This window comes from Bradyrhizobium sp. CCBAU 45321, from assembly GCF_028128975.1.
Taxonomy (GTDB): Bacteria; Pseudomonadota; Alphaproteobacteria; order Rhizobiales; family Xanthobacteraceae; genus Bradyrhizobium; species Bradyrhizobium yuanmingense.
Map to the genome: position 1 here is coordinate 225780 of NZ_LFKZ01000016.1, position 57671 is coordinate 283450.

Sequence of the window (57671 nt, forward strand, 5' to 3'; positions counted from 1 at the left end):
CGATTTTCGAAATAGGTGGAGCGCTGGCCGCGCAGCACGATGTCGAAGCGGTAGGCGAGCGAGTCGAACGGCGTCGAGGCGTTGAGGTCGAGCGGCGCCACGAGGCGGTCGAGCGCGTCCTTGTCCGGGATCGTCGTCAGGATCGGGCAGACCGGGATCAGGGGATCGCCCTCGAAATACATCTGCGTGATCAGCCGCTGGGCGAAGCCCGAGCCGAACACCGAGAAGTGGATGTGGGCGGGGCGCCAGCTGTTGACGTAGTTGCGCCAGGGATAGGGGCCCGGCTTCACGGTGCGGAAGTAATAGTAGCCGGTGTCGTCGGTGAGCGCGCGGCCGCAGCCGCCGAAATTGGGGTCGATCGGCGCCAGATAGGTATCCTTCTTGTGCCGGTAGCGACCGCCGGCATTGGCCTGCCAGAACTCGACCAGCGTGTTCGGAACGCCCCGGCCGGTCTCGTCCAGCACGCGGCCGTGGACGATGATGCGCTCGCCGACGGGATCGCCGTCCTTGGCGTAATTGCGGATCAAATCATTGTCGAGCGGGCCGAGATCGTTGTGGCCGAACACCGGCCCCGTGATCTCCGAGATCGAGTTCTCCAAGGACAGCAGCGACTGGCGCGGCGAGCGCAGCACCGAGGACTTGTAGCGTGGCGCATGCGCCGGCGGATGGATCGCGCGGTCGCGCTGGAAGAAGCCGCCGTCGCCGAGCGGCGGCGTCAAGGGCTCGGGACGATTGAGGCGGGGATCCCGCAAGGCTGGCGCCTGGGCATTCATCGGCGTTGTCTCTCCCTGGGAGCCCGGGGTCGGGCGGCTTATCGGGAGAGCATGAGCCAGCCTATTCTCAAGATAAATAGATGAATTATAATGAATTGCATGAAGGAAATCGATCATTTGGCCCTCGACGGCCATGCCCTCGAGCTGTTCCTGGCGGTGCTGGAGGAAGGCTCGGTGACGGCGGCAGCGACGCGGCTCGGCCTCACCCAGTCTGCCGTCAGCCACGCCCTGAACAAGCTGCGGCGCATTGCCGGCGATCCGCTGTTCGCCAAATCCGGCCGTGGCATCGTTGCGACGGCCCATGCGCAGGCACTGGCCGGCAAGGCACGCGCGCTGATCGACGAGATGCGCAGCTTTGCCGGTGGTGTCAGCTTCGCGCCGGAGGAGGCCCAGCTGTCGCTGACGATCGCCGCCAACGACTTCCAGCGCGACCTGCTGCTGCCGCGGTTCTTCGATCGCGTCGCCGCACAAGTGAAGAGCCTGAACCTGCGCGTGATCCCCTCGCAATCGCCCTCGCCCGCGATGCTGCGCGAAAACCGCTGCGACCTCCTGATCACGCCGCTGCCGCCGTCGGGCGTCGACATCGTGCAGAAGCGGCTGCTGAGGGATCACTACGTCTGTTACTACGATCCCAAAGCGCGCGCCGCGCCTGCCAGCCGCAGCGCTTATCTCGCGGCGCGTCACATCACCGTGGTCTATACCGACAATGAGCGGCTCGACTTCGACCGCCGGCTGGCAGCGAACGGGCTCCACCGCGACATCGCGATCTCCGTGCCGAGCTTCTCAGGCGTCCCGTCGTTCCTGCGCGCCTCACAGATGCTGGCGAGCATGCCGAGCCTGCTCGCGTCCGACGTAATGCGCGGCTTTGCGCAAACACCGATCCCGCTGGCGTCCCGCACGAAGACCCTGGCCGAGCTGCCGATGTTCATGGTCTGGCACCAGCGCTACCAGAAGGACCCCGCCCACCGCTGGGTCAGGAGCCAGCTCGAGGCCGTCGCGGCGACGGCCGCCACGTTCTGACCTGCCGTTCTCATGTCCTGATATCAGGCGCCGCGCTCCGCAAGACTGCCCTTCCCAAACCCACTGGTTGCGCAGGGGGAGCCGCGCTAAAATCCCCCCATGACAGTGACTGACATTGCGAACCGGACCTACAATCACAGCTGGCGGCTGGATCCCATTATCCGCAGCCTGCTCGATACCGACTTCTACAAACTATTGATGTTGCAGATGATTCGGGAGGACTACCCGAGTCAGAATGTGACCTTCTCGGTCATCAACCGCTCGCGCCATGTGCGCCTTGCCGAGATCATCGACGAGGGCGAGCTGCGCGCCCAACTCGACCATGCCCGCACCATCCGCTTCACCAAGAAGGAGCTGATCTGGCTGGCCGGCAACACCTTCTACGGCAAGACCCATATGTTCTCGGCGGATTTCATCCGCTGGCTGGCGGAATTCCGCCTTCCCGAATACGAGCTGCGCAAGGTCGAGGGCCAGTACGAGCTGCATTTCCACGGGCCCTGGACCCACACCACGATGTGGGAGATTCCGGCACTTGCGATCCTTAACGAGCTGCGTTCGCGTGCGGCCATGAAGGGCCGCGGCCGCTTCGAGCTCGACGTGCTCTACGCCCGCGCCAAGGCCAAGTTGTGGACCAAGGTCGAACGGCTGCGCCGGCTCGAGAACCTACGGCTCTCCGACTTCGGCACGCGTCGCCGCCACGGCTTCCTCTGGCAGCGCTGGTGCGTCGAGGCGGTGAAGGAAGGCCTCGGCCCCTCCTTCATCGGCACCTCCAACGTGCTGCTCGCGATGGACAACGATCTCGAAGCCATCGGCACCAACGCGCATGAGCTGCCGATGGTGGCCGCCGCGCTCGCCAGGGACGACGAGGAATTGCGCTGGGCGCCCTACCGCATTCTCGACCAGTGGCGTCAGACTTACGGCGGCAACCTCCTGATCGCGCTGCCCGACGCCTTCGGTACCAGGACCTTCCTCCGCGATGCACCGGAATGGGTCGCCGATTGGACCGGCTTCCGCCCCGACAGCGCGCCACCGATCCAGGCCGGCGAGGAGATCATCGCCTGGTGGCAGAAGCAGGGTCGCAACCCCAAGGACAAGCTGCTCGTCTTCTCCGACGCGATGGACGTCGGCTCGATCGAGGACACCTATCGCCACTTCGCAGGGCGCGTGCGGCTCTCCTTTGGCTGGGGCACCAACCTCACCAACGATTTCGTCGGCTGCACGCCGGACGGCTCAATCAGCCTCGATCCGATCTCGCTGGTCTGCAAGGTCTCATCGGTCGACGGCCGTCCGGCCGTCAAGCTCTCCGACAATCCGGAGAAGGCGACCGGCCTGCCCTCGGAAATCGAGCGTTATCTGCGCGTGTTCGGCGACGCCGGTCGCGTGCGCAAGCCGGTGCTGGTGTAGGACACACGTCCACGGAGAGTGCGTAGCGCCCGTCCGCCGCTACGTCGTCATTGCGAGGAGCTCTTGCGACGAAGCAATCCAGAATGATGCCGCGGAGGCAGGCTGGACTGCTTCGCTGCGCTCGCAATGATGAGGCATTGGTTCGCGATATCGCATCAGCTCCGATTTCGCGGCATTTGAAACGATCTGCGCGCATCCACGTCACATTACCTTCACCCTCCGTCACAATCCCTCGCGCGTTTCAGGTCGAGTTAAGCAACCATCTCGTCTACTTTGCGTTGCAGGCGCAACGCCCTCTAGGGCGCGTCGATCGACTTGGGGACTGGTGTGTTTCGCAGAACAGCGGCGTCGGCGGAGGGCGGCAACCTCCTTCACGTCATCAAGCTCGTCTCGCCTTTCGTGATGGTCGTCGTGCTGCAGGCGGCGATCGCCGGATTCAGTCTCGAGGTGATGTCGTCGGTCCGCGCCTATGTCGCCGGCGAAGCACTCTGGTCGCGCTCGCAGAAGAACGCGGTCTACTTCCTCAATCTCTATCTGCATTCGGGCGAACCGAGCCAGTTCGCGCAATATCAGGCTTCACTCGCCGTCCCCATCGGCGACGAGTTCGCACGCTGGGCGCTGGAACGCGATCCGGTCGACGTCGAGGCCGCCCGCGTCGGCTTTCTGCAAGGCGGCAACCATCCCGATGACGTCCCGGGACTGATCTGGCTGTTTCGCTATTTCAATCGCGTCAGCTTCCTCCAGGACGCAATCAGGGAATGGGCCGCCACCGATCCCATGCTGCTGGAGCTCAGCGTGTTCGGCGAGGTCATTCGATCCGAGCTGAAGAAAGGTCCCATTCAGGACGATGACCGCCTGCAATTCCTGTCGTCGCGGCTATCGGAGCTCAATGCCCAGTTCACGGTGCATGCCAAGCAATTCTCCACCGTCCTCGGCGAAGGATCCCGGGCGATCAAGCTGACGCTGACGGGCATCAACATCATCACGGCTGCGGCGCTGATCCTGCTCCTGATCTGGCATACGCGGCGCCTGGTGCGGCAACGGCAGACCTTCGAAGACGCCTTGCATGCCGAGAAGGAGCGCCTGGCCTGGCAGGCATCGCATGATTGGTTGACCGGCCTCTCCAACCGCCGCGCCTTCGAGGCGCGCCTGCAAGCCGAGCTGGACAATGCCGCGGCGGGTGCGCTCGCCCTCATCCTGCTCGACCTCGACCAATTCAAGAGCGTCAACGACAGTTGCGGCCACCTCGCCGGCGACCGCCTGCTCTGCCAGGTCTCGCGCCTGCTGCAGCAGGACCGGCATGCGCATGATCTGGTGGCCCGGCTCGGCGGCGACGAATTCGGCCTGATCCTGCCGCGATGCTCGCCCTTCGATGCCGTCGACATCGCCGAGCGTCTGCGCCGGTCGCTGGAGCTGTTCAATTTCGCCTGGGACGACCGTTGCTTTGCCGTGACCGCCAGCATCGGCGTCGCCTGCATCGCAGACGGCAACATCACGCTCGAGGATGCGATGCGGCGCGCGGATGCCGCCTGTTACCGCGCCAAGGAAAAGGGCCGCAACCGCGTTCAAGTCGAGAACGGGCGATCGGACGTTGTCGTCGTTGCGCCACGCCCGCGCGAAGCGGTCGCTGCACGAGGGTGATGGCATCGTCACCTCAGGGGCAGAATTCCAAGTCCTGCGAGATGGGTGTCGACGAATTGTTCGATCTGCTGGCGCAGCATCTGCGGCGGCACGGCCACCATGCGCTCCTCGAGGCCGAGCGAGATGATGCCATGCACGGCGGAAAACAGCGTGCGTGACAGCAGTGCGATCTTCACGTCGTCCGCATCCGGCAATAGCCGCACCAGGGGCGGATGCATCAGCGCGAACGCATCCATCACCATCTGGAGGATGTCGTCCGGATAGGGGCGATCGTCCTCCATCCGATGCTCGAACAGGGAGCGCAGCAAATTGGCGTGCGCGGCGAAGAAGTCGAGATAAGTCTCGGCGAGCCCATAGAGCTGGCGGACGGGATCCTCGGCAGGAACAGCACGGAGCCGGGCCGTGAGCGCCTGAACCGTTTCCCGGTTCACCGTCAGAATGACCCCGTCGAAGTCGCCAAACTCGTTATAGACGCTGCCGACCGAGCAGCCGGCAGCCTCGGCAACATCCCGAACCTTCAATGATCTCAACCCCTTAGCTGAGATGATGCCGCGGGCGATCTCGACGATATGGAGCCGGCGGCGAAATTTTTTCTGATCGCGCCGCGATTCTTCTTGAACATTGTTCATTTTCAAGCTACTCATGTGAACATTGTTCAATTTAACCTGGAGACCTGGAAAATGCAAACCCTTGCTGTCGAGATCGCCACCACCTTCGTCGATGACGCCGCCGCCCTTGTCGCCGGCTTTGGCCGGGCCCTGCTGCGGCTGGCCATGGCGCCGATCAATCGCATCGCCAATGCCTGCGACGTCGCAGGTGTGCTCGCCGAGCGCCGGGCGACCTTCCGGCTGTGGCGGACCAATCGTGCCCGTGCGCGTCAGGAGCAGCGCCGGTTCAGCCTGCTCGGCCGCTTCTCGCCGTTTCGCCACCTCGCCCATCTCACCTGAGGCACGTGCACGCGGGTCGGCTCGAATGCAAGCGCCGGCTGCAAGGATGGACTTAACCATGTCCGGACGGGCGTGGCCGATCCGGCGGATTTCGACGATGCGGGTCAGTCTTTCCTTCATCGCCCGGCGCCATATCCGGGCGAGCGAGGCCGCTCCGCCCGGCCTCGACCGGATATTTGCGAACCTAACGATGCCGATTGGAGACCAACAGGATCGGAGGAACCGAGGGGACAGAGCAGGCCAGCAACTTGGTTGCCGCGCAATCGTTCGCCCTATGCTTCCGGTCGTGACGTTTCACAGACAACGTAACAACCTCAGTCTGCCTTGCCAAAACAGGACCAGTCATGATCAGGGAATTGATGTCGTCACGCCGCTTCGCGCCGCTGTTCTGGGCGCAATTCTTCTCGGCGCTCAATGACAACGTGCTCAAGAACGCGCTCGTCATCATCCTGCTTTACAGCGCAGCGACGAGTCACGGCGATGCCCTGGTGACGGTGGCAGGCGCCGTCTTCATCTTCCCCTACTTCATCCTGTCCGGGCTCGGCGGCCAGCTCGCCGACAAGTACGTCAAATCCGTCGTCGCAAGGCGGCTCAAATTCGTCGAGATCTTTGCAGCTTGCTTCGCCGCTGCCGGCTTCTTTCTGCATTCGGTGCCGCTGCTGTTCGCAGCGCTCGCGCTGTTCGGCACCATCGCCGCGCTGTTCGGCCCGGTGAAATATGCGATGCTGCCGGACCAGCTCGAGCTCGGCGAGCTCGCGACCGGCAACGCGCTGGTCGAAGGCGCAACCTTCATGGCGATCCTGCTCGGCACGGTCGCCGGCGGCCAGTTCGTGGCTGGCTCGGCACATATGGGCTGGGTCGCCTCCGCCGTGGTGGCGCTTGCGCTGTTGTCCTGGGCTTTCGCCGCCCGCATTCCGCAAACAACACCCTCCGCTCCCGACCTGCGTGTCGATGCCAATCCCTGGACCTCGACGGTGAGCCTGCTCAGGACGCTTCGTGCCGACCATCGCCTGTGGGACGGCACCGTGATCGTTTCCTGGTTCTGGCTAGTCGGCGCCATCGTGCTGTCGCTGCTGCCGGCGCTGATCAAGGAGGTGGTCGGCGGCACCGAGGGCGTCGTGACGCTGTGCCTTGCCATCTTCGCGATCGGCATCGCGATCGGCTCGCTGTTTGCCGCCAGCCTCAGCCATGTCCGCCCGAACCTCGCGCTGGTGCCGATCGGCGCCATCATCATGGGCTTTGCCGGGCTCGATCTCGCCTTCGCCATCGGCGTGACCACCAAGGGGCAAGACATCACCGCGCTCGGCTTCGCGACTTCGTTCGGTGGCCTGCGCATGCTGGCCGACTTCGTCGCCTTCGCCTTCGGCGGCGGCCTGTTCGTCGTGCCGTCCTTTGCCGCGGTCCAGGCCTGGTCGCAACCTTCCGAGCGCGCCCGCATCATCGCCGCCGGCAACGTGCTGCAGGCTGCCTTCATGGTGGTCGGCTCGCTGTTCGTCGCGCTGTTGCAGGCGGCAGGTCTGCATATCGGCTGGATCTTCTTCGGCCTCGGGCTCGCCAGCTTCGGCGCGGTGTGGTTCGTGCTGACCAAGTGGGGCAAGGAAGGCGTGCGCGATGCCGGCGGGCTTCTGTTCCGTGCCCTGTTCCGGACCGAGGTGCGCGGGCTGGAAAACCTGCCACCTCCGGGCACGCGCATGCTGATCGCGCCGAACCATGTCAGCCTGATCGACGGCCCGCTGTTGCACGCCGTGCTGCCGATCGACGCGAGCTTTGCGGTGGACACTGGCATCGCCAAGGCGTGGTGGGCCAAGCCGTTCCTGCGCGCCGTCAAGCACTACACCATGGACCCGACCAAGCCGCTGGCTGCGCGCGACCTGATCAAGCTGGTGGCGGCGGGCGAGCCTGTCGTGATCTTCCCTGAGGGACGCATCACCGTCTCCGGCTCGCTGATGAAGGTGTATGACGGCACCGCGATGATCGCGGACAAGGCCGACGCCGTGGTCGTGCCGGTCCGGATCGAAGGCGCGCAGCGCTCCTATCTCAGCTATCTCAACTCCAGCCAGATCAAGCGGTCCTGGTTTCCGCGCGTGACCGTGACGATCCTGCCGCCGGTCAAGCTTCCGGTTGACGAAACGCTCAAGGGCAAGGCCCGCCGCAACGCCGCCGGCGCCGCGCTGCAGGACGTCATGATCGACGCCCTCGTCAAGAACGCCATGCTCGATCACACGCTGTTCGAGGCACTCGGACACGCCTATCGCGACCGCGACACCGGCAAGGTCATCATCGAGGACGCGCTCGGCACCAAGCTGACCTATCGCAAGCTGATCCTCGGCGCGCAGGTCCTGAGCCGTAAGCTCGAGAACGGCACCGCAATCGGCGAGAATGTCGGCGTGCTGCTGCCGAACTCCGCGGGCGTTGCCGTCGTCTTCATGGCGCTGCAGAACAGCGGCCGGGTGCCGGCGATGCTCAACTTCTCGGCCGGGCCGGTCAACGTGCTCGCCGCGATGAAGGCCGCGCAGGTCAGGACCGTGCTGACCTCGAAGGCCTTCATCGAGAAAGGCAAGCTCGACAAGCTGATGACCGCGATCGCGGCGGAAGCGCGCGTCGTCTATCTCGAGGACGTCCGCGCCTCGATCGGCCTCGCCGACAAGATCAAGGGCCTGCTCGCCGGCACCATGCCGCGCGTGCCCCGCCAGGCCAACGATCCCGCCGTCGTGCTGTTCACCTCGGGTTCGGAAGGCACGCCGAAGGGCGTGGTGCTGTCCCATCGCAACATCCTCGCCAACGCGGCGCAGGCGCTGGCGCGGGTCGACGCCAATGCCAATGACAAGGTGTTCAACGTGCTGCCGGTGTTCCACTCGTTTGGACTCACGGGCGGAATGATGATGCCGATGCTGGCGGGCATTCCGATCTACATGTATCCCTCGCCGCTGCACTACCGGATCGTGCCCGAGCTGATCTACCAGACCGGCGCTACTATCCTGTTCGGCACGGATACGTTCCTGACCGGCTATGCGCGCTCGGCGCACGCTTACGACTTCCGCACCCTGCGCCTCGTCATCGCCGGTGCCGAGGCGGTCAAGGACCGCACGCGGCAGGTCTTCATGGAGCGCTACGGCATTCGCATCCTCGAAGGCTATGGCGTCACCGAGACGGCGCCGGTGCTGGCGATGAACACGCCGATGGCCAACCGCCCCGGCACCGTCGGACGCCTGTCCCCGCTGATGGAAAGCCGCCTCGATCCGGTCCCCGGCATCGAGGAAGGCGGACGCCTCTCGGTGCGCGGCCCGAACGTGATGCTCGGCTACCTCAGGGCCGAAAATCCCGGCGTGCTCGAAACGCTCCCCGACGGCTGGCACGACACCGGCGATATCGTCTCGATCGACGCGGCCGGCTTCATCACCATCAAGGGCCGCGCCAAGCGCTTTGCCAAGATCGCGGGCGAAATGGTCTCGCTGTCGGCAGTCGAAGCCATCGCGGCGTCGCTATGGCCGCAGGCGGCATCCGTCGCCGTGTCGATCCCCGACCAGCGCAAGGGCGAGCGCATCGTGCTGCTGACGACCGAGAAGAACGCCGAGCGCAGCGCGATGCAGGCCCAGGCCAAGGCGATCGGCGCCTCCGAGCTGACCGTGCCCGCTGCGATCATGGTGGTCGACAAGGTGCCGTTGCTCGGCACCGGCAAGACCGACTATGTCACGGCCACGACGATGGCGCGCGAGCAGGCATCCCCGCCGGAGCGCGAGGTGGCGTAAGAGGTTGCGAGACGGGCGGCGTGCGGGTCACGCCGCCGTCCGCCGCTCCTGCGCAAAGCGTACCAGCGCGGCGAAGCGATAAAGGCCGTGCACGAATTTGCCGTAGGGCATGGTGATGAACAACGCGAACACGGCACCGAGATGCAGCGCGAGCAGCGATCCCATCGCGGCGGTTTCGCGCAGCACCAGCAACAGCATGCCGGTGAGGCCGGTCAGGAACAGCATGGCGATGAAGCCGACGTCCATGCCGTAGCTGAACTCGTCGAGCAGCGCGGGGTCGCGCCGCATCCTGGCGGCGAACAGGCCGATGGGCCCGACGATCAGGCCGATGCCGCCGAGCGTGCCCAGCACCACCGGCAGGTCCCACCACGGATACGGCGCCTCGCGGCCGAGCAGATAGTGATAGAGCGTCGCCACCGACGTCGCTGCAAAGCAGAGCAGGAAGCCGTAGAAGGTCAGGTGGTGATAGAGCTTGCGCCGGTCGGTCGGCTTGTCGTCCTCGTTGTAACAGCCGACGCCGCCGCCATGGAGGTAGCGCAGCTCGCCGGCGTCGCGGACCGCCTGAAAGATCGAGCCGCCATTGGCGCGGCCGCCGATCGGTGTGCCGATGTCGCGCCAGAAGGCGCGCACGCTCATGACGAGTGCGAGGATCGCGTAGAGGAATGCGGCGCCAAACAGCGCGACCATCGCGTTGTGCGGCATCAGCTTGTAGAAGGCGCCGGGGCCGGTATGCACGCCGAACAGCACGCTGCGGTCGTTCACGGCCACAAAGCCGAGGATGAAGGCAGCCATGCTGAGCGCGGCGGTGATGCTGATGACGAGGCCGTTGCGCGCAAATGTGCCGGAGAGCGCCCGCGGCCAGGCATAGGCCGCATAGGACTCCGCGCGCGCAACCGCCAGCGTCTTCGGGACGTTGACGTTGAATTCGTGAGGCGGCGAGAACTGGCAGTCGACATAGCAGGCGCCGCAGGAATGGCAGAGATTGGCGAGGTAGTTGAGATCGCCGTCCGAGAAGGCGCGGCGCATCTCCATGGCCGGAAACACCGCGCACAGGCCCTCGCAATAGCGGCAGGAATTGCAGACCGTCATCAGACGGTCGGCTTCGTCCAAAATTCTAGTTCCGTGCATGTTTCGCCGCTTCCCGTCCTGCGATCCGCCCGAAAACGCTGCCGATGGTCATGCCCATGCCGGCCGCATAACCCTTGCCGAGCACATTGCCGGCCATGATCTCGCCGGCCGCGAACATGTTAGCGGACGGCTTGCCGTCCTTCATCAGCATTCGCGCCTCCTTGTTCACGCGCGTGCCGAGATAGGTGAAGGTGATGCCGGGCCGCACCGGATAGGCGAGAAAAGGCGGGGTCTCGATCCGGCGCGCCCAATGCGTTTTGGGCGGCGTAATGCCCTCCGTCACGCAATCATCCAGAATGGTGTGGTCGAAGGTCCCGGGCCGCACCGCGGCGTTGAACTCGGTGATGGTCTTTTCCAGCGCGACCGGATCGAGCGCGAGCTTGCCGGCGAGTTCGGCGATCGTCTGCCCGGCGATAGGCGAAAACAACGTCGGCATGAAGCTGGTCACGACGGTGGAATCGAAGATGATGTAGGCGATCTGGTCGGGCTGCGCCGCGACCAGCCGGCCCCAGATCGCGTAGCGCTTCGGCCAGATGTCCTCGCCCTCGTCGTAGAAGCGCTGGGCGTGCTTGTTGACGACGATGCCGAACACGACGGAGTCGTGCCGCGTGATGATGCCGCCGTCGAATTTCGGCGCGCGAGCATCGATCGCGACCGCATGACATTGGGTGGGATCGCCGACCTCCTGCACGCCCTTGTCGAGCAGCATCTTCAGGATGGAGCCGCGATTATACGGCGTGCCGCGGATCAGGAAGTTGTCGGCGGCCTCGCCCCAATATTGCTTCAGCCATTCGATGTTGGCCTCGAACCCGCCGGCCGCCGCAACCAGCGAGGTAGCACGGATTTCGGTCTCGCCCTCGATCGGCCGCTTCAGGCGCGCGGCGAGGAATAGGCCGTCCTCGATCACGAGATCGGTCACCTCGGCGTCGTATTCGACGGCGACGCCGAGCCGCTCGGCGGTCAGATACAGCGCGTTCAGCATGGCCCGGCCGCCGCCGAGGAAAAAAGAATTGGTGCGGCCGAGGCCGAGCGTGCCGCCCAGCGAAGGCTGCCAACGCACGCCCTGCTCCACGATCCAGTTCAGGATGTCCTTGGATTCGCGGATCATATGGCGCGCCAGCACCTCGTCGGTTTGCCCGCCGGTGACGCGCAGCAGGTCCTCCCAGAACTCCTCCTCGGTATAGGGTCCAGTCAGGATTTCGGTCGCGGCGTCATGGGCGCAGCGCATGTTGCGGGTGTGCCGGGTGTTGCCGCCGCGGTAGAATTTTGGTGCGGCCTCGAGCACCAGCACTGACGCTCCGCCGCGCCGCGCGCTGATCGCCGCGCACAGGGCCGCATTGCCGCCGCCGATCACCAGCACGTCGTATTTGCTGCTCATCCCGTCTGCCCGATGCGGCGAAGTTGGAGACATTTTTCCCGCAATCGGCCTCAATCCGCCATTGCGCACTTTTGTATACAAAGATATACATTGATGGTGCAAGCGGCGTCTCTGCATGGCAGGATGCGCGTCGAGGGATAATGGCCAGGCGTCCGGAAGGCTCAAGTGGAACGATCGCACGCGGCGGCGGCGTTGCGCTCGGCGAAGCCGTGTTCCGCTCGCTGTGCGAGGCGCTCCAGGCCGGCAGCTACCGCGCCGGCGACCGGCTGCGTGAGGAAGAGGTCGCCCGGCGGCTGAAGGTCAGTCGCACGCCGGTGCGGGAAGCGCTGGGCCGGCTCGCCGCGCGCGGCTTCGTCGCGCCTGCCGGCGGCCGCGGGCTGATCGTCCGCAATCTCGACATCTCCGAGGTGCTCGAGCTCTACGCCATGCGTGAGATCATGGAAGGCGCCGCCGCGCGCCTTGCCGCCGAGCACGCTTCTCCGCCGGAGATCGACGCGCTCCGCGATATCGAGCAGGCCTTCGTCGAGGCGAACGATGCCGCCGAAATGGCAAGGCTCAACCGTGGCTTCCACGAGACCATCTGCCGCGCGGCGCGCAACCGCTATCTCGACAACGCCTCGCGGGAATTGCAGGACTGGATCGCCCTGCTCGGCCCGACCACGTTCACGGTCACTGGCCGCCCCAGGACGAGCCATGGCGAGCATCAGGCGATCATTGCAGCCATCGCCGCGCGCGACGGCGACAAGGCCGAGCAGCTCGCTCGCGCGCATATTCGCGAGGCGCTGCGCTGCCGGCTGAAATTGTTGCAGAAGCAATAAGCCGATCGCCGACGCGATCACGCCTCGAACACACGTATCAGGAGCCAATATCCGCCGAGAAGACCGATCCCGCCGGACATGGCGTACACCAGCCCCGCCGCCCGCGCCGGCTCCTCCCGGCCGACCGCGGTCAGCCTGTCCAACAAGCCGAGCGCCGGCAACATCAGCGCGACGATCGCGATCTGCCCGATCTCGACGCCGACATTGAAGGCGGCCAGCGCTGGAACGATCGCATCGGACGGCAGGCCGATCTCGCGAAGCACGCCGGCGAAGCCGAAGCCGTGGATCAGGCCGAACAGAAAAGCCACACGCCAGCGCCGGTCGACGTCGCGCGAAAAGAAGTTCTCGACCGCGACGAACACGATCGAAGCCGCAATCGCGGGCTCCACGATGCGGCTCGGGATGACCAGGATGTTCAACGCCGCCAGCGACAACGTCAACGAATGGGCGATGGTGAAGGCGGTGACGATCTTGATGACGGGAACGAGCCTGCGCGCCCACAAAACGACTGCAACCAGAAATGCGATGTGATCGTAGCCGAGGAAGATGTGCTCGATTCCGGTGACGACATAGCGCTGCATCGTCGTCCACAGCGACGGCGGCGCGGTGGAGAGCGTGACCGTCGTCGTGGTGGCATCGAGCAAGGCCTGCGCCTCGGACTTTCCTTGCGCGATCAGCGCCACCTGGCGCGCGGTCTTGTCCCGCTCGGTCAGCACCGTGGAACGATAGACGATGTCGCCGGGCGCGTTCGCGCAAGCGAAACTGGTGCGATAGATCACCCCGTCACCATCGGGCAGGATCGCGGCGTTGGGGCGCGGGCAAGCCGTGCCGCCGCCCGTCACAACCAGGTGCTTGTCGAGATAGTCGAGGATCGTGGCCCTGGCCGCTTCGACTGCGGCGGGATCGACCGCGTCCTGGCGCGCATCATAGATCCGCGAACCGACCAGGCGATCGACATCGCTGCCCTTCAGTCCCAGTTCGACGCTCACCGTGCGATCGCCGGCCAGCGCCACGCGCGCCGTCACGAGGTTGATCTGATGCGCCTCGGCCGGCAGGCAGAGCAGGACCTGAAGCCACAGCAACAGTGGCCACCTCATGATCGCGCCCCCATCGCCTTCAAGCCAGCACATCCGCCACGACCGCCTTCAGAACATCCCGCACGCCGGTGGGCTTCATCCGCACCTGCAAGCCGCGCTGGCCACCGTTGAGATAGACGAGATCATGCGCAAGCGCGCTCTGCTCGATCACGGTGCGCACAGGCTTGCGCTGCCCGAACGGGCTGATGCCGCCGACCTTGTAGCCGGTGACGCGCTCGGCCTCGGGCGGCTTCATCATCTGCGCCGACTTGCCGCTCGCCGCCGCCGCCAGCTTCTTCATCGAGACTTCCTGGTCGGACGGCACGACCACGCAGACCGGCTTGCCGTCGACCAGCGCCATCAGCGTCTTCAGGACGCGCGCCGGGTCCTCGCCGAGCGCGGCCGCCGCCTGGAGCCCGATGCTCTCGGCGTCGGGATCATAGTCATAGGTGTGAACGGTGAAGGCAACACCGGCGGCCGCGAGTGCGCGTGTGGCGGGGGTGACTTTGGACATGGACGGTATTTACCACCGTCATTGCGAGGAGCGAAGCAACGAAGCATCGACTGTGTGGGACAACCTAGCACCGCAATAGCTGTCATCGCCCGGCTTGACCGGGCGATCCAGTATTCCGCAACGTCTGCGATTGAACCGAAAGGCCGCGGTGTACTGGATTCCCCGCCGTCGCGGGGAATGACACCCGTTTTGTGGCAAGCCTCGTGCGCGATGACGAGGCATCCCCTTATTCCGCGGCGTCCCGCATCTCGGCGCGCTCGGCCCGCGCTGCGCAGAACTTGAACTCCGGGATCTTGCCGAACGGGTCCAGCGCCGGGTTGGTGAGCAGGTTCGCCGCCGCCTCGGCGTAGCAGAACGGCATGAACACCATGTTCTCCGGCACGTCGCGGTCGGAGCGGACCTTGACCTCGACGGCGCCGCGGCGGGTCTCCAGGCGAATGAAATCGCCGGGCACCAGCTTCTTGTTGCGCATGTCCTTTGGCGACATGAACGCGACCGCCTCGGGCTCGATCTGGTCGAGCACCTGGGCGCGGCGCGTCATCGAGCCGGTGTGCCAGTGCTCCAGCACGCGGCCGGTCGAGAGCACCATCGGATATTCGTCGTCGGGAATCTCGTCCGGCGGGATGACCTTGGCCGGCACGATCTTGCCGCGGCCGCTCGCAGTCGGGAAGCCCGTGGTGAAGATGATCTCGTTGCCGGGCTTGTTCGGATCGTCGACCGGATAGGTCACCGCGCCTTCGCGCACCAGCCGCTCCCAGGTGATGTTCTTCAGCGACGGCATCAGCTCTGCCATCTCGGTGAAGACGTCGCCGGGTCCGGCATAGTTCCACGGCAAGCCCATGCGCTTGCCGATCTCCTGGATGATCCAGAGATCCTGGCGCGCATCGCCGGGCGGCTTGATCACCTGACGCGCCAGCTGCACGCGGCGATCGGTGTTGGTGAAGGAGCCGTCCTTCTCGGCGAAGGCCGAGGCCGGCAGGATCACGTCGGCATGGAAAGCAGTCTCCGTGACGAAGAGGTCCTGCACCACGAGATGATCTAGCATTGCAAGCGCCTGGCGCGCGTGCTGCAAATCGGGATCGGACATTGCGGGATTCTCGCCCTCGATATACATGCCCTTGATCTCGCCCGCATGGATCGCGTTCATGATCTCGACCACGGTCAGGCCGCGGACGGGATCGAGATCCTGCTGCCAGAGCTTTTCGAAGCTGCCGCGCAAATCATCGCGCCCCACCGGCTGGTAGTCCGGCAGGAACATCGGGATCAGGCCGGCATCGGAAGCGCCCTGCACGTTGTTCTGGCCGCGCAGCGGATGCAGGCCGGTGCCGGGACGGCCGACCTGACCGGTGATCAGCGCGAGCGCAATCAGGCAGCGTGCATTGTCGGTGCCATGGACGTGCTGGCTGATGCCCATACCCCAGAAGATGATCGACGATTTCGCGCGCGCATAGGTGCGCGCCACCTCGCGCAAGGTCTGCGCCGGGACGCCGCAGATCGGCTCCATCTTCTCCGGCGTGAACTCCTTGATCTTCTCCTTGAGGTCCTCAAAACCCTCGGTGTAGCCGGCGATGTACTGGTCGTCGGTCAGGCCTTCGGTGATGATCGTGTTGATCATCGCGTTCAGCATCGCGACGTCGGACCCCGGCTTGAACTGCAGATGCTTGGTCGCATGCCGCGACAGCGACTGCCGGCGCGGATCCATCACGAACAGTTTTGCGCCGTTCTGCTTGACCGCGTTCTTGATGAACGTCGCCGCAACCGGATGGTTCACCGTCGGATTGGCGCCGATCACGATGATGACCTCGGCGTCCATGGCAGCAGAGAACGGTGCCGACACCGCGCCCGAGCTGAGGCCTTCGAACAGCGCCGCCACCGACGAAGCGTGACAAAGACGCGTGCAGTGGTCGACGTTGTTGGAGCCGAAGCCGGTGCGCACCAGCTTCTGGAACAGATAGGCCTCTTCGTTCGAGCCCTTGGCCGAACCGAAGCCGGCCAGCGCTTTCACGCCCTTCTCGTCGCGGATCTTGACGAGGCCCTTGGCGGCGATGTCGAGCGCTTCCTCCCAGCTCGCCTCGCGGAAATGCGTGAACGGATTGGCCGGATCGACCTGGTCGTTGGCGTCCTTCTTCGCGTTCGGCAGCCGCACCAGCGGCTTCGTCAGGCGATGCGGATGGTGGATGTAGTCGAAGCCGAAACGCCCCTTCACACAGAGGCGATTGTGATTGGCGGGGCCGTCGCGGCCTTCCGCATAGATCACCTTCTCGTCCTTGACCTCATAGGTGACCTGGCAGCCGACGCCGCAGAACGGGCAGAGCGAATCCACTTTCTTGTCGGCATAGGTGACGCGGGTCTGCTTGTCGTCGAGCATCACGGCCGGCATCAAGGCGCCGGTCGGGCAGGCCTGCACGCATTCGCCGCAGGCCACGCAGGTCGACTCGCCCATGGGATCGTCGAAGTCGAACACGATCTTGGCGCCGGCATTGCGATAGGCCATGCCGATGACGTCGTTGACCTGGACCTCACGGCAGGCGCGCACGCACAGGCCGCACTGGATGCAGGCATCGAGATTGACGCGCATCGCCGGATGGCTGGCATCAGTGGCCCAGCGCTCGGCGGCGGGAAAGCGGCTCTCGGTGACGCCAGTGGTCTCGGCCCAGTGCCAGAATTTCGACTCCGGATCGTGGCTAGTTTCGCGCGCCGGCTGGTCTGCGACCAGCAGCTCCATCACCATCTTCTGCGCAGCAGTCGCGCGAGCGCTCTCGGTCTTCACCTTCATGCCGACCGACGGCGTGCGCTTGCAGGACGCGGCGAGCACGCGCTCGCCCTCGATCTCGACCATGCAGGCGCGGCAATTGCCGTCGGGGCGATAGTCCGGCGCCGGCGAATAGCAGAGGTGCGGAATGTCGCGGCCCTGCCGCTTTGCGACCTGCCAGATGGTCTCGCCGGGCTTGGCCTCGACCTGCTTGCCATCGAGTTCGAACTTAATCTTGGTCATTCGGCCGCTTCCTTGAACTCGTCAGGGAAATATTTGATCACGGAAGACAGCGGATTCGATGCCGCCTGTCCGAGCCCGCAGATCGAGGCATCGCGCATCGCCTGGCTCAATTCTTCCAGCAAGGCACGGTTCCAGACCGGCCTTTGCATCAGCAGCGCCGCCTTCTGGGTGCCGACGCGGCACGGCGTGCACTGGCCGCAGCTCTCGTCCTCGAAGAACTTCATCAGGTTCAGTGCGGCCGACCGCACGCTGTCCTTGTGCGACAGGATCACGATCGCAGCCGAGCCGATGAAGCAGCCGTATTTCTCCAGCGTGCCGAAATCGAGCGGGATGTCGTCCATCGCTGCAGGCAAAATGCCGCCAGACGCACCGCCCGGCAGATAGGCGTAGAACTGGTGGCCGTCGGCCATGCCGCCGCAATATTCCTCGATCAGCTCGCGCACGGTGATGCCCGCGGGCGCGAGCTTCATGCCGGGATTCTTGACGCGGCCCGAGACCGAGAAGCTGCGCAGGCCGTGACGCTCGTGGCGGCCATGGCCCTTCCACCAATCGGCACCCTTCTCGACGATGTCGCGCACCCACCACAGCGTCTCGATATTGTTGATCAGCGTCGGCAGGCCGAACAGGCCAACCTGGAACGGGTAAGGCGGCTTGTGCCGGGGCAGGCCGCGCTTGCCCTCGATGCTCTCCAGCAGCGAGGATTCCTCGCCGCAGATGTAAGCGCCGGCGCCGCGCCGCAGATGCAGCGTCGGGCCGCCCGGCGGAAGCTTGGCGATCTCGCGCTGGAGGATCTCGCGCGAGGCCGGATATTCGTCGCGCAGATAGATGTAGACGTCGGAAGCCTGCACCACGTGGGCGCCGATCAGCATGCCCTCGATGAAGCGATGCGGATCGGTTTCGAGGTAATAGCGGTCCTTGAACGTGCCGGGCTCACCCTCGTCGCCGTTGATCGCCATCAGCCGCGGTCCGGGCTCGCCGAGCACGGCGCGCCATTTGCGCCCGGTGGGGAAGCCGGCGCCGCCAAGGCCGCGCAGCGAAGCGTCGTCGAGCGCTTTCAGGAGATCGTCCTTCGACAATTCGCCGGAGCGCAGACGATTGAGCAGCTTGTAGCCGCCACCGGCAACGTAGGAATCGTACTCGGTATACTTGGGCAGATGCGTATGAGTATCGCCGGCCTTTGCCGCCGCCATCACATCGGCGACGGTCGCGTGGTCGACGAAATTGTGCCCGACCTCGGCGGCCGGCGCTGTGTCGCAGCGGCCAACGCAGGGCGCGCGCACGACGCGGATGCCGGGACCTGACGCGCTCTGCAGATCTTCGAGCAGGTTCTCGCCGCCAAGCATCGCGCAGGTGAGCGAATCGCAGACGCGGATCGTCAGCGGGGGAATGTCGGGCTCGCCTTCCTTCACCACGTCGAAATGCGCGTAGAAGGTCGCCGTCTCGAACACCTCGGCGAAGGCGAGCTTCATCTCGTCGGCGAGCGCGGCCAGATGCGCCGCCGAGATCTGGTGATACTTGTCCTGGATCAGGTGCAGATATTCGATCAACAGATCGCGTCGTCGCGGCCTGTCGCCGAGCAACAGCTCGATCTCGTGCGCGGCCGTGGGATCGACCTGCCGCCCCTTGGGAGTCGCCTTGGCGCGTCGGCGTCCCTCACCGGGATGCTCGAAGGAGCGGACCTTGTGCACGTCCTCGTGGCTCATCGCTTCGTCTCGATCTCGTCCTTATCAGGACTCCACTTCTATCCCTTGGCATGCCAGATGCCAAGAAAATTATCACGCTGGCGGAAGTGGTTACGCTGCACGGCTCAACGGAGCCCAGCACGGCCCTGCGTTCTTGAGCAAGGCCGAGCCAAGCCCGAATTGGCCGGGAGATCAATAAAGGCGTCTCATGCTGCGATAGCGAAGTCCTATCGACTTCGCTTGAGGCGCGGCGGGAGCGCAAAGGCCGCCGCCGTGAACATTCCCCGTTCTACGGGGCGTCGCTCTTTTCGACCAGGAACACGATGCGCGCCTCGTTGCGCTCGGTGATCTCGACCTTGTCGCCGGTCTCGCGGATTAGATTGGGAATATCGATCACCGAGAGTGGATCGGTGCAGTGAACTTCGAGCTGGTCGCCTGCCTTGAGCGGCTTGAGCGCCTTGCGCGTCTTGAGGGCCGGCAACGGGCATTTCAGCCCGGTGAGATCGAGTGTCGTCCTGGTCATGGCCGCACCATGGCGAGGCGGAGCGGCTGCGTCAACGGCAGGAGGCGTCAGATAAGGCTGGCATAGGGCAGGAAGCCGACGTCCTGCCCCGGCTCGACATTCGTGATGTCCTCGCCGAGTTCGACGAGGCCATCGGTCTCGACCAGCGAGGATAGGAGCCCTGCCCCTTCGCGCGGGAACTTGATCGCCTCGAGCCCGCCGTCCTGCGCGCGCCGCAGCGAGGCGCGCACATATTCACGCCGGCCGGACTTCTTCTTGTAGGTGAACGCCGCGCGCAGCGGGATCGCCAAGAGCGGCTCCGGCAAGGCGCCCGCCAGCGCCAACACCGTCGGGCGCACCACGTGGACGAATGTCACGAAGCTCGCGACGGGATTGCCGGGCAGTCCGATCAGCGGTGTGCCGTCGATGATGCCCATCGCCACGGGACGACCGGGCTTGATCGCCATCCGCCACAGCACCAGCGAGCCGATGCTCTCCACCGCCGCCTTGACGTGATCCTCCTCGCCGGTCGAGACGCCTCCAGTGGTGAGGATCAGGTCATGGTCGCCTGCGACCTGCTTCAGGCCGCACGCCAGCGACGCTCGCTCATCGCGCAGAATGCCGAGATCGCTGACCTCGCAGCCGAGCCGCCGCAGCATCGCCATCAGCATGAAGCGATTGGAATCGAACAATTGCGAGGCGGCGCGCGGCTCGCCGGGCGAGGCGAGCTCGTCGCCGGTCGAAAACACGGCGACACGGATGCGCCTGACGACGTCGAGCTTCGCCAGGCCGAACGCGGCGGCAAGGGCGACGTGCTGCGGCCGCAGGCGCTGGCCGGCGCGCAGCGCGACCTGACCTTGGGGAATGTCCTCGCCTGCAGGCCGCACATTTGCGCCGGGCTTCAGCCCCGGCGGCAGCACGATCCTGCCTGAAGCATCGATGCGGACGTCCTCCTGCATGAAGACGGTCTCCGCATCCGGCGGCATCGGGGCGCCGGTGAAAATGCGCGCGGTGTGGCCGGGCTTGATCGGCGCTTGCGCAAGGCCGCCGGCCTGGATGCGGCCGTCAAGCGGGAAGGCCTGCTCTGCGCTTGCCGGTAGGTCGGCATTGCGCACGGCGTAACCGTCAACGGCGGAGTTGGTGAACGGCGGCAGCGGCAAAGGCGCGGCCACATCGCGCGCGAGCACGCGCCCGTCGGCATCGACCAGCGCCACCGTCTCGAGATCGACGATGGCGTTGACGCGCGTCGTGATGAGGTCGACGGCTTCGTCGACCGACATCATCGGGCCGCCAAAGGCAAAGCAATCGTCCGACAGTTGCGCCATGGTGCCTCGTCAGCGTGTCGCGGCGCTTCTTGCTACCGCTTCCTCGACCGGCATCGCCGCCCGTAGCATCAATGCCGCGGCGCCTTCGATATCGTCGAGATGGACAGTCGGGAGCCTCGTGTCAATCGCGACGTCGGTCGCAATCCCGGCAATTCCGGCATCGTCCGGAAACAGCAGCGGCTTGCCGTTGGCGGCACGATGCACCTCGATCTTGCGGTGCGGCTCGCGCTTGAATCCCTCGACCACGACGAGATCGACCGCAGAGAGCTTGTCGAGCAGCTCCGGCAGCCGCGGCTCCGCCGCCCCGCGCAGCTCATGCATCAGCGCCCAGCGTTTCGACGAGGCCACCAGAACCTCCGCCGCGCCGGCCTCGCGATGGCGCCAGGAATCCTTGCCGGGCACGTCGACGTCGAACTGGTGATGCGCATGCTTGATCACGGAGACGCGCAGGCCCTGCGCGTGGAAATGCGGGATCAGCCGCGTCAACAGCGTGGTCTTGCCCGCACCGCTCCAGCCTGCAAGGCCGATGACTTTCATTCCAGCTCTCTTTTCCAGCAACCAGCGCTCGCCGATGGAACCACCATCCCCTCCCCGTCATTGCGAGCGGAGCGAAGCAATCCAGACTGCCGCTGCGGAAAGATCCTGGATTGCTTCGCTGCGCTCGCAATGACGACAAGGCGGCATTTCGCTCTCTCCCCGCCATGCTTATATCGGCTTGACCCGAATGTCATGCTAACCTCGCCGCCATGATGAAGATCGACAAAGCCCCGGTGCCCCTGATCGTCCCCAATCCGGACGACCCGCGCCTGACCCAGAGCGTGACCGGCACCGACCAGACCGGCGCCAGGGTCGAGATCAAGGTGCCGATGGAGCGGCCGCTGACGCTCTATCTGAACGCGCAGGAGATCGTCACCATGATGACGATCGGCGACTATCCGGAATATCTGGCGCTCGGCTATCTGCTGAACCAGAACATGCTGAAATATAACGACGTGGTCACCGAGGTCGAGTACGACGACGACCTCCAGGTGGTCGTCGTGCGCACCTCACACCACACCAATTTCGAAGCCAAGCTGAAGAAGCGCACGCAGACCTCCGGCTGCGCGCAGGGCACCGCCTTCGGCGACCTCTTGGAGGCGGTCGAGAGCGTCGCGCTGCCCAAGGCGGAGCTGCGCACCTCCTGGCTCTACCAGATGACGCAGACCATCAACACCATGCCCTCGCTTTATCTGGAGGCCGGCGCGATCCACGGCTGTGTGCTGTGCAAGGAAGGCACCCCGCTCTGCTACACCGAGGATGTCGGCCGCCACAACGCCGTCGACAAGATCGCGGGCTGGATGTACCGCCACGGCGTCGACGCGTCCGACAAGATCCTCTACACCACGGGGCGCCTCACCTCGGAGATGGTGATCAAGACGGTGCGCATGGGCATTCCGATCCTGGTGTCGCGCTCCGGCTTCACCGCCTGGGGTGTCGATCTCGCAAGGCAGGTCGGCCTGACGCTGGTCGGACGCACCCGGGGCAAACGCTTCATCGTGCTCGCAGGCGAAGAGCGTATCGTCTACGACCAGAACCTCGCTTATGTCGAGGAGGAATCGGCCAAGCACAAGCGCAAGGGTGAAGGCGGTGACGACTGACATTTCCGCGGCGCGTGTTCCGCCGACTCTCGGCGTGCTGCTCGCCGGTGGGCTCGCGCGGCGCATGGGCGGCGGCGACAAGCCGATGCGCACCATCGGCGGCCGCACCATTCTGGAACGCGTGATCGCGCGCCTTGCGCCCCAGTGCAGCGGACTGATCCTCAACGCCAACGGCGATCCCGCCCGCTTTGCCGCGTTCAGCCTGCAGGTCGTCGCCGACGACGTGCCCGGCTTCCCCGGTCCCCTGGCCGGCATCCTCGCGGCGCTCGACTGGGCCGCGGCGAACCGGCCGCAGATCGAATGGGTGCTCAGCGCCGCCGGCGATTGCCCGTTCCTGCCGCGCGACCTCGTCGCGCAGCTGCATGAGGCGCGCGCGCGTGAGAATGCGCAGCTTGCGGTCGCAGCCTCAGGCGAGCAGTCGCATCCGGTGATCGGCCTGTGGCGCGTCGCCTTGCGCGAGGAGCTGCGCCACGCGCTCGTGGACGAAGACCTCCGCAAGATCGACCGCTGGACCGCGCGCTATCCGCTCGCAACGGTGACCTGGCCGAACGAGCCGCTCGATCCGTTCTTCAATGCCAACACGGTCGAGGACATTGCCGAGGCCGAGCGGCTGGCGGCGCTGGATGCCGCATCCTAGCGACTCTATGATTTCGGAAACTCGTTGAGGAGCTGCGCCCAGATGATCGCGAAGGCGATCAGGCCGCAAATGCCGACGGCAGTGGTGAAGCGCGGCAAACGGCCGATCGCAACCAGCACCCAGGCCGGCAGGAAGAACGTCCCGAAGACCATGCCCAGCGGAAACACCGCGAGCCATTGAAAGCCGCTGCCGTCTCCGGGCGGGACATTCGCGATGTAATGGAAGGTGTAGAGCCAGAACAGTGTGCCGGCCGCCGCGACGAGAGCAGCGATCTTGCGGAAATTGAGGGGCGTCGATGCGGTCATGACCTGGCTCATGTTCCTTGGTCGCTGCGGCGGCCTCCCAAGTTCATGACGTCTTGAACCGGACCTGGAACGGGAGCGACCACAGGTCTGGACATTCCCCGGACGAAGCCATGGCCGCCCCTCTCTTGAATACGATCTTCGAATTCGTCGATTTCGTCTTCGATCTCTCCGAGACGCTCGATCGCACGAGACAGCTGAGCAAGCCTGACATCGTCGAGGTGCCGCCGGATCCAAAGCCGCTGCCGCCCGCCGCGCGGCGCGCGCTTGCCGAGGCCGAGGATCGTGAACGCAAGCGGGAGCAGGCCGCTCAGGCGGCCAGCCGTACCGACCAGGCATCCTAGCCGTAGACCTCTCATGGCTCGAACGCCGCGTCGTGGTCCCTCGTCTATGCGGGCCGGAAGCCCGCTCGCGCGAGCGACGCGCGTACCTCGTTCGAGCCGAGTGCGTCGAGAAAAGCCTGCACTGCCGATCGTTGCTTTCGCGCACTCACCAGCGCGAAATCGTAGTGCTCTTCGGCCAGCGGAATGAAACCGAGGCCGACGGCGTGGGCGACCGGCGCAATGGTCATGCCCCAATCGGCCCGGTGCTGCGCGACGGCCGCCGCCACCGCATTGTGCGAACGCGGCTGGTTCCAATAGCCTTCCGGACGCGCGCCGCCGAGCAGCCGGTCGATCAGGATGCGCGTGCCGGCGCCTTGGTTGCGGTTGACCATGATGCAGGCGGGATCGGCGAGCGCTGCGGCAACGGCGTCCTTTGCACCAAGACCTTCGAAACGTTTGTCGTCCTTACGAAAGACGATGCCCTGCATTCGCCGCCAGCCGGCGACCAGCTCGAGTCCCTCGACGAGATAGGGCGTGTTGTAGGTCTCGCTGCGATCGTCGAACAGATGGATCGGCGCGAGATCGCATTCGCCACGCTTTGCCGCCGCCAATCCTCCGAGGCTGCCGACCGCTATCGAGCGTACGGACAGGCCGGCATGCGCCAGCTGTGCCGTGACGAGATCGAGGCCGGTGCAATGGCTGCCGACGATGACGAGATCCGGCACGCGCACATGCGGCGTGAAGAGCGTCACCTCGGTTTCGGTGCCGGCCGGCATCTGGTCGGCAAGTGCATCGATGCGAAGAAAGCCGTCTGCCTGCGCAAAGGACGTGATCGCACCAGAGCCCTTGCCGGAGGGATAGGCGATGAGGCCCTCCCTGCCCTGGACCAGCGAGACCATGACGAATTCGGTGCGGCCGAGCTCGGAGGCGATGCGCACCGGCACGGTCGCGTTCACCTTGGCATCGGAGCGCGGCGACAGTCCGGCCATCCTGCGCAGCACCGGCACGATCATGTCGTGGAAGGTGAACATCGCCGATGTTGGAAAGCCCGGCAGGATCACGACAGGCTTGCCGTCGCACACCGCAAGACACAACGGCTTGCCAGGCTTGAGCGCGACGCCATGGGCGATGATGCCGGGTGCGCCGAGCCGGCCGATGATGCGATGAGAGAGATCGCCGGCGCCTTTCGACGTGCCGCCCGACAGCACCAGCATGTCGGCTTCCGCAAGCGCGTTGCGCATGGCGGCTTCGAGCCTGGGTTCGTCGTCCGGAACGGCGCCGAGGAAGACCGCCTCGCCCCCGTTTTCGTCGATCGAGGCCGCGACGATGGCGCCATTGGTATCGTAGATCTCGGCAGGCGCGAGCACTCCGCCGGGCTGAACCAGCTCATCGCCGGTGGAGATCACGGCAACCCGCGGCCTGCGCACGATACTCACCTCGGCGATGCCGCAAGCCGCCAGCATACCGATCTCGCGCGAGCCGATGATGGTGCCGGCGCGCAGCAGCGCCTCGCCGCGCGCGATGTCGGAGCCGGCATACGAGACGAATTGCCCCGGCGAGACGGCGCGACGGACGTCTATCGCATCCTGGCCGGCCGGCTGGGTGTGCTCGACCATGACCACGGCATCGGCGCCGCGCGGCAACGGACCTCCGGTGGCGATCGCCGTTGCGGTTCCAGCCGCCACCTGCAGGGTCGGCGCGGTCCCGCAATGAACGGTCTCGCCATTCAGCGCGAGGCGCACGGGCGCGCCCTCCCCGGCCGCCGCGAGGTCGGCGGAGCGCACGGCAAAGCCGTCGACATTGGAGCGGTCGAACGGCGGCACGTCGATCGGCGCCGTGACATCTTCGGCAAGGGCCGCGCCCAGCCCGGCTGCGAGCTTCCGCATTTCGGTGCGAAGCGCGCGCGGGAACAAGGCCGCCTCGAAGCGCGCCAAGGCCTCCTCGCGCGAGAGGATCTTGAGGAACTGCTCCTGCTCGAGCGCGCTGCGGTCCGGTGATTTCGGGATCATCGTCATGCCAGACCCCTTATCACGCCCGCATCAGATACGCATCGATCGATGTACCTGCCGCAAATCCCTCGTCGCTGGCGGAGATGAGCAGCCATGCGTCCGCACGGGCGATGGCCTGAAGCGACCATTCGCCCACGGCAAGCGGCATCCAGGCGCGATGTTCCTCAGCCAGCAAAGCGATCTCGGTGATGCCGACGCTGGAGGCGATTTTTCGCGCAAGCGGCAGCGACACTTTTCGACGCGGCCGGCGCGCCGACAAACCGTCGACGAGCGGCAGCACGAGTGCAAGCCAAGCTGCAAGCGCATGATCGGGCGAGCCGGGCAAGGCGACGACGGGAACCCGCCCCAGCCGTCCGACCGCAGCGGTGCGCCCCGGCTGCAGCGCAAGGCCGTGCGCCATCACCTCGCCGCGCCCGGCGAGGGCGGCGATGGCGGCGTCCTGGCGGCCGACGCCGCTACCGCCGATGGTCAGCAGGACATCGCAGGAGGACGCATCTAGCGCATCGGCGATCGACGCTTTATCGCGTGCATGCGCTTGATGCGTTTCCACATCCAATCCCGCTGTGTGCGCGATCCCGGCAATCGTCTGCGCTGTAACCGTTCCACCCGGCACATTGACGATGCGCAGCCGCGGCCGCCTTACGGCGAGTTTCTCCACGCCCGCCACACGCGCCAGCAACAGGTCCGCCGCACGGATGGGATGGCCGGCGTCCCCCACGGCCCTGCGCGCGGCGATGTCGCGGCCTGCACGCCTGACACCCTGCCCCGGCGCGCCCTCCGCAAGCACCTGGGCAAGCGGCCCCGACGTCTCCACGGCGTCGACATCGAGCACGCAGTCGCATCCCGCCGGCATCGCCTCACCCGCCTCGACCCATAAGGGGGCCATTGCCAGCGGCACAGGCGAGTAAGCGGACGCCCCGACGAGATCGTTGGCAGATAGCGCCCAACCGTCGACGGCCGCAACGTCCCGCGAAGGATAGGCGGCAAGCAGCGGCGCACCCGCCGCGATGCAGCCGATTGCGTCCGCCAGCGGCACCTCCACCGGCGCGACGGGATCAACGCCCCGCAGCAGCGCGGCGAGCGCGGTGTCGAGCGGCGTGAGCGAAGGTGGCAGGCGCTGGGTCATGCGCCATGAGGACCATGCATCGTCCGGTTTGGCAACCGCCGGCGGTGCCGGCCTCAACCCTCAGCCGCCCGACCTATCCGAATTGGGGAAGAACAATTGCTGTCCGTCCACCTTGTAGCCGGCGATCGCCGTCTGCCCCTCCGGCGACGTCAGCCAGTCGACGAAGGTCTGCGCGAGGTCCTTCTTCACGTTCGGGAACTTCGCAGGATTCACCAGCATCACGCCATATTGGTTGAGCAGCCGCCGGTCGCCTTCGACGACGATGTCGAGATCGCCGCGATCGCTGAACGCGATCCAGCTGCCGCGATCCGCAAGCACATAGGCATTGGCGGCGCGCGCGGCCCCGAGCGATGCGGCCATGCCGGGGCCGGCCTCGCGATACCAGGCGCCCTTGGCGCCGGCAATGTCGATGCCGGCGACGATCCAAAGCGCGAGCTCCGCGGCATGAGTGCCCGACCGATCGCCACGCGTCACGAACGGCGCGCCCTTGGCTTCGATCGCCTTCAGCGCCGTCGCGATGTCCTTGCCCTTCACGCCCGCGGGATCGCTCTTCGGCCCGATCAGCACATAGTCGCTGTACATCACGTCGTAGCGCTTCACGCCAAAGCCGTCGGCGACGAACTTCTCCTCCTGAGGCCGCGCGTGCATCAGCACGACGTCGACCTCGCCCCGCCGCGCACCATCGAGCACTTCGTCGGCGCGCCGCGCGATCACGGTGACGTCGATGCCGGTCTTGTCGCGGAAGATCGATAGCAGATAGTCGAGCAGCCCGGATTCCTGAGTCGCCGTCGTCGAAGCGAGGACGATGCTGCGGTCCTCCGCGGCCGACGCCGCAACGCCTGCGGCAAGGCCGCAGAGAAGCGCAAGTGCAACGGACAGGCGGCCCATGATCGGGTTCCCTCAGGTTTGACGCCGTCATGATGATGATCGATTGCGCCGCACTCGTGACGCGTTTTGCGCTGCCGGCCGGGAAATTTCGGCAACTTCATCGCGGCGCACCGCCCGCGCGATCTCTCTAGGATCGTTCACCAAAGCAGAGATCGCGCGTCGTGACGTGTTGCAAAGCAGCGAGATGATCGGGCATGGTTCCCCGCGACAAATATCTGAAATGCAGAATTCCACCTGCGTCGGACGTCAAAAAGAAGCAAGAATTTGCATAGGAATGCAGGATGGAATTCCTGACCACCAGCGAAGCCGCCGACTACCTTCGGCTCGGCGAACGCAAGCTTTACGAACTCGTCACCACCGGTGCGATCCCCTGCAGCAAGGTGACGGGAAAATGGCTGTTCCCACGGCACGAGCTCGACCTTTGGGTCCTGTCGGGCCTTGCGCGCCCGGCCGGCATGTTGATCGCCGAGCCGCCGCCGGTCGTCGGCGGCAGCCACGACGAACTGCTCGATTGGAGCCTGCGCGAGTCCGGCTCGGGGCTCGGATCGATGAACGAGGGCAGCGCGCGCGGGCTCGAGCGCTTGCAGCGCAATGAGGTGATGGCTGCGGCGGTGCACTTCCACGCGCTCGACGCCGGCGACAATGTCGCCAGCGATGCCAGCATCGAAGCGCTGCGGACCACGCCAGACCTGCATGATGCGGTGCTGATCGCGTTCGTGCGCCGCGAAGAGGGTCTCCTGCTGCCGCACGGCAATCCCAAGCACCTGCACAGCCTGACCGACGTGCTCGCAGCCGGGGCCCGGATGGCGATGCGGCAACAGGGCACGGGCGCGCAGATGCTGCTCGACGTGCTGCTCAGGCGCGCCGGCGCCTCGATGCGGGACTTGCGCCGGATCGAGCCGCCGGCGCTGACCGGCCCGGATCTGGCCGAGCTGGTTCGCGCCGGCCAGGCCGATTGCGGCATCGCGACGCGCTCCGCGGCGCGCTCGGCCGGTCTCGATTTCGTGCCGCTGGTCTGGGAGAATCTCGACCTCGCGATGCGGCAGCGCAGCTATTTCCGCCCCGCCATGCAGGCCTTGCTCCGCTTCCTGAACGAGCGGCGGCTGCGCCAGCGCGCGGAGGAGCTGACCGGCTACGATCCCTCCCCCGCAGGACAGATCCGCTTCGCAGCCTGACATTGACGCCAGCCCCCTAATAGTTGCAAAAGAAACCAATTCGACCGGGCCATACCCGGACAAGCAACACCGGCCAATGAGCCGGATCAGGGAGGAGAAACGTGAACCCAATCAGATTTGGAGTGCCGGTCGCGGCCGCCTTGCTGGCGACCCTGCTGTCCGGCGCGGCGTCGGCGCAGGTTTCCGACGACGTCGTCAAGATCGGCGTGCTCACCGACATGAACGGCCCGGCCTCGGCGCCGACCGGCCAGGGCTCGGTGACCGCGGCGCAGATGGCGATCGACGATTTCGGCGGCAAGGTGCTCGGCAAGCCGATCAGCGTCGTGATCGGCGACCACCAGCTCAAGGCGGACATCGGCGCTTCGCTGGCGCGGCGCTGGTTCGACGTCGAGCAGGTCGATCTGATCGTGGACGTGCCCGTTTCGGCGGTCGGGCTCGCGGTGCAGACCATCGCCAACGAGAAGAAGCGGCTGTTCATCACCCACTCCACCGGCACCGCGGACTTCCACGGCAAGTTCTGCTCGCCTTACGCGATCCAGTGGGTGTTCGACACCCGCGCGCTCGCGGTCGGCACTGCGGATGCGGTGGTCAAGCGCGGCGGCGACAGCTGGTTCTTCATCACCGACGATTACGCCTTCGGCCATTCGCTGGAGCGCGACGCTTCCGCCGTCGTCACCGCCAATGGCGGCAAGGTGCTGGGCTCGGTGCGGCCGCCGCTGGCGACGCCCGATCTCTCGTCCTTCGTGCTGCAGGCGCAGGCCTCCAAGGCCAAGATCATCGGCATTGCCGCCGGTCCCCCCAACAACATGAACGAGATCAAGACCGGCGCCGAGTTCGGCGTGTTCAAGGGCGGCCAGCAGATGGCGGCGCTGCTCGCGCTGATCACCGACATCCACGGCATCGGCCTGCAGGCGGCGCAAGGCCTGCTGCTGACCACCTCGTTCTACTGGGACATGGACGACAAGACGCGCGAATGGTCGAAGCGCTATTTCGCCAAGATGAACCGGATGCCGTCGATGTGGCAGGCCGGCGTCTATTCCAGCGTGATGCACTATCTCAACGCCATCCAGGAGACCGGCAGCGACGATCCGCTGAAAGTGGCAGCCAAGATGCGCGAGAAGCCGATCGAGGATTTCTTCGCCCGCAACGGCAAGCTTCGCGAAGACAATCTGATGGTGCACGACCTCTGGCTGGTGCAGGTGAAGACGCCCGAGGAGAGCAAATATCCATGGGACTATTACAAGATCCTCACGACGATTTCCGGCGACAAGGCGTTCGGCCCGCCGGACCCGGCCTGCCCGCTGGTGAAGAAGTGAGATTGGCGAGTGGCGAATAGGGAGTGGCGAATGGAAGCTTCCATTCGCTATTCGCAATTCGCCACTCGCTACTTCACCACCCCGATCTCGCGGAAATACTTCAGCACGCCCGGATGAATCAGCTCCGGCCTCGGCGCGGCCGCGACCGTGTTCGCGGCTTTGGTCTCGCAGGCCTGCGCGAGCTTCCTGCAGAACGTCGCTTCGATACCGTGCAGCGTCTTGGCGAGGCGGTAGGCGACGTCGTCAGGCAGATCCTCGCGCGTGAGGATGAAGCTCCAGGAACCGAGCGAGGGGATCGGCTCGGTCTGCTTCGGGTAGGAGCCGGCCGGCACGGTCAGCGGCTTGAGAAACGCATGCTTGGCGCGGATGCGCGCGATCTCGTCCGCGCTGGGCGCGATGAAGCGCGCGCCCGACGCGCTCGCGGCGACCGCGGCAAAGCCGGGCCAGCCGATGCCGGCGCCCCAGAGCGCTGCGACGCGGCCGTCCTCGACCATCGCGGGGCCGTCGCCGGCGCGGTCGAGATAAACAGCCTTGAAGTCCTCGTCCTGCTTCAGGCCGAGACCATCGAGCACATAGCGCGCCAGGATCGGCAGGCCGGAGCCCCTGGCACCGAACGCAACGGGCTGACCGACGAGATCGCGGATGGTCGTGTACGGGCTGTCGGCGCGCACCACGAACATGCCGGGGTTGGAATAGATCGCGGTGAGGATCTTCAGCGCTACCTTCGCACGGCCGATGCCGGCGAAGGCTTCATAGGCCGGCTCGCCCGCGACCAGTGCGAGATCAAGCTCGCCCTTCTCTAGAAGCGGGATGTTCTCGCTGCTGCCCTTGGTGTTGCGCGGGACGATCGTGATTTGCGGATCGGCCGCGTTCATCAGCTCCGCGAAGGCGTTGCCATAGAGCGGGAAGCCGCCGCCGGGTGTCGCGGTTCCCAGGCTGATCGTCGCGGTCGGAATGGCCGTGCCTCCGGTCTGGGCGGCGGCGGGGCTGGCGAACAGCGCCGCACCGAGAAGGATCATCGCGAATCTCATGGTTGTCCCTGACGGGCCTGCGTCAACACCGACTTGCGGCGATGTAGGCAGCCGCCGGTTTTTATGAAAGCATGCCGCGCAACGACAATAGAACAATGGGAGGTGTCATGTTGCGAATTTTGCGTCACGGTGTTTTCGGACTCGCAGTCCTGTTGGGTCTTTTCAGCGCCACCCCTCCCGCCGCCGCAGCCTATCCCGATCGTCCCGTACACTGGCTGATCGGCTTTTCCCCCGGCGGCCCAGTCGACATCGTGGCGCGGATCATGGCGCAGTGGCTGTCGGAGCGGCTCGGCCAGCAATTCATCGTCGAGAACCGCACCGGCTCCGGCGGCAACATCGCCGCGGCCGCGGCGATCAACGCCCCGCCGGACGGCTACACGCTGCTGTTCGTCGCGCCCAACAACGCGATCTCGACCTCGCTCTACAAGAAGCTGCCGTTCGACTTTTTGCGCGACACCACCCCGGTCGCGAGCATCATGCAGCTCACCAACATGCTGGTCGTCTCCAACGCGTTTCCGCCGAAGTCGGTTCAGGAGTTCATCGACTACTGCAACGCCAATCCCGGCAAGATCTCTTATGCCTCCTCCGGCAACGGCACCTCGGTGCACATGTCGGCCGAGCTGTTCAAGGTGATGACGAAGTGCGACATGGTGCACGTGCCCTATCGCGGCTCGGCCGTCGCCTTCCCCGACATCATCTCCAACAAGGTGCAGCTGATCTTCGACAATTTGCCCTCGGCGATGGAGCAGGTGAAGGGCGGCAACGTCCGCGCGCTCGGCGTGACCTCGCCGCAGCGCTGGCCGAGCGTGCCCGACGTGCCCGCGATCGCCGAGACCGTGCCGGGCTTCGAATCGGTCGGCTTCTACGGCATCTCCGCGCCGAAGGGCACGCCGCCGGAAGTTATCGAGACCCTCAACAAGGCCGTCGGCGAAGCGCTGAAGGACCCGAAGCTGGTGGCAAAGCTCGCCGAGACCGGCGGCATCCCCAAGCCGATGACGCCGGCCGAGTTCGGCAAGCTGGTCGCGGACGAGACCGCGAAGTGGCGCAAGGTGGTCGAGTTCGCCGGGGTCTCGGTGGACTAGGCAGCGGCCGTGCCGCCGAGCGCAGCCGCACCATGTTCGAGGGGGCCAACAGGCCCTCTCAAACAAAGTTGCGAAAACAACCCCATGCACAGTAGACGAGGCCAGTGATTTCAATGGGTTACCGCCCACCTCGAAAATCCTTCCGAAAACGCGGTTTGCTTCGTCGGGCAAAACAGGGTTATACAGGCATCATCGCCCATTTCGGTTATTCGAAATTTATCAATGATGCCGTGCCGGCGTTCCGATCCACCAGCGCCAGCATTGCACCCCCGCCTCAGGCCCTGTAAACGAACCGCGCACCGTTGCCGGCCGCGCTACCTGCGGCCGCCTCGCGGCGGGGCCTGTAGCTCAATGGTTAGAGCCGGCCGCTCATAACGGTCTGGTTGCAGGTTCGAGTCCTGCCGGGCCCACTAGCGAATCAAGTACTCAGGCGGCGGACCGACTCTACGTCCCGTTTGCTTTATCTCACCTCCTGAGGGTCGCTGTTAGGTTTTAGCCGCGTCATCTATTTGAGGCTCTCGTCCGCGAACACATTGGACTTTTGTTTCCAAGCTTTCCATGTAGTACGAGGGTCGCTTGGTAGTTCTTTAAGGAACCTTCGTTCACCACGAGCCTGCAGCTTTTTATTTTCGTTCCACGGACCTTGACCGAAGGTTCTTACCGCTGCGTATATCGCAGCTATCTGAGCCGACGGCACCTGAAACTCGATCATCATCAGGCGCATAATATTGTCGCTCTCTTCACGGCTCCTAGATTGAACCCAATAGAGGTAATCATGGACAATTGCCGGGTACGTGTACTCTCCGTCTGGGCGGAGCAAGGTGTAGAAGGCTGACGGAATGCTGGCAAAGTCTGTCACAAAGCCGGCAGGTACTTGAACAGAAGCTATTTTCAGAGCGGGATCATCAGCACTCCAACTGATCGGCTTTTGTAGAACCCACATCGGATCCTTAAACCTAAAAACAAACAGCCCACCATGCGGCTCGCGAGCTCTCACCCCGGTCCACGCGTCCATCCATTCTTTCATATTCCCTGGCTTGGCCGTTGCGTTTTCAATGCCGAGAGCCGAGCCCAGTCCTGCGGCCGCGACAAAGCGCAGCGCTTGCCGTTTTGAAATTTTCATAACCACCCCTAATTCAACGATTGAATGCCCATGTAAGACGAGCGTCTTAACCAGGGCGTCTGCCTAAAGCTTGTCGACTGCGAAACGCGTCGACGAATAGAAGCGTAAAGGTCGTCAATGTCATCCGACTGGTCTCTACGCGACTGAGTTGCAACCGATGCTTTCAATGCATCAATCAAGCTGGTCGTAAATATGCCACCCCGCCAATCTTGAGACTCCAGGCTGCTTTGACGGCCCTTGGATGCAGCAATAATGGTGATGTCGCCGTTATTGCGCGCGGCCAAAAGCTCTGCAGCACTATCTTGGCCGGCATCAGCGGAATGGCACGCATCAAGAAAAACGAAAACTCTCCCTTTAGCATGACCAAGCATCTCTGCGATACGCTGAAACGACAGGGTCTCAACCGGCCCTCCCTTCGACCCCCCTGGTAACAACAATGAAAACTCGCCGGACGACGACATGCCGTGCGACGCAATAAAAACCACAAGAGTGTCAGAAGGGGCGGTCGCCTCGGCTGTCTCTCGAATCGCCGTAAGAAGCTGATTGGGTCGGACGGCTCCTAAAATGCTTTTCGATTCAAATCTCTGATATGAGGGCGCTAACGAGTCCTTAATAGCTGCCAAAAAACGTTTAGAGTCGCTTTCTGCGTAGCGAAGGTCAACGACTGGCGTGTTGTCGAGTCGACCGTTATTGAACCGGTCTACCCCAACAGATATGACACGTAGTGTCCCCGTGTACGGCTCGGCGTTCACAAAAAACGGCCGAACCGAACTGATCAGCCCCCGGTCGTCTTCAACCAAAAAATTCAACCAACGCCCCTGTTGAACAAACTTTTCCTCAAACACATCGGCGAAATCAACCCCAGTCAGTTGCTTGGTTTGAACCACACGTCCATCGAGGATGATGCGAAACTCTCGCAAGCCTGCCTCAGAATGTGCTGTCACTCGGTATGTGTCATTTATCCTCGTGACGTCTAAGCGGGGAGGTATGAGGCCAGCTTGCGGACCGCCCACACTCATTGAATTGGAAGCTTGTTGTGCAATGCCGGCTCTTCTCAATCGGCTTGAGAATTGATCTAAACTATAGAATTCGTCCGAACCTGGCACACGCACAAAAACATACGACGCACCTTCGGGAGAAGATTCAAAGTTCAGTGCGCGATCGTAGAGCACGATCTCCTCATCCACATATCGTCCTCCAAGTTTCAATTCGGTCGACACCAGATCATAAAGTTGAAGCGCGCCGCTTTGGTTTATTTGCAACACTGACTGGTGATCAGTTGTCATCGTTACAGAGCTCAATTCAAGCGAGTTTGAGAAGCCCTCAAAGGATTGGACGAATTCCATCGACGGAAACTTGAAAACCGCCGCACCGCCGGAGTCTAAGGACGTCACGATGACAAAGCGGTCATTTACCAAATTCACCTTCAGATTTGGAGACTCGGTTAAACGCAACCGCGCTCCGATTTTTGACCTCACTGGATCAATCCCAGTGGGGTCTGATACATCTCCCGCCTCGGAATAAGACGCCGCCAGCCGCTTGTAGACTAGAGGTTCACTTTCCTTTTGGGGGACAAAGAGAGAGATAAAGTCACCATACTTGTCAGGAGCCGTTCCGCAATAATCGGATTGTTGAAAAAGATAAACGGACCCAACGACCGACTCGATACTCCAGAGCGCATTTAAGCGGTTTGCGCTGACAATTGGAGGCTCTTCACCCAGTTCGCCCCATTCCTTTCCGCCGTCATCGCTACTGCATGCTCCAAAAGTTCCGTAGGTTTTGGCAAAGTAGGTCTTGTCCAACAATTTTTTAGGCGCATTCTCTCTAAGCGTTAGCCGAGTTCGACCTATTGATGCTGCTTTCATTACAGGTTCGAGCAATTTGAAGGCCGATCTTGTCCAACTAGCGTAGTCATTGTTGTGCACCTTAGAAGGTGACTGCTTCCGAATTTCGGACGGCTCGTAAACACGAACTCCGAAAGCAGCCAGCGACGCAATCATCTTTTGCGTTTCAGTTTTTGGAGACACCGACAGCCCACTTACGCGCGTTGACCTCGCAACGGCTTTCGGCTTGCGGACTCGAATAGTTCGGCCGACCTCTTTGCGCAGCTGATCGTAGAATCTCGCTTTAAGAATCTTTGTTTGCTGGTTGGTATCACCATTCCAGACCCTAAAGGATGCTACGCTGACCGGATCTGAAAAGAGCCATTTTACAGCGTCTTGTTGTTTGACTTCGTTAGCGGGGACGCTTAGGTCATCTCCGATTATTTTTAGTTTCATAGTCTTAGGGAGCTGATATTTAGCTCGCTTTGGCGGCGAGCCGCGCGTTTCCTTTTCGCCCTTTTCCCAACTTTCAACCACGTCGGGAGAGTCCGCAACCTCGACAAGCGTTGACGCGTAGTCTGATTGGGCCCCTGCACGAATAAAAAGGCCATCAAAGTCAACCGTCAGATCGACTGAGCCAAACGCGTGACATGCATTACAATTTATATCGCCAGAGAAATTAACCCGGTCGTCGATGAGAACCTGAACCAGACCAACTGCTCCTTTGCGTCCATAGCCTATCAACAAGGCGGTATCCTCGTTCATCCAACCCCAGATGCTTGCACCGCCGAAATTTCCCTCCTCGATATCGGAGGTCGCAAATACGATCTTGCGGGAGACCACATCCAGAACTTCAAGCCGACCTGAGCCATTGTTGAAAGTTACATACCGTCCCCTCGTTGAAAATTTCGGAGTGGTGCCGCTTCCATCATAGATCAGGTCTCCCGAGGCTCTTCTATTAATCTGAAATCGTTGCTCGTATTCAGCTAAAACGTACTCTCCGTTAGGAGACTCAAATTCGGCACGAGGAGTGCCTTGGGAGAACTTGTTCTGTGTGACCAGTTCGGGCGGCCCAAACTCGACGTAAAAATCGATAGAACCGCTTAGGAATGTCCTTTCCGCACATGTGCCGTCTTGCTCATAAGTTAGGACCACGATGCTCCAGCGTACAGACGTTGATCCGCCTCGATAGAAGAAAGCTTCAGTGTGACCAGCCAAATTTGCCATGGTGCCTGAGAGAGGTACGACAAGACGTGTACGGGATTCGTCTGTACGCAATGAGTGCGTTGCGCGCGCCCGCGGGGGAAATGCGACGAAACCCTCTCCCTTGAAACGAACCGCTTCCGGGAAGCTCAGAACAAGATAGGTATTTCTTGGCAAGGCCGAACGCGGAATGTACCAGGTGAAATGTGTAGGGCTGCCAGTAGTCACCTTCGTTTGTTGAAGGCCTAGATAGGTTACGTTCGATTCAATCTTGTTGGAAACTGAGTGAGAAACGCGGCAAGCATTTGCGTCCTCTGCTATGAGGAACAGCGTAAGCAAACAAAGGCACGGCCAAGGCAAAGAATATTTCAGCCACCAGAAAATCCGCAAGGGGAGCTCTCCCTGATGCGCAATGGACTTCCGTAAGATTGTTATTTTTTTATCATGCACGCAATAGGAAATTACGGGAAGCAACTAAAGGGGCATACCGACAGAGGTGAGTTCATTCCGCTGCAATCAAAACACCGAAGCATATACTGTCCGTCGCCTTGGTAATGGCGAGCAAAAGTTAGCCCTGTTATGGATCGCGCAAAGTTGCGACTGCTCCACATAACAGTGCATTCAGGGGCCCGACTCCTGTAGAGTCCGCGAACAACGCACCGGCGCGGGCTTTCCAACCACCGGCTTAGCGAACTTACTCCGTTTGCTCCTGTAGGTCGCCTGCCTTGCGTGTCCAAGCCCAGGCCCAGCAAAGCTGTCAGTTACTAAGAAACAAATTGCTAAACCGCCTCTTCCCGATCCGGGTTGACTATCCTGGCAAATCAATCAGAGGGCCTTATAGCTCAGTTTCGAAAGTGGCGCTGGTCGGCCAATTATGGGTATCACTCGCGGCGTCAAAACGGGAGCACAGCGAACGCCATCCCGTCTGCGTTCATCCCGGTCTATGGGCTAGTTTATTTCTTCGCGTCGGAAACTAAACTCTCATCTCTCTCACAAATCCGAACGGCTGCTCCCGCCCAATAGACTGCACAGGCAGAAAGTGTTATCTAAGCGTGCATAGTTGCTATTTCTGCAATTTTTGAGGGAGACTTAGCGCACATGGCTATGACCATCAATGATGCAAAAATTGCTATCGGAATGATTGCTCGTGGTGACAAGCAACATGACGTTGCGGCTTGGTTTGGAGAAAATCAGGCGCGAATTGTCGAAGCCACAAACGGAAGCTTCGGCACAAAGGAAGCTGCTCCCGCCGACCAATTGCCGCCAAAAGGACCTCCTGGCGTCAAAGGACGATATCTCCACGCGTATGTCGAGAAGGCGATCAAGGCATTGGAAGCTGGGGATAACAAAACTGCTCTCGAACAACTCCAAGCCGGCGTAGCGCGCTACAATCGCGCCGAGTAATCGTCCTCCCGTTCCAACGTTTTACGGCATGGAGGTACCCACTGGAGAAGGGGGGGCCCTGATCTGCGTTTGTCCCAGACAAGCCAAGCGTATCCCGTCGCTGTTGATGCCTTTCGATCGACACGCCCTTTGACCATCGGCACTCGCTCGACGAATTGCGCGAAAGCTGTAGGCGGTCTTTTGGAAAATATCGTCTCATAACGTCCGCTGCTCTCCAAGAACACAGTGCGCGCAAGGATAGCGACACCTTGCCTTGCGACGTTTAAGGCTCGCAAAACGAACTCCTCAGCTAGCCGAAACGGCGGGTTGGTAATGACCCAGTCGTGTGAATTTGTTTCGTATGGGTAGCTCAGAAACTCGCGCACCGGTGCATAACCGTATGCATACGCATCCGCCGCCTCAACCACTTGGAAGTACTCTTGAAGCGGTCTCGCCATGTAACCTCGTCCGCACGCGGGCTCTAAGCACGTCATACGCGACAGTTCTGATTTTGAAAGGATGTGCTCACAGAGAGCCCGAGTGGCCCAGGGCGGCGTTGGAAAATCATCGCGGCTATCCTTGGCCTCGGTACGCTGAGCCATTACCGCATGTGAGATGTTCTGCATCGCCGCCTCTAGGCCATCAACATTGCTTCAGCAAATCACATCATGCCATACCATATTCGCGCAGGAAGATACGCGAAAAGCTGCGTCCTCTAAGGCGACAATGGCGCGATCCGGCGGCCCATCTAAATAAACCACCCGGCTTTTGGTGCGCATTACAGTGATAGTGCACCCAAATTGCAGACGCGTTGTCCGGAAAGGTAATCACCTTGGCGCCTAAACCTAAACCTTCCGATAGGTCACATGCGCCGTCGCGAACGGGATGCCGGCGCGCCCGGCGCTGCCGCGCACGATGCAGGCGCGATCGTCGATCGCGTATTTCGTCGCCTCCAGTGACGACAGGTCACTTGGGGTGGCGGCGGCGACGCAAGAGCTCGCCATCACAGCACCTGTGTTTCCAGAATGATCATTGTGGCGCGCAGCCTTCTGCGCCCTGCCGGATGTCCCGAGAAGCGATTTCAGACGGTGCGACGTCGAGCCGGACCGCGACACCGCTGAGGTCCGGGCTTGGTGCCGGATAGAGCTTCATGACGAGTGGATCATGACCGGGTACGATGTGATCCGCATCCGGCGCGGCTGCCCGCAGCTTGTCGAAACCTGCCAGCATGTCGCCGACATGAAAGGCGGTCGTGAACGGGCGCTCGCCGGCCATGTTCTCGTAGAAATTGACTGACGTCGGAGGCGAGCACAACGAAGCCCCGGCGGGTTCTCACGCGCACGAACTGAAGACCCTCCGAATGTCCCCCCGCCGCATGGACCGTCAGCCCCGGAGCGATCTCGGCGTCGCCATCGTAGAACAGGACGCGGCGCGCATAGTTCAGCCGCACGATGCCGCAGACATCCTCGACCTCGAAGGAATGCGACAGTCTCGGATATTGCATGTAGCGGCCGGTGGCATAGGCGAGCTCGCGCTCCTGGAGATGAAATCGCGCGTTCGGAAAGCGGTCGAAATTGCCGGCATGGTCGTAGTGCAGATGCGTGAGGATCACATCCCTGACGTCGGCTGCGTCGATGTCGAAGGCGCGAAGCGTTTCAACCGGACAGCGCAGGAACGCCCGCTTGCGCTGCTTCGCGATCGCGGCGTTGAAGCCGGTGTCAATGACGAAGACGCGTCCGCCACCCCTCGCCAGCCACATGAAATAATCCATCGGCATCGGCCCGTCGTGCGGGTCACCGCCGATGAAGTGCTCGCTCCGCCGCGCATCCCGCGTCGCGTAGCGGATGGCAAAGAGCTCGTATTCCGGCTCGCTCATGACTTCCACCAACCAAGTGGGGCGCGTTCAGGACTCCGCGTCAACTTCCTTGAAAGCCTCGCGTGCGTTGCGGAAAGCGTCGATGCCGGCGGGCACGCCGCAATAGACGGCGACCTGGAGCAGGATCTCCTTGATCTCCTCCTTGGTCAGCCCGTTCTTCAACGCGCCCTTCACGTGCAGCTTCAGCTCGTGCGGCCGGTTCAGTGCGCCGAGCATCGCCAAATTGACGATCGAGCGCGTGCGACGGTCGACGCCGGGCCGCGTCCACAGCGCGCCCCAGCAGAATTCGGTGGACCATTCCGCCATCGTGCGCGTGAACTCGTCGGCACCGGCGATCGATTTGTTGACGTAGTCCTCGCCGAGCACCTCCTTGCGGACTTTGAGGCCCTTTTCGAACAGTTCGGTCTTGGTCATGATCGTCCCTTTCAGGTCTTGCGAGAGTCTAGATGGAAGTTGTTCGGCGCATCGCCGAGGGCGGCCGCAACGATCGCAGCAGTTCGGCGACGTCAGCCACCGCATCGAGACGCCAGACGGCGTCGATGACACCATCCGCGTCCCAATTGCTCTGGCCCGTTCGCACGCTTTCGCGCAGCTTGGCCTCGAGATCGCGATCTCCAAGCGGCGCTGCCAGGCTGCCGCGCGGCGAGATGACGGTCTCGGTGAAAACCTCGCCGGACGACAGGCGCACGGTCACGCGTGCCGCACCATCCGGCATCCCGTCATCCCACTCCGCCCTCACCTTCTGTCGCAGCTGCACAATATCGGGCCGGACGACCGTCTCGCGTGCAAACTCGGCGACGCCGGCTCTGCCGAGCAGCAATCCACACGCCACGGAATGATGGATGCTGACGCGCGCATCGCGCTCGTTGTTGACGGGGCGGTCGCCGCGCGCAAGCAGCAGCGTCGAGCCTTGAACGGTCACGGTGTCGATCTGGTCGAATCGCCGACCGATCTGCTCTCGCAACTGAAGGCAGGCATCAATGACCGCATGAAAAACGATGCCGGCGGGATAGGGCTTGTAGGTGTTCCTGGCGATCTCAAAGGTCTTGCCGAGACCATCAAGCAAGCGGGCAATATCCGGCTTGTCACCCATGGTGCGAGCCCAACCGACCGGGCCTTCAATGGCGTGGGGGGCCGCCTCATAACCCTGCTCTGCAAGCAGCGCCGCAAACAAACCGTTGCGCGCAGCGTTACCGACGCTGACATTCTTCGCGGCACTGGGCAGGTTCTCGACATTGCCTGCCGACTGGCTCGCCGCGAGCCCGATGGCATTCGCAATGACCTCCGCGGGCAGGCCCAATAGTTTGGCGCAAGCCGCCGCGGCGCCAAAGATCCCGCAGGTCGAAGTGATGTGCCAGCCGCGCGCATAATGGCGCGGCGAAACGGCGGCGCCGATGCGGCATTCGACGTCCACACCGAGGATGAACGCCGTCAACAATTCGCGTCCAGACAGTTTATGCGTCTCCGCGAGTGCGAGGACTGGAGCTGCGACCGGTGCCGCCGGATGAATGATCGTCTCGGGATGGGTGTCATCGAAATCGAGCAGATTGGCCGAGATGGCGTTGAGAAACGATGCGCACATCGCGTCCATCGGCTGCGAATGACCGATGACCGTCGCGGTCGCGGCGCCGCTGAACGGCGACAGGGTTCGCATCGCCGCCATCACCACCGGATCGCGTGCGGAGCCGAGTGCCGTGGCGAAGAAATTCAGTATCGAGCGCCGCGCCTCGCCGCTCTGCGCCTCCACGTCCGCCCACGACGTCGCCGCGACGAAATCGGCGAGCGTCCTGCTCACGCTGGGAATTGAGTCTTGCGGCACGCGGGGCGTCTTCCTCGTTTTTCGGACCTTATGCCGATCCGCGGCAAACTGTCGACCCCAAATGTTATGCTTGACAGCTTGTCTGACAATCATAACAATCCGAACGCTGGCGCGGGGTCCCGCCGCCACAATGACGACGGCCGTCCGGAACGGCCGGCGACAGACAACAACAAGATCAAGACGGCGCACCCTGCTGGGGCGCGCTACAGGGAGTGAACTATGCCGGGAGAGACGCTCGGAGTGATCGGAACCGGCCGCATGGGCGGCCCCATGGCGGGGCGGTTGATGGACGCGGGCTATTCGCTCGTCGTCTACGACACGCAGACCGACGCGACGCAGCCGCTGGTCAAGCGCGGTGCCTTGGTCGGCAAGTCGCCGGCCGACGTCGCCTCGCGCGCCGACATCGTGCTCGCCAGTCTGCCGACGCCCGACATCGTCAAGACCGTCACTCTCGGCGAGGACGGCATCAGCAGCGGCAACCGCGCCAAGATCGTCGTTGATCTCTCGACCTCTGGTCCCGGTGCGGCGAAGCTCGTTGCGGAAGGGCTGAAAGCCAAAGGCATGACGCTGGTCGATGCGCCCGTCAGCGGCGGCATCAAGGGCGCCGTGAACGGCACGCTCGCCGTTATGGTATCGTGCCCGCAAGCGACTTACGACGTCGTGCAGCCGATCCTGAAGAATTTCGGCAAGCTGTTCTACACCGGCGACAAGCCCGGCGTGGCGCAGACCGCCAAGCTCGCCAACAATCTGATGGCGGCGGCGGCGCTGGTGATCACGTCGGAAGCGGTCGCCATGGGCGTCAAGGGCGGCGTCAACGCCAAGGTGCTGATCGATATCATCAACGCCAGCAGCGGCCGCAACAGCGCCTCCGAAGACAAATTTCCACGTTCGGTGCTGCCGGGCACGTTCGATTTCGGATTCACCACCGGCCTTTCCTACAAGGACGTCCGTCTCTGCGTGGACGAGGCCGAGGCCATGGGCGTGCCGATGGTCTGCGGCGCAGTGGTACGGCAGATGCTGGCGATCACCAACGCCAAATACGGCCCGTCATCCGATTTCACCTCGATCGCCAAGGTGCTCGAGGAGTGGGCCGGGGTCGAGATGCGCGGCTGAGCGCAAGAGCCTTTGGGAGAAACACTTGCGATGACGAACGGCCCGACCGGATCAGGCAAGGTATCGCTCGCGCGCCAGATGGCGCGGAGCGCGCTTGCCATTGATCTCGGAGATTTCGGGCCTGAAGTGGTCGCCAAGGCCAAGCTCTGCCTGCTCGACTTCCTGTTCTGCGCCTTCGAGGCCGGTCATCATCCCTGGAGTCGTCAGGCAATCGCGATCGCACAACGTGGCGGCAGCGCAACCATCGTCGGAATGTCGCAACTCTCCTCGCCGGCCGATGCCGCCTTCGCCAATGCCGTGATGGGGCACGGACTCGTGCGGGAAGACATGCATGCCGCCAGCATTGCGCACCACGGCGTGGTGATCTGGCCGACATTGCTCGCGCTGTCCGAACAGTCGCAGCTGCACGGCTCAAGGCTGCTCGCAGCCGCGATCATCGGCTATGAGACCGGCGCGCGGATCGGCCGCGCGTTGCTGACCTCCGATCTCGCCCGGCTCTATCGTCCGACCGGCCTCGTGGCCCCGCTGGGCGCGGCGCTCGCCGGAAGTTTCGCGCTCAACCTGTCCGAAGACGCAGCGACCAGCGCCATCGCGATCGCAGCCAACACGTCCAGCGGTCTCAACGAGTGGCCGCATGCAGGCGGCTCCGATATGTATTTTCATCCGGGCTTCGCCGCCAGCAATGCGATCAAGGCAATCGGCCTCGCCGCAGCCGGCGCTTTCGGCTCCGAAACGATCCTGGAGGGCGAGGCCGGCCTCTTCGCCGCCTATCGTCGCCAGGCCGCGCCCGACAGCATCGCGCTGTTTCCGAATGGCGAATGCGAGATCATGGCGGTCTATAACAAGCCGGTCCCGGCCTGCAATTTCGCGCAGACCGCCGCGCAAGCGGCCCTTCGCGTCTCGCACGAACTCGCCGGCCCCGAGGAGATCGACCGCGTCGTCATTCGCGCTCCCGATGCCGCCGTGCGCTATCCTGGGTGCGCCTCCACCGGCCCGTATCGGAACGCGCTCCAGGCCAAGATGAGCATTCCCTTCAGCGTCGCGGCCACGCTCGTGAGGGGCGAGATCGAGGAAGGCAACTACGCCGAACTCGATGATGTCGATATCATCCGCCTGGTTGCGATCACGAAGCTCGAGCCGGATGTCGGCTTCACCACCGCGTTCCCCGACAAGCAGGGCGCGGATGTGAGCGTGCATCTGCAGAGCGGCCGGACGATCCGGCACGCGCTACCCGACGTCATCGCCGCGACGCCTTCAGATATTCGCACGCGCTTTCGCACGGCCGCTCAGGGTGTCCTCGGTGAGGACCGCGCGCACCGGTTGGAGCAACTCATCGAGAACTGCGAACGGCTCGGCAATGCCGGCGATATCGCAGCACTATGCCGCCTGGACACGGCGGAACGGGTTTTACGATCGGCATCATAAGAAGTGCCGGAGAGTACGGGGGAAACATGGTCGACTTCGAGACCCGCTTAGGTTCGTCAGCCGCGCGGAGGCGAAGCTGATGGAAGGATTTTTGCAAGCGCTCGCCGCGGGCCTTCTGATCGGCGCCGTCTACGGCCTGATGTGCGTCGGGCTCGGCCTGATCTTCGGCGTCATGCGCGTCATCAACTTCGCCCATGGCGATTTCATGATGCTCGGCATGTACACTGCCTTCTATCTGTTCACCGCCGCCGGCGTTCAGTCGTTCTTCGGCAATGCCGTCGGACCGTTCGTCTCCATCCTGCTGGCCGGCCCCGTGCTTGCCGTATTCGGCTACTTCGTCCACCGGGCACTGATCTCGCACGTCTCGGGGACGCGCACCGCCTCGCTCGAAGGCGAGGGACACTACGCCCAGCTGATCCTCACGCTCGGCATCGCGCTGATCCTGCAGAACGGCGGCCTCATCGTGTTCGGCTCGGTGCTGGCCTCGATCCGCACGCCGCTGTCGAGCTCGGCCTGGGAGCTCGGCCCCTTCTTCGACATGAGCATCTTTCTCAACAAGGCCCGCAGCATCGACATGATCGTTTCGCTGATCATGATGATCCTGCTTTCGCTGCTGATTACGCGCACGCGGATCGGCAAATCGCTTCGCGCCGCCGCGGATAATCCGACCGCCGCGACCTATATGGGCATCGACGTCGACCGCGCGCACCGGACCGCCTTCGCGCTCGGCTGCGGCATCACGGCGATCGCCGGCGGCCTCCTCGCTACGAACTATCCGTTCCACCCGTTCGTTGGCCTCGAATACGTCATCGTCATGTATGCGGGCGTCGTGCTCGGCGGCATGGGCAGCATCATCGGCGCGTTCTGGGGCGGCATGACGATCGGGCTCGTGCAGCAGATGTCGACGCTGATCCTGCCGACGCAGCTGCAGAACGCCGCGATCTTCGCCGTCTTCCTCCTCATCATCTTCTTCCGACCGCAAGGCTTCTTCGGGCGGATGGTGGAGAGGACGTGATCATGCTCCGGATGCGCTCCTTTCTTCCTCCCCTGCTCTTCACGATCGCCTATGCCGCGCTGTCGCTCGGCGTCACCAATTCCTACTACCAGCTGATCCTGACGCTGGTGCCGGTGTGGGCGGTGTTCGGCCTCTCCTGGAACCTGCTCAGCGGCTACACCGGACTGATCTCGTTCGGCCACGCCGCGTTCTTCGGCATCGGCGCCTATGCAACCGCGCTCGGCCAGATCTATTTCGACATCTCCCCCTGGCTGCTGATCCCCATCGCGGCCGTGCTCGGCGGCATCGCCGGGCTGCTGATCGGATTTCCGACCTTCCGCCTCCAGGGCCACTATTTCGCCCTGGCGATGCTCGCCTACCCGCTTGCCATCCTCTACGTGTTCGAGTGGCTCGGCTTCCAGGAGGTGACGCTTCCGATCAAGCGCGACGCGCCGATCGCCTACATGCAGTTCGCCGATCCGCGCATCTACACGCTGCTGGGGCTCGCAATCATGCTTGCCACCATCGTGCTGACGCAATTCATCGAGCGCTCCCGCTTCGGCATGGCACTGCTCGCGATCAAGCAGAACGAGGCCGCCGCCGAGGCGGCCGGGATCAATACGCTCGCCTGGAAGCTGCGCGCGATCACGCTTAGCGGGGCCATTGCCGCGGCGATCGGCGGCTTTTACGCGCAGGTGTTGTTGGTCGTGACGCCGCAATCGGTGTTCGGCATGCTGGTGTCGGCCCAGGCGCTGACGGTTGCGATGTTCGGCGGGGTCGGCACGGTCTGGGGACCGGTCATCGGCTCGGTGATCCTGATCCCGCTCGCCGAGATCCTGCACGCCGAGGCCGGCGCACGCTTCCCGGGCATCCAGGGCGTGATCTTCGGCTTCGCCATCGTCTGCGTCATCCTGCTGGCACCGGAAGGCCTGTTCTGGAAGCTGCGCGATCTCCTGCGCAAACGGATCGCGCCTAAGGCGGCTGCCTCCAACCCGCCCGAAACATCGGCTGCCAACGTCACCACGCTGAAGCCCGCCCCCCGGCAGCGCGCCGCCACCGGTGAAGTCGTGCTCGAAGTCAAGAACCTGTCGCGGTCCTTCGGCGGGCTCAAGGCGGTGCAGGATGTCAGCTTCAAGCTGCACCAGAACGAGATCCTCGGCATCATCGGCCCCAACGGCGCCGGCAAGACCACGCTGTTCAATCTCCTCAACGGCTTCCTGAAGCCGAGCGAGGGTGAGGTGCTGATCGATGGCCGCAACATGTCCGGCCAACGGCCGCACGTGATCTGCGAGGCCGGCATCGGCCGCACCTTCCAGGTGATGCGACCATTCCTGCGCATGTCGATCCTCGACAACGTCGTGGTCGGTGCCTATGTGCGCGCGCGGTCCGACGACGAAGCTCGCAAGCTTGCCGCCGATGCAGTTGCCCGTGTCGGGCTCTCCGCCGTCGCCGACCGCGTCGCCGGCGAGCTTTCGACCAAGGAGCTGCGGCTGATGGAGCTTGCCCGCGCGATCGCCGGCCAACCACGCATCCTGTTGCTCGACGAGACCCTCGCGGGCCTCGGCCACGGCGAGGCGGACGAAGTCGTCGCCGTGATCCAGCAGCTCGCGCGCGACGGCATGACCATCGCGATCATCGAGCACACGATGCAGGCGATGGTCCGGCTGGTCGACAGATTCGTCGTGCTCGACCACGGCGCCGTCATCACCGAAGGCCTGCCGGAAGTGGTGACGCGCGACAACCGGGTGATCGAGGCCTATCTCGGCAAGAAATGGGTGGGCCATGCTGCGAATTGAGGGATTGAGCGCGGGCTATTCGGCCAAACCCGTCCTGAACGACATCTCGATCAATGTCGGCGCCGGCCAGTTCGTCGCCATCGTCGGGCCCAACGGCGCCGGCAAGACCACGCTGTTCAAGACCATCTCCGGCATCGTCAAGCCGAGCGGCGGGGCCATCACCTTCGACGGCGTCGACCTCCTCGCAGTGCCGCCGCCACAGCGCGCCCATCTCGGCATCGCCCACGTCCCCGAGGGCCGCCAAGTCTTCCCGTCACTGACCGTGATGGAGAATCTGGAGATGGGTGCGATGACGGAGAGCGGTCGACGCGACTGGCAGAGCAACATCGAGCGCATCTTCGAATGGCTGCCGGTGCTGAAGGAGCGCCGCAGCCAGTTCGCGGGCACGATGTCAGGCGGCCAGCAGCAGATGCTCGCGATCGGCCGCGGCCTCGCCTCCTCGCCGAAACTCTTGATGCTGGACGAACCCTCGATGGGGCTGGCGCCCTCAACCGCCGACTTCATCTTCGATCGGCTGATCGAGATTCGCCGCCAGTCCGGGCTGACCATGCTGCTGGTCGAGCAGCGCGTGGCGGAAGCGCTGGAATCCGCGGACCACGGCTACGTCCTCGAAGCCGGCCATGTCGTGCTCGAAGGCAACAACGACACGCTGCGCGCCGACGACCGCGTGCGGAAGGCCTATCTCGGTATGTGACGACCATAAAAAAAGACCAGGGAGCAAACAAAATGAACAAGACATCGAAGGGACTCTCGCGACGGACCGTGCTGTCCGGCGCCGCCGCCGTGGGCCTTGCCGGCGTGGCACGCGCGCAGACACCGGCCGAGATCAAGGTCGGACTGATCGTGCCGTTGTCGGGCATCTACACCCGCCCCGGTCAGGTGATGAAGATGGGCGCCGAGATGGGCATCGAGCACATCAACGCGCAGGGCGGCATCAAGGCGCTCGGCGGCGCCAAGCTGAAGCTCGTCGTGATCGATTGCGGCGACACCACCGAGAAGGCCAAGAACGCGGCGCAGCGCATGGTGGCGCAGGAGCCGGATCTCGTCGCGGCCACCGGCTCCTATTTGTCGTCCTTCACGCTGGCGGTCACCGAAGTGACCGAGCGTGCCGAGCTGCCGGTGCTGACGCTGTCCTATTCGGATCTTCTGACGGACCGCGGCTTCAAATACATCTTCCAGACCGCCGCGACCGCGAGCCGCCAGTCCGAGCTCGGATTGCCGACTCTGATGAAGCTCGCCGAGAATGCGTCGGGCAAGAAGCCGAAGACGGTCGCGATGTTGATGGACAACACCGCGACTTCGGTTGCCACGGCCAAGGCTCTGAAGGAGAAGCTGTTCGCGCAGGAAGGCCTGCAGCTCGTCGTCGAGGAGGTGTGGACGCCGCCTCTCGCGGACGCCACCCCGCTCATCCAAAAAGTTCGCTCGGCCAAGCCCGATCTGCTGCTGTTCATGCCGAACGCGGTCTCGGACGCCAAGCTGGGGCTCGAGAAGATCAGCGAGTTCGGCCTTGGCCAGGGCAAGATCCCAACCGTGTCCTTCAGCATCACCATCGCCGAGCCGGACATGCTCCAGAGTGTGAGCCCGGAGACAGTGCAGGGCATCATGACCATCGTCGCCAATTGGGGCTCGAAAGGTCACGAGGCGCTGATCGCCGAGCTCAAGGCGAAATACAAGGAGCCCTGGATGACGCAGAACGTCATCTCGACCTATGGCGACATGTGGCTGATGAAGGAAGCCTTGGAGAAGGCCGGCAAGGCTGACCGCAATGCGGTCGCGCAGGCCTTCCGCACCATGGATGCCGGACCGTCGAAATACTATCCCGGCGGACAGCTCAAGTTCGACGAGAAGGGCCGCAGGGTCGGTGCCGGCGTCGTCATCGTGCAATGGCAATCGGGCGTGCCAGTCACCGTCTATCCGCCCGAGCTCGCGCAGGCGCAGCCGTTCTGGCCGAAGAAATAGCATCGCGCATTTTCAGGGAGGAGGATTGTCATGAGTGCAACGAGCAAGATCACGATCACCCGTCGAACACTGCTTGCGGGCGCGTCCGGCACGCTGATCGCATCCCGCGCCTGGGCCCAGCAGCCTTCGGAGGTGAAGGTCGGCCTCTTGGTGCCGATCTCCGGTATCTACGCCCGTCCGGGAACGGTGATGCGGCAGGGCGCCGAGATGGCCGTCGAGCACATCAACGCGCAAGGCGGAGTCAAGGCGCTCGGGGGCGCCAAGCTGAAGCTCGTGGTGCTCGATTCCGGCGACACCACTGAGAAGGCCAAGAACGCCGCCCAGCGTATGGTGGCGCAGGAGAGCGACCTGGTCGCAGCAAGCGGCGCCTACCTGTCATCCTTCACGCTCGCGGTCACCGAGGTCACGGAACGCGCCAACTTGCCCGTCCTCACCCTCTCCTACTCCGATCTGATCACGGATCGCGGCTTCAAATACGTATTCCAGACCTCGGCCACGGCAGGCTCACAGGCTCGCCAGGCCTTGCCGCAAATCATCAAGCTGGCCGAGACGGCATCGGGCAAGCGGCCGAAGACGGTCGCGATCCTCACCGACAACACGGCGGCGTCGATCGCCTCGGCGAAATCGATGCGCGAGGGCTTGCTGGCAGAGAACCAGCTGCAGCCGATCGTGGACGAGACCTTCACGCCGCCGCTGGCGGACGCGACGTCGCTGGTTCAGAAGATTCGCTCGGCCAAACCCGACCTGCTCTTCTTCCTGCCGACGGTGATCTCGGACGCAAAATTGCTGCTCGAGAAGATGAACGAGTTCGGCCTCGGCCAGGGCAAGGTGCCGACCATCTCGTTCGGCATCGCCATCGCCGAGCCGGACATGCTGCAGACCGTGAGCCCTGAACTGCTACAGGGCGTCCTGACCTGCGTTGCGAGCTGGGGCGCAAAGGGCCACGAGGCCCTGATCGCCGAATTGAAGACCCGCTACAAGGAGCCGTGGATGACGCAGAACGCGATCTCCACCTATGGCGACATGTGGGTGATCAAGGACGCGCTGGAGAAGGCCGGCAAGGCCGACCGCGTCGCGGTCGGCGAAGCGCTGCGCACCATGGATGCGGGTCCCTCGAAATATTACCCGCTCGGCGAAATCAAGTTCGACCAGAAAGGCCGCCGCGTCGGCGCCGGCATGACCATCGTGCAGTGGCAATCCGGCGTGCCGGTGACGGTGTTCCCGCCTGAGCTTGCGCTGGCGAAGCCGTTCTGGCCCAAGACCTGATACCGCTCGAAAGCGAAACGGAGAACAGAATGGACAAGGCGACCTACGACCGCGGCCTCGAAATCCGCAAAAGCGTGCTCGGCAGCGAGTTCGTCGACAAGGCGATCGCGTCAGCCGACGAGTTCAACCGCCCGATGCAGGATCTGACCACCGAGTATTGCTGGGGTTACGTCTGGGGCCGCGAAGGGCTGACGCGAAAGACGCGCAGCTTCCTCAATCTGGCGATGCTCTGCGCGCTCAACCGTCCGCACGAACTGAAGACCCACGTCCGCGGCGCCCTCGCCAATGGCGCGACCAAAGAGGAGATCCGCGAGGTCTTCATGCAGGTCGCGATCTATTGCGGCGTGCCGGCCGGCGTGGACGCGTTCCGGAACGCGAAGGAAGTCTTCGCCGAGCTCGACAAGAAATAAGGGCGGGCGGGCTGCGATGAAGGGCAAATGGGCACTCGTGACCGGCGCGACCGCAGGCCTTGGCCTCGCCATCGCGGAAGGCCTGGCCGGCGCGGGCTGCAACATTGTCCTGCACGACCTCGTTGCGCCGAAGCAGCCCGCGGACGAGCTCAGCGCCCGCTTCGGCGTCGAGGTCATCCCCGCCGCTGCCGATCTGTCCGGGCGCGACGACATCGAGAGCATGATGGTCGGCCTGCTCGACCGCTGCGGAGCCATCGACATCCTTGTCAACAACGCCGTTGTCAGGCATTTCTCGACGATCGAGCAGTTTCCACCCGACCGCTGGGACCAGGCGCTCGCTGTTAATCTGTCGGCGCCGTTCCACCTGATCCGCCTTGCGCTGCCCGCGATGAAGCAGCGCGGCTGGGGCCGGATCATCAATATCGGCTCGATCTATTCGAGCCGCGCGGTCGAAGATCGCATCGACTACGTCACGACCAAAGCGGCAATTCTGGGCATGACCCGCGCGGTGGCCATCGAGACCGCCCGCAGCGGAATCACCTGCAACGCGCTCTGCCCGGGTACGCTGCCGACACCGGCGATCCTGAACAAGATCGCGACGATGGCAGCGAATAGCAGACGCCCCGTCGATGACGTGACCCGCGAATATCTTGGCGAGCGGCAGCCGACGCAGCGCTTCGTCGAAATGGATGCGGTCGCCGCCATGGTCGTCTTTCTCTGCGGTACCGCGGCAAATGACATCACCGGCGCCAGCCTGCCCATCGACGGCGGCTGGTCAATCGCATGAGAGCATTGGAATGGGAGTGCTGAGATGACCGAACAACCAGGCCAGACCGTCGTCCTGACCGGCGCTGCCGGCGGCATGGGACGCGCCATCACCAAGGCGCTGCTGGACAGCGGCCGCCGCGTCGTGCTGGTCGATCGTGACGCCAAGGCGCTTCAGCAGCTGGCGGCCACCGTCGGCGACAAGGTGTTTCCGATTCAGCTCGACGTCAGCGATTCCCGGGACGTGGATAGTCTGCCGGAGGCCATTCCTGCTCATTTCAAGCCGGTCGAAATCCTCATCAACAATGCCGGGCATGACATCGGCGGCCGCACACGCTTCGACGCGGGCTCCGCCGACGACTGGTCCAACATCATTCAGACCAACCTGATTGGCCTGATGCGCGTCACCCGCGCGATCCTCCCCGACATGGTCAAGCGCAACGCCGGCCATATCGTCAACATCAGCTCCATCAACGCCGTCCGTATAATCCCGGATATGGCGGCCTACAGCACCAGCAAGGCCGGCGTGCACATGTTCACCGAGACCCTCCGGGGCGAGCTGGCGGACACCGCGATCCGGGTCACCGAGCTCCAGCCCGGCTTGACGCGGACCAACATCATCCTGACCCGCTACCGCGGCGACAAGCAGAAGGAAAAGGACTATTTCGACCAGTTCAGGATGGCGCTCGAGCCGGCCGACATCGCCCGCTCGATCGTGTTCGCCCTGGATCAGCCCGCCCACGTTCAAATTGCCGAAATGATGATTCTGCCTGTAAACCGGTATTGAATCATTCCAACCAAGGCCCGGACATGGAAAGACGCCGCGAATTGCAGTCGACACTCCGCATCGATGACGTACCGACCGTCCGAGCGATGGTGGCGCAAAAGCTGCGCGAGGCGATCATGTCCGGCACGCTGAAACCGGGCCAGCGTCTGGTCGAGCGCGAGCTCTGCGAGATGATGGGCGTCAGCCGCCCCTCGATCCGCGAAGCACTACGCGCCCTCGAGGCCGACGGGCTGGTCAATACGGTCCCGCACCGCGGCCCTGTGGTCTCCACGATCAGCCTGGAGGAGGCCCGGCAGCTCTACGCCGCCCGCGCGGTGCTCGAAGGCTTCGCCGGCCGTGAATGCGCCAGGCTTCACGACCCGGAAGTGGCTCGCCGGATCGGGGAAGCCCTGACCCGGCTGAAGGCAGCCGCAGCCAAGCAGGACCTCGTCGGATGCCTGGAAGCCAAGACCGACTTTTACGCCGCTCTGATCGGTGGCTGCCGCAACGCGTTCATCGAGCGCATGCTCAAGCCGCTGCATGACCGAATCCAGCTGTTGCGGATCACCTCGATGTCGCAGCCGAAGCGGATCAACAAGAGTTTGCGCGAGGTTACCGCGATCTGGCGCGCGATCCAGAACGGCGATGCGGACCTCGCCGAGCGCTGCTGCGTCGACCACATCAATGCGGCTGCGGTGGCCGCGCTCGACATGATCGAAAAATCGTCGGCAGCCAAGGAGGCGGCGCCTTCCGACGACTAAAACATTGCCGCCAGGGAGTGTTCGATGACGTATCTCGTACGATCGCTGATCCTGTTTGTCCTGCTCTATCCCTGCCGCGCAGCCATTGCGGAAGACTACCCCACCCGCCCGGTCACGATGATCGTGCCGTTCTCAGCTGGCGGTCCCGGCGACGTGATCGCACGCATCCTCGGCGGCGCGATGAGTGCGACGCTGAAACAGTCGATCGTGATCGAAAACGTCGTCGGCGCCGGCGGCACGCTCGGCACCAACCGTGTCGCCAAGGCGGCCCCCGACGGCTACACGCTGCTGCTGATGCATGTCGGCCAGGCCACCGCGCCGGCCCTTTACGCCAAGCTGCCGTTCGATCCGGTCGGCGATTTCGCCCCGATCGGGCTCGTCACCGACGTCCCAATGATCCTCGTGGCGCGGCCGAACTTTCCCGCCAAGGATCTCAACGAGCTCATCGCGCAGATCCGCAATGCCGGCGACAAGATCACCTTCGGCAATGTCGGTCTCGGCTCGGCCTCACAGCTCTGCGGTTTGATGTTCATGAGCACCACCGATACCAAGCTCACCCCGATCTACTACAAGGGCGGCGGCCCAGCGCTGAACGACGTCATCGCCGGCCACATCGACGTTTATTGCGACCCTGCAACCGGGCCGACGCCTTATATTCAGTCGAACACGATCAAGGGCTACGCGATCACGAGCAAGAAGCGGGTTGCAACGCTGCCGAACGTGCCGACCTCGGCCGAGGCCGGCCTTCCCGCGTTCGACGTGACGACGTGGTATGGCCTCTACGCCCCGCGCGGCACGCCGAAGCCCGTCGTCGACCAACTCGTCGGCGCGCTGCAGACCGCGTTAAAGGATCCCGCCCTGATCAATCGGTTTGGTGAGCTCAGCATGTCCCCGGTTGAACCCGAACGCGCGACGCCGGAAGCCCTTGAAGCCTTTCTCAAGGCTGAGATCGGCAAATGGGGAAGGATCATCAAGGCAGCCGGCATCGATCCGCAATAGGTTAGCTAGAGCGGATCGACCCCGTTGCTAGCTGTAGAAGATGCCTGCGTCGACGTTGAGGGCTTGGCCGGTCACAAACGCAGAATCGTCAGACGCAAAGAACGCAACGGGCCCGACGACGTCCTCCGGCTGCCCGAGCCGGTGCAGGTCCGTGACCTTCTCGAAATAGGCGACACGCTCGGGATCGCGGAGATTGTTCAACCCCATCTCAGTCACGATGATGCCCGGGCATACGGCATTGACCGTGATGCCGTAGCCGCCGAACTCCATGGACGACACCCGGGTGAAGCCGACCACGGCCGACTTCGACGCGGCATAATGGGACTGTCCCGGACCGCCCGTTCGAGCGGCGAGCGAGGCGATGTTGACGATCCGCCCGTATTTGCGCTCCTTCATATGTGGCACCACGGCCTGGGTCATCTGGAAGACGGCCCGACGTGGCCGCCGACACAGTCGCGGCGACCACGCCGTTCCATTATCCGGGCGAGCGGGCCTGCGTTCCGGCGCCGCGCGTCGGCGCCTTTGTTACCGCGCCGTGGACCGGCAACAACGTACGGTGCGAGCCGGGCACAGTACTGATTGGGTGACGCGGCCTGCCCTGTAGCTTCGCCGCATTGTGCAATAACAAGGAGCGGACTGCGCTGGTCGGCCCGCTCCTACGCGTGCGTCGCGCCGATCCGCGAGACGCTCTTCGCGAGCGGCTTGCCTGACATCTGACATCGAATTCAGTTGGATCGCCTCGTACCGGACCTACCTCTCCCTCATCACTGACCCGGCCATCGGCAACCTCGCGCGGAACATGGCCGGACAGCGCAACAAGAGGAGTCATCCATGAAACGTGCAATCATTATTCTGGCGACAGCAGCACTCGCCTCGACGCTCGCCGTCGGCGCGGCCAATGCACATGGCGGCGGTGGTGGCGGTGGCCACGGCGGTGGTTTTGGCGGTGGCGGCTAAGCCTCGACCGGCGCGGCGCTCGTCGATCGCACATCGATCTCTCGATAGCGCTCCACCGCTTCAGACGACTTGTGCTGGCCCCGACGGTTTTTCTCGGGCAGGTTGTTCATTGCGGGCAGCGCTCGCAGCACCAAGCTCCACAAGACCACGACATCTGGACAATAAATCGCGGCATCCAACCCAAGATCCGGCGTCATCACCAATTCGACTCGCAAATCTTTGGAAGTGACCTGAAACGACTCGCGATCTTTTGGCGACGGACGCGAAATCAATGACTTAATCGACTCGCATTTGATTGGTCCCGACAGCACTCAGGAATCGCTGAAAACGGTCGCGTACCGAAGGTGCGCGGATTGATTTTCTGGTCATTCGACTTGGCGATTCGACTTGGCGCGCTACGGTTTCTCTGCCGCAATCCGACCATCCGGATCCATTTTCAGATACTCACCGCGATCGGTGGCGAAAGCCGTGGTGCTGGGCAACGCCAGGCGTTGTCTCATAAGCCCTGTTGGCCCCAAACACGGGAGCCGCGCCGCCAGGGCGTACCAGGCCCATTCTGCCTGCCGGCGTCAGTTCGCAGTCGTTCAACACATCCCGATCGGGATATTGTGCCTGAAACGAATTTGGATCTTGAATCGCCCACAACGGGCACCGGGCGCTTGCAGAGCTTATCGCGCCAATCGACATCATCGCTGCAATAACAAAGGTCCTGAATCCAGTCATGGTCGTGCTCCGAACGGCTGTTGTTTTCGTGCGGAGCATTCGCGCTGCCTCGACCGGCTGCTCTGTTGAAATGCGTTTCCTTCGAATTTCTTGGTTGAACCTTAGGTGGGGATGCGCTCGGGAAAAACACGTGGGTGAACAATCACGCCTGCGCGAATGGCAAATCGGTGTGCTCACCATTGCGTGACGCACCCCGGCGACGAAGGCAAACCGTGACGCAACGGCCAGCATGAAGCCGAGTGCGGGGGTTTGCAGATTCGCACGAATTCGACCGCCGACCGGCGCGGGATGCCGAGGACGTTACCAGTCTTGCAGGCGTGGCCGATTGCGAGGGCGTAGACCGAGACTCATCTAACTCCTCATCGTAGATCTATCGGAGAAACTACCATGCGATCGGGTGTCGTTTTGAGCCTCTTCATTATCCTGTGTGCACCCGTCAGCGCCGCGGTGGCAGGCCAAGTCCATCGGCATCAGGTCCATCGGCATCATGCGACAGCGCATTCTCGTGTTTTGACGACTGGGACCGCTGGGGCCTGGGCCTATTCACCGGCACGGCCGGCCCGCCATCAACCGACCCCGCACTATGATGACCAACCAGAACCAGGTCATAATCCGTACGAGGGATGGGGTGGTTAACACCCCTCGCCGCCGCGTCTCCGCCGACTTGGCGCCCTTCGAGCGCGGCGATGTACAGCGAGTTCGCCGCCGACCTCAATCCCGGTTCAGGAGGCGTTCGCCCTCGCCCGTTCGCGGGCTTCGCGGCGGCGCTCTCGGCGCTCGCGCCGCGGCTTGGCCCGCTCAGCTGGCTGCGGCAGCGGAGCAATCTCGAATACCGGCTGGGACGTCTCATTGACCAGGGACGTCAGGCTGGGCTCGCTCGGTGCTGGGCGGGCTTCCATGAACTCCAATATGTCTCGCCCCTTGGACGTCAGTCTCCAGCCACCGCTGATGCGCTCGACAAGCCCCTGTGAAAAGATGTCGAGGTCCGGCACCCGGCTGGCGAGACGCCTCGTCCGGTCGGCCCAATCGCGGCCACTGGTCGCCAGGATGGCCATGTCGCGCTTGAGGTCTTCCATGACGGCAAAGCCGTCCGGATAGCTCACCAGGATCTTCAAAACCGTAACCTGGAAATTCACGCCCCCGCCCCCGCCCTGGATCAATCAGCGCCAGAAGATCCCCTCACGGGAAATGGCCACCGTACTTTGCTTCCGTGCGTTCGCGATTCAAAAATGTTAAGCTTGAGAAAGAAGGGCGCGCAGGCATGGCTGCAGCCCGCGTCACCAGCCTGGGATTACGGTGACAGTGCGCACAATTAACTCCGGCTTTCGCGGGTCCGAAGTCCTGAATTAGGTGCATTGTCACCGTGATACCGCGTCGTCCCTGCCACCGTGCCCGGCGATGAACATTGCGACGGCCGACCGGCAATAGGATTCGATTTCCTTGTCGTTCTCTGCTCTCGCCTGATCGAAGCGCGCGATCATCACGAGATCGGATCCTTTGAAAAGCGCGGCAAACAAGCGGGCGGACCGGTGAGGATCGGGCACGTTCAGAAGCGCCTTCGCGTGCAACTGACGCAACAGGGCCTCGATCTGGCCGATGACATGGGCGGGGCCGGCTTCGAAATGGAGCTTGCTTAGCGACGTTTGATTGGTCTTGTCGGCCATGACCATGGCTTCGACACTGCGGACGTCCGGTCTGAGCAGCGTGCGAAGCAGCAATGATCCCACCGCCATGAGCTGATCTTCGACCGAACCATCGTCGTCCTCATGCAGGGCCTGTGGTGCAAACAAGAGCTGGCAGCCGGCCGCGATGGCCGCGCCGAACAGCGCCTCCTTGTTCTCGAAGTGCCTGTAGATGCTAAGCTTGGATATCTTCGCGCGCCGGGCGACCTGGTCCAATGTCGTCGCCTGAAAACCCAATTCCAAAAAGAGTTCGCGCGCGGCGTCGACGATCGTCTGGCCAAGCGTCTCGTTGGCGGGCCGGCCGCGCCGGCGCTGGCGATTTTCGGTCACCAAATTACAGTCCTTGACAG

Annotated in this window: 50 protein-coding genes, 1 tRNA gene and 2 pseudogenes (1 of these 53 only partly in view); 27 read left to right on the plus strand and 26 right to left on the minus strand. The window is 63.6% G+C overall.

The annotated features are described in order from the left end of the window. Positions 1-773: the 5' portion of a protocatechuate 3,4-dioxygenase subunit beta gene (gene pcaH, locus ACM43_RS05245; protein ID WP_271538615.1), read on the minus strand. The gene continues 16 nt to the left of window position 1, outside the view; the window shows 773 of its 789 coding nt (coding positions 1-773); the start codon lies at positions 771-773; the stop codon falls past the left edge of the window. 90 nt (positions 774-863) lie between these two features. Between pcaH and ACM43_RS05250 the strand changes: the two genes are divergently transcribed. The 3 genes from ACM43_RS05250 to ACM43_RS05260 all read left to right on the plus strand — a co-directional run bounded on the left by ACM43_RS05250 (position 864) and on the right by ACM43_RS05260 (position 4838). Next, the gene (locus ACM43_RS05250; protein ID WP_271538617.1) at positions 864-1793 is read left to right on the plus strand and encodes a LysR family transcriptional regulator; all 930 of its coding nucleotides are present in this window, start codon (positions 864-866) and stop codon (positions 1791-1793) included. Between the two features lie 99 nt (positions 1794-1892). Beyond that, the gene (gene pncB, locus ACM43_RS05255; RefSeq protein ID WP_271538619.1) at positions 1893-3197 is read left to right on the plus strand and encodes a nicotinate phosphoribosyltransferase; all 1305 of its coding nucleotides are present in this window, start codon (positions 1893-1895) and stop codon (positions 3195-3197) included. A gap of 327 nt (positions 3198-3524) precedes the next feature. After that, complete coding sequence (locus ACM43_RS05260; protein ID WP_225139044.1) at positions 3525-4838, plus strand: GGDEF domain-containing protein; 1314 nt, start codon at positions 3525-3527, stop codon at positions 4836-4838. 8 nt (positions 4839-4846) lie between these two features. On the opposite strand, the gene ACM43_RS05265 is transcribed toward ACM43_RS05260, so the two are convergent. Next, positions 4847-5467: a TetR/AcrR family transcriptional regulator gene (locus ACM43_RS05265; RefSeq protein ID WP_271538845.1), complete on the minus strand. Its 621-nt coding sequence runs from the start codon at positions 5465-5467 to the stop codon at positions 4847-4849. Positions 5468-6129: 662 nt separating this feature from the next. Here ACM43_RS05265 and ACM43_RS05270 point away from each other — a divergent pair. Then, positions 6130-9534: an acyl-[ACP]--phospholipid O-acyltransferase gene (locus ACM43_RS05270; RefSeq protein WP_271538622.1), complete on the plus strand. Its 3405-nt coding sequence runs from the start codon at positions 6130-6132 to the stop codon at positions 9532-9534. 27 nt (positions 9535-9561) lie between these two features. Here ACM43_RS05270 and tcuB read toward each other — a convergent pair whose 3' ends face one another. Both tcuB and tcuA read right to left on the minus strand, forming a co-directional pair. Continuing rightward, complete coding sequence (gene tcuB, locus ACM43_RS05275; RefSeq protein ID WP_271538624.1) at positions 9562-10662, minus strand: tricarballylate utilization 4Fe-4S protein TcuB; 1101 nt, start codon at positions 10660-10662, stop codon at positions 9562-9564. Beyond that, entirely contained in the window at positions 10649-12040 is a 1392-nt protein-coding gene (gene tcuA, locus ACM43_RS05280) for an FAD-dependent tricarballylate dehydrogenase TcuA (RefSeq protein ID WP_271538626.1), read from the minus strand. Before tcuA ends, tcuB begins: the two co-directional genes overlap by 14 nt. Positions 12041-12180: 140 nt before the next feature. On the opposite strand from tcuA, the gene ACM43_RS05285 reads away from it, so the two are divergent. Further along, entirely contained in the window at positions 12181-12858 is a 678-nt protein-coding gene (locus ACM43_RS05285) for a GntR family transcriptional regulator (protein WP_271538628.1), read from the plus strand. A gap of 17 nt (positions 12859-12875) precedes the next feature. Here ACM43_RS05285 and ACM43_RS05290 read toward each other — a convergent pair whose 3' ends face one another. From ACM43_RS05290 to mobB, 7 genes are all read right to left on the minus strand, one after another. Beyond that, a complete protein-coding gene (locus tag ACM43_RS05290) occupies positions 12876-13955 on the minus strand; it encodes a HupE/UreJ family protein (RefSeq protein WP_271538630.1) in 1080 nt (359 codons plus the stop codon). Between the two features lie 19 nt (positions 13956-13974). Then, positions 13975-14448 carry a Cys-tRNA(Pro) deacylase gene (gene ybaK, locus ACM43_RS05295; RefSeq protein ID WP_157285465.1) on the minus strand — a complete coding sequence of 158 codons (474 nt, stop codon included), beginning with the start codon at positions 14446-14448 and terminating at the stop codon, positions 13975-13977. 226 nt (positions 14449-14674) lie between these two features. After that, entirely contained in the window at positions 14675-17443 is a 2769-nt protein-coding gene (gene fdhF, locus ACM43_RS05300) for a formate dehydrogenase subunit alpha (RefSeq protein WP_271538634.1), read from the minus strand. After that, complete coding sequence (locus ACM43_RS05305; protein WP_271538636.1) at positions 17440-19146, minus strand: NADH-ubiquinone oxidoreductase-F iron-sulfur binding region domain-containing protein; 1707 nt, start codon at positions 19144-19146, stop codon at positions 17440-17442. The genes fdhF and ACM43_RS05305 overlap by 4 nt, the downstream gene beginning before the upstream one ends. Before the next feature lie 268 nt (positions 19147-19414). Further along, positions 19415-19648, minus strand: coding sequence for a sulfurtransferase TusA family protein (locus ACM43_RS05310; RefSeq protein WP_036011410.1), 234 nt, complete (start codon positions 19646-19648; stop codon positions 19415-19417). A 47-nt stretch (positions 19649-19695) separates the two neighbouring features. Beyond that, the gene (locus ACM43_RS05315) at positions 19696-20952 is read right to left on the minus strand and encodes a molybdopterin molybdotransferase MoeA (protein WP_271538638.1); all 1257 of its coding nucleotides are present in this window, start codon (positions 20950-20952) and stop codon (positions 19696-19698) included. Positions 20953-20961: 9 nt separating this feature from the next. Further along, a complete protein-coding gene (gene mobB / locus ACM43_RS05320; RefSeq protein ID WP_271538640.1) occupies positions 20962-21489 on the minus strand; it encodes a molybdopterin-guanine dinucleotide biosynthesis protein B in 528 nt (175 codons plus the stop codon). A 209-nt stretch (positions 21490-21698) separates the two neighbouring features. Here mobB and fdhD point away from each other — a divergent pair, with 209 nt between their 5' ends. Both fdhD and mobA read left to right on the plus strand, forming a co-directional pair. Then, positions 21699-22589, plus strand: coding sequence for a formate dehydrogenase accessory sulfurtransferase FdhD (gene fdhD, locus ACM43_RS05325; RefSeq protein ID WP_036026616.1), 891 nt, complete (start codon positions 21699-21701; stop codon positions 22587-22589). Further along, entirely contained in the window at positions 22570-23226 is a 657-nt protein-coding gene (gene mobA, locus ACM43_RS05330) for a molybdenum cofactor guanylyltransferase MobA (RefSeq protein WP_271538645.1), read from the plus strand. The genes fdhD and mobA overlap by 20 nt, the downstream gene beginning before the upstream one ends. 5 nt (positions 23227-23231) lie before the next feature. Here mobA and ACM43_RS05335 read toward each other — a convergent pair whose 3' ends face one another. Next, complete coding sequence (locus ACM43_RS05335) at positions 23232-23531, minus strand: hypothetical protein (protein WP_271538647.1); 300 nt, start codon at positions 23529-23531, stop codon at positions 23232-23234. Positions 23532-23641: 110 nt separating this feature from the next. Between ACM43_RS05335 and ACM43_RS05340 the strand changes: the two genes are divergently transcribed. After that, complete coding sequence (locus ACM43_RS05340; protein WP_271538649.1) at positions 23642-23872, plus strand: hypothetical protein; 231 nt, start codon at positions 23642-23644, stop codon at positions 23870-23872. A gap of 44 nt (positions 23873-23916) precedes the next feature. Here ACM43_RS05340 and ACM43_RS05345 read toward each other — a convergent pair whose 3' ends face one another. Genes ACM43_RS05345 through ACM43_RS05355 form a run of 3 tightly spaced genes read right to left on the minus strand, consistent with a single transcriptional unit; the run spans position 23917 to position 27874 of the window. Then, positions 23917-25866, minus strand: a complete 1950-nt coding sequence (locus ACM43_RS05345; protein WP_271538651.1) for a molybdopterin biosynthesis protein — start codon at positions 25864-25866, stop codon at positions 23917-23919. 13 nt (positions 25867-25879) lie between these two features. After that, entirely contained in the window at positions 25880-26986 is a 1107-nt protein-coding gene (locus tag ACM43_RS05350) for a molybdopterin-binding protein (protein ID WP_271538653.1), read from the minus strand. Positions 26987-27046: 60 nt separating this feature from the next. Continuing rightward, the gene (locus tag ACM43_RS05355) at positions 27047-27874 is read right to left on the minus strand and encodes a substrate-binding domain-containing protein (RefSeq protein WP_157285455.1); all 828 of its coding nucleotides are present in this window, start codon (positions 27872-27874) and stop codon (positions 27047-27049) included. Between the two features lie 281 nt (positions 27875-28155). Between ACM43_RS05355 and ACM43_RS05360 the strand changes: the two genes are divergently transcribed. Both ACM43_RS05360 and ACM43_RS05365 read left to right on the plus strand, forming a co-directional pair. After that, positions 28156-29049, plus strand: coding sequence for a helix-turn-helix transcriptional regulator (locus ACM43_RS05360; protein ID WP_271538656.1), 894 nt, complete (start codon positions 28156-28158; stop codon positions 29047-29049). Positions 29050-29150: 101 nt separating this feature from the next. Continuing rightward, a complete protein-coding gene (locus ACM43_RS05365) occupies positions 29151-30365 on the plus strand; it encodes an ABC transporter substrate-binding protein (protein ID WP_036026621.1) in 1215 nt (404 codons plus the stop codon). A gap of 68 nt (positions 30366-30433) precedes the next feature. Here the strand turns inward: ACM43_RS05365 and ACM43_RS05370 are convergent, their stop codons facing one another. Further along, the gene (locus ACM43_RS05370; RefSeq protein WP_271538658.1) at positions 30434-31396 is read right to left on the minus strand and encodes a TAXI family TRAP transporter solute-binding subunit; all 963 of its coding nucleotides are present in this window, start codon (positions 31394-31396) and stop codon (positions 30434-30436) included. 107 nt (positions 31397-31503) lie between these two features. Between ACM43_RS05370 and ACM43_RS05375 the strand changes: the two genes are divergently transcribed. Then, positions 31504-32478 carry a Bug family tripartite tricarboxylate transporter substrate binding protein gene (locus ACM43_RS05375; RefSeq protein ID WP_271538660.1) on the plus strand — a complete coding sequence of 325 codons (975 nt, stop codon included), beginning with the start codon at positions 31504-31506 and terminating at the stop codon, positions 32476-32478. Between the two features lie 337 nt (positions 32479-32815). Further along, positions 32816-32888, plus strand: a tRNA-Ile gene (locus ACM43_RS05380). A gap of 95 nt (positions 32889-32983) precedes the next feature. On the opposite strand, the gene ACM43_RS05385 is transcribed toward ACM43_RS05380, so the two are convergent. Together ACM43_RS05385 and ACM43_RS05390 are read right to left on the minus strand one after the other, a co-directional pair. Next, positions 32984-33601 carry a DUF1353 domain-containing protein gene (locus tag ACM43_RS05385; protein WP_271538662.1) on the minus strand — a complete coding sequence of 206 codons (618 nt, stop codon included), beginning with the start codon at positions 33599-33601 and terminating at the stop codon, positions 32984-32986. An 8-nt stretch (positions 33602-33609) separates the two neighbouring features. Continuing rightward, positions 33610-37017: a caspase family protein gene (locus ACM43_RS05390; protein WP_271538663.1), complete on the minus strand. Its 3408-nt coding sequence runs from the start codon at positions 37015-37017 to the stop codon at positions 33610-33612. 708 nt (positions 37018-37725) lie between these two features. Here ACM43_RS05390 and ACM43_RS05395 point away from each other — a divergent pair. After that, positions 37726-38031, plus strand: coding sequence for a hypothetical protein (locus ACM43_RS05395; protein WP_271538665.1), 306 nt, complete (start codon positions 37726-37728; stop codon positions 38029-38031). A gap of 824 nt (positions 38032-38855) precedes the next feature. Here the strand turns inward: ACM43_RS05395 and ACM43_RS05400 are convergent. From ACM43_RS05400 to ACM43_RS05415, 4 genes and pseudogenes are all read right to left on the minus strand, one after another. Further along, positions 38856-38951, minus strand: a pseudogene (locus ACM43_RS05400) (DUF3833 family protein); the annotation flags it as partial. Between the two features lie 88 nt (positions 38952-39039). Continuing rightward, positions 39040-39886: pseudogene (locus ACM43_RS05405) on the minus strand (N-acyl homoserine lactonase family protein). 27 nt (positions 39887-39913) lie between these two features. Further along, the gene (locus ACM43_RS05410) at positions 39914-40300 is read right to left on the minus strand and encodes a carboxymuconolactone decarboxylase family protein (protein WP_157285224.1); all 387 of its coding nucleotides are present in this window, start codon (positions 40298-40300) and stop codon (positions 39914-39916) included. Between the two features lie 28 nt (positions 40301-40328). Next, positions 40329-41894, minus strand: a complete 1566-nt coding sequence (locus ACM43_RS05415; RefSeq protein ID WP_271538669.1) for an MmgE/PrpD family protein — start codon at positions 41892-41894, stop codon at positions 40329-40331. Between the two features lie 30 nt (positions 41895-41924). On the opposite strand from ACM43_RS05415, the gene ACM43_RS05420 reads away from it, so the two are divergent. From ACM43_RS05420 to ACM43_RS05475, 12 genes are all read left to right on the plus strand, one after another. Then, on the plus strand, positions 41925-42818 hold the full coding sequence (locus tag ACM43_RS05420) for an NAD(P)-dependent oxidoreductase (RefSeq protein ID WP_271538670.1): 894 nt from the start codon (positions 41925-41927) through the stop codon (positions 42816-42818). A gap of 30 nt (positions 42819-42848) precedes the next feature. Continuing rightward, positions 42849-44243 carry an MmgE/PrpD family protein gene (locus tag ACM43_RS05425; RefSeq protein WP_271538672.1) on the plus strand — a complete coding sequence of 465 codons (1395 nt, stop codon included), beginning with the start codon at positions 42849-42851 and terminating at the stop codon, positions 44241-44243. 79 nt (positions 44244-44322) lie between these two features. After that, a complete protein-coding gene (locus ACM43_RS05430) occupies positions 44323-45258 on the plus strand; it encodes a branched-chain amino acid ABC transporter permease (protein WP_036011532.1) in 936 nt (311 codons plus the stop codon). A gap of 2 nt (positions 45259-45260) precedes the next feature. Then, positions 45261-47033 carry a branched-chain amino acid ABC transporter ATP-binding protein/permease gene (locus ACM43_RS05435; RefSeq protein WP_271538847.1) on the plus strand — a complete coding sequence of 591 codons (1773 nt, stop codon included), beginning with the start codon at positions 45261-45263 and terminating at the stop codon, positions 47031-47033. Next, positions 47020-47727 carry an ABC transporter ATP-binding protein gene (locus tag ACM43_RS05440; protein WP_036011537.1) on the plus strand — a complete coding sequence of 236 codons (708 nt, stop codon included), beginning with the start codon at positions 47020-47022 and terminating at the stop codon, positions 47725-47727. The genes ACM43_RS05435 and ACM43_RS05440 overlap by 14 nt, the downstream gene beginning before the upstream one ends. Positions 47728-47759: 32 nt before the next feature. Continuing rightward, the gene (locus tag ACM43_RS05445) at positions 47760-48992 is read left to right on the plus strand and encodes an ABC transporter substrate-binding protein (RefSeq protein ID WP_271538677.1); all 1233 of its coding nucleotides are present in this window, start codon (positions 47760-47762) and stop codon (positions 48990-48992) included. 30 nt (positions 48993-49022) lie between these two features. Then, entirely contained in the window at positions 49023-50258 is a 1236-nt protein-coding gene (locus ACM43_RS05450) for an ABC transporter substrate-binding protein (RefSeq protein ID WP_157285228.1), read from the plus strand. Between the two features lie 29 nt (positions 50259-50287). After that, on the plus strand, positions 50288-50668 hold the full coding sequence (locus ACM43_RS05455) for a carboxymuconolactone decarboxylase family protein (protein ID WP_036011548.1): 381 nt from the start codon (positions 50288-50290) through the stop codon (positions 50666-50668). A 16-nt stretch (positions 50669-50684) separates the two neighbouring features. Next, positions 50685-51455, plus strand: a complete 771-nt coding sequence (locus ACM43_RS05460) for an SDR family oxidoreductase (protein ID WP_271538681.1) — start codon at positions 50685-50687, stop codon at positions 51453-51455. Between the two features lie 24 nt (positions 51456-51479). After that, positions 51480-52220 carry an SDR family oxidoreductase gene (locus ACM43_RS05465; protein WP_271538683.1) on the plus strand — a complete coding sequence of 247 codons (741 nt, stop codon included), beginning with the start codon at positions 51480-51482 and terminating at the stop codon, positions 52218-52220. 23 nt (positions 52221-52243) lie between these two features. Continuing rightward, positions 52244-52960, plus strand: coding sequence for a GntR family transcriptional regulator (locus tag ACM43_RS05470; RefSeq protein ID WP_050991723.1), 717 nt, complete (start codon positions 52244-52246; stop codon positions 52958-52960). 24 nt (positions 52961-52984) lie between these two features. Then, entirely contained in the window at positions 52985-53959 is a 975-nt protein-coding gene (locus tag ACM43_RS05475) for a tripartite tricarboxylate transporter substrate-binding protein (protein WP_271538685.1), read from the plus strand. Positions 53960-53986: 27 nt separating this feature from the next. Here ACM43_RS05475 and ACM43_RS05480 read toward each other — a convergent pair whose 3' ends face one another. Beyond that, complete coding sequence (locus tag ACM43_RS05480; protein ID WP_271538687.1) at positions 53987-54379, minus strand: SDR family oxidoreductase; 393 nt, start codon at positions 54377-54379, stop codon at positions 53987-53989. 17 nt (positions 54380-54396) lie between these two features. Here ACM43_RS05480 and ACM43_RS05485 point away from each other — a divergent pair, with 17 nt between their 5' ends. Both ACM43_RS05485 and ACM43_RS05490 read left to right on the plus strand, forming a co-directional pair. Next, entirely contained in the window at positions 54397-54546 is a 150-nt protein-coding gene (locus ACM43_RS05485; RefSeq protein WP_271538689.1) for a hypothetical protein, read from the plus strand. A 244-nt stretch (positions 54547-54790) separates the two neighbouring features. Beyond that, on the plus strand, positions 54791-54916 hold the full coding sequence (locus ACM43_RS05490; RefSeq protein WP_271538691.1) for a hypothetical protein: 126 nt from the start codon (positions 54791-54793) through the stop codon (positions 54914-54916). Here the strand turns inward: ACM43_RS05490 and ACM43_RS05495 are convergent. The 3 genes from ACM43_RS05495 to ACM43_RS05505 form a co-directional block, all read right to left on the minus strand. After that, positions 54913-55227, minus strand: a complete 315-nt coding sequence (locus ACM43_RS05495; protein WP_271538693.1) for a hypothetical protein — start codon at positions 55225-55227, stop codon at positions 54913-54915. The two genes, ACM43_RS05490 and ACM43_RS05495, sit on opposite strands and share 4 nt — an antisense overlap. Positions 55228-56361: 1134 nt before the next feature. Next, a complete protein-coding gene (locus ACM43_RS05500) occupies positions 56362-56775 on the minus strand; it encodes a hypothetical protein (RefSeq protein ID WP_271538849.1) in 414 nt (137 codons plus the stop codon). 222 nt (positions 56776-56997) lie between these two features. Next, entirely contained in the window at positions 56998-57651 is a 654-nt protein-coding gene (locus tag ACM43_RS05505; RefSeq protein WP_271538695.1) for a TetR/AcrR family transcriptional regulator, read from the minus strand. Positions 57652-57671: the final 20 nt, after the last annotated feature.

What these genes read in the sequence shown, in the direction of transcription:
- ACM43_RS05290 (WP_271538630.1), bottom strand. Translation starts at nt 13,955, where the DNA reads ATGAGGTGGCCACTGTTGCTGTGGCTTCAGGTCCTGCTCTGCCTGCCG.
- ACM43_RS05335 (WP_271538647.1), bottom strand. Translation starts at nt 23,531, where the DNA reads ATGACCGCATCGACGCCCCTCAATTTCCGCAAGATCGCTGCTCTCGTC.
- ACM43_RS05345 (WP_271538651.1), bottom strand. Translation starts at nt 25,866, where the DNA reads ATGACGATGATCCCGAAATCACCGGACCGCAGCGCGCTCGAGCAGGAG.
- ACM43_RS05350 (WP_271538653.1), bottom strand. Translation starts at nt 26,986, where the DNA reads ATGACCCAGCGCCTGCCACCTTCGCTCACGCCGCTCGACACCGCGCTC.
- ACM43_RS05465 (WP_271538683.1), top strand. Translation starts at nt 51,480, where the DNA reads ATGACCGAACAACCAGGCCAGACCGTCGTCCTGACCGGCGCTGCCGGC.
- ACM43_RS05265 (WP_271538845.1), bottom strand. Translation starts at nt 5,467, where the DNA reads ATGAACAATGTTCAAGAAGAATCGCGGCGCGATCAGAAAAAATTTCGC.
- ACM43_RS05430 (WP_036011532.1), top strand. Translation starts at nt 44,323, where the DNA reads ATGGAAGGATTTTTGCAAGCGCTCGCCGCGGGCCTTCTGATCGGCGCC.
- mobB (WP_271538640.1), bottom strand. Translation starts at nt 21,489, where the DNA reads ATGAAAGTCATCGGCCTTGCAGGCTGGAGCGGTGCGGGCAAGACCACG.
- ACM43_RS05360 (WP_271538656.1), top strand. Translation starts at nt 28,156, where the DNA reads ATGGAATTCCTGACCACCAGCGAAGCCGCCGACTACCTTCGGCTCGGC.
- ACM43_RS05475 (WP_271538685.1), top strand. Translation starts at nt 52,985, where the DNA reads ATGACGTATCTCGTACGATCGCTGATCCTGTTTGTCCTGCTCTATCCC.
- ACM43_RS05440 (WP_036011537.1), top strand. Translation starts at nt 47,020, where the DNA reads ATGCTGCGAATTGAGGGATTGAGCGCGGGCTATTCGGCCAAACCCGTC.
- tcuA (WP_271538626.1), bottom strand. Translation starts at nt 12,040, where the DNA reads ATGAGCAGCAAATACGACGTGCTGGTGATCGGCGGCGGCAATGCGGCC.
- ACM43_RS05455 (WP_036011548.1), top strand. Translation starts at nt 50,288, where the DNA reads ATGGACAAGGCGACCTACGACCGCGGCCTCGAAATCCGCAAAAGCGTG.
- ACM43_RS05480 (WP_271538687.1), bottom strand. Translation starts at nt 54,379, where the DNA reads ATGACCCAGGCCGTGGTGCCACATATGAAGGAGCGCAAATACGGGCGG.
- fdhD (WP_036026616.1), top strand. Translation starts at nt 21,699, where the DNA reads ATGATGAAGATCGACAAAGCCCCGGTGCCCCTGATCGTCCCCAATCCG.
- ACM43_RS05340 (WP_271538649.1), top strand. Translation starts at nt 23,642, where the DNA reads ATGGCCGCCCCTCTCTTGAATACGATCTTCGAATTCGTCGATTTCGTC.
- ACM43_RS05460 (WP_271538681.1), top strand. Translation starts at nt 50,685, where the DNA reads ATGAAGGGCAAATGGGCACTCGTGACCGGCGCGACCGCAGGCCTTGGC.
- ACM43_RS05305 (WP_271538636.1), bottom strand. Translation starts at nt 19,146, where the DNA reads ATGAGCCACGAGGACGTGCACAAGGTCCGCTCCTTCGAGCATCCCGGT.
- ACM43_RS05370 (WP_271538658.1), bottom strand. Translation starts at nt 31,396, where the DNA reads ATGAGATTCGCGATGATCCTTCTCGGTGCGGCGCTGTTCGCCAGCCCC.
- pncB (WP_271538619.1), top strand. Translation starts at nt 1,893, where the DNA reads ATGACAGTGACTGACATTGCGAACCGGACCTACAATCACAGCTGGCGG.
- ACM43_RS05310 (WP_036011410.1), bottom strand. Translation starts at nt 19,648, where the DNA reads ATGACCAGGACGACACTCGATCTCACCGGGCTGAAATGCCCGTTGCCG.
- ACM43_RS05435 (WP_271538847.1), top strand. Translation starts at nt 45,261, where the DNA reads ATGCTCCGGATGCGCTCCTTTCTTCCTCCCCTGCTCTTCACGATCGCC.
- ACM43_RS05490 (WP_271538691.1), top strand. Translation starts at nt 54,791, where the DNA reads ATGAAACGTGCAATCATTATTCTGGCGACAGCAGCACTCGCCTCGACG.
- ACM43_RS05410 (WP_157285224.1), bottom strand. Translation starts at nt 40,300, where the DNA reads ATGACCAAGACCGAACTGTTCGAAAAGGGCCTCAAAGTCCGCAAGGAG.
- ACM43_RS05315 (WP_271538638.1), bottom strand. Translation starts at nt 20,952, where the DNA reads ATGGCGCAACTGTCGGACGATTGCTTTGCCTTTGGCGGCCCGATGATG.
- ACM43_RS05420 (WP_271538670.1), top strand. Translation starts at nt 41,925, where the DNA reads ATGCCGGGAGAGACGCTCGGAGTGATCGGAACCGGCCGCATGGGCGGC.
- ACM43_RS05385 (WP_271538662.1), bottom strand. Translation starts at nt 33,601, where the DNA reads ATGAAAATTTCAAAACGGCAAGCGCTGCGCTTTGTCGCGGCCGCAGGA.
- ACM43_RS05470 (WP_050991723.1), top strand. Translation starts at nt 52,244, where the DNA reads ATGGAAAGACGCCGCGAATTGCAGTCGACACTCCGCATCGATGACGTA.
- ACM43_RS05425 (WP_271538672.1), top strand. Translation starts at nt 42,849, where the DNA reads ATGACGAACGGCCCGACCGGATCAGGCAAGGTATCGCTCGCGCGCCAG.
- ACM43_RS05395 (WP_271538665.1), top strand. Translation starts at nt 37,726, where the DNA reads ATGGCTATGACCATCAATGATGCAAAAATTGCTATCGGAATGATTGCT.
- ACM43_RS05270 (WP_271538622.1), top strand. Translation starts at nt 6,130, where the DNA reads ATGATCAGGGAATTGATGTCGTCACGCCGCTTCGCGCCGCTGTTCTGG.
- ybaK (WP_157285465.1), bottom strand. Translation starts at nt 14,448, where the DNA reads ATGTCCAAAGTCACCCCCGCCACACGCGCACTCGCGGCCGCCGGTGTT.
- ACM43_RS05285 (WP_271538628.1), top strand. Translation starts at nt 12,181, where the DNA reads ATGGCCAGGCGTCCGGAAGGCTCAAGTGGAACGATCGCACGCGGCGGC.
- ACM43_RS05355 (WP_157285455.1), bottom strand. Translation starts at nt 27,874, where the DNA reads ATGGGCCGCCTGTCCGTTGCACTTGCGCTTCTCTGCGGCCTTGCCGCA.
- ACM43_RS05450 (WP_157285228.1), top strand. Translation starts at nt 49,023, where the DNA reads ATGAGTGCAACGAGCAAGATCACGATCACCCGTCGAACACTGCTTGCG.
- ACM43_RS05445 (WP_271538677.1), top strand. Translation starts at nt 47,760, where the DNA reads ATGAACAAGACATCGAAGGGACTCTCGCGACGGACCGTGCTGTCCGGC.
- ACM43_RS05250 (WP_271538617.1), top strand. Translation starts at nt 864, where the DNA reads ATGAATTGCATGAAGGAAATCGATCATTTGGCCCTCGACGGCCATGCC.
- tcuB (WP_271538624.1), bottom strand. Translation starts at nt 10,662, where the DNA reads ATGCACGGAACTAGAATTTTGGACGAAGCCGACCGTCTGATGACGGTC.
- ACM43_RS05375 (WP_271538660.1), top strand. Translation starts at nt 31,504, where the DNA reads ATGTTGCGAATTTTGCGTCACGGTGTTTTCGGACTCGCAGTCCTGTTG.
- fdhF (WP_271538634.1), bottom strand. Translation starts at nt 17,443, where the DNA reads ATGACCAAGATTAAGTTCGAACTCGATGGCAAGCAGGTCGAGGCCAAG.